We start from the raw sequence: 57,671 nt of genomic DNA, 5'->3' as shown, positions 1-57,671 counted from the left end.
GGCAAGGGCGGAGTGCCGAAACAGCGAAAGTCCGTGGCCTGCAGCAACACGTGGGTGGGTCGCCCGCTGAGGTAGGCCAGCCGCTTGCGGTCCTGCCGGGAGGCCACAAACACACGGTGATAGGACGCCAGCTCTTCGCGGCTGATGTCGAGGGGCCAGCTGATCTGCCAGAGCAGGCGCCGCCTGTGGGGACAGTGCTCTAGCCAGGCCGGCTTGGGGCGGAACTTACCCCGCAGCACCAGCAGGGTGGTGTCATGGGGGGGGAGCGGCGCCGTCTCGTAGGTATCGCGGAACAGCAGCCTTGTGGCCACCCCCTTGGCGCGAAAGGCCCGCTGCAGGCTCTGGGCGAAGGCCACATCCCCCCACCCTGCGAATACGGCGGGATCCCCTGGTGCGGCGACAAGGAGATCGAGGTGCCTCAAGCGGGACGCGAAGATGGGTGTCCATCCTCGCCTGGCCGATCACCCTGGACGTCCACACCCAGCTCAATCTGCAGGGACTGGTTCAGCGGCTGCATGCGCTGCCTGGGGTGGGGCACTACGTCTTCGTTGGGGGCCTGGACCAGTTGCTCCTGGTGCCAGGCCAGGCCCTTCCCGAAGCCTGCAGACCCTGGCTGCTGAGTCTCGAGAGCGCAGAGGGCCTGCCTGAAGGTGATGTCCTTGACGGCGGGCCTGGCGAAGCGGTGCTGGGCCTGCTGCCCGTGCACTGGAGTCGTGGGCTCCTGACTTCCGCCAACGGGGTTCCGGCGTTGGCGGAGCTGCCCGGACTGGCCAATCGGATTTGCAACCTGGCGGATCTCCCCTGGGAAGAACCCTGCAGATCCGAGCTGTCCGCGGCGATCCGCGCCTACCGACTGGCCGCAGCGGCGGCGCCGTACGGAGCGGCCGGGCTCCTGGGCCTGCTCCAGCAGGAACGACGGCTGCGGCACCGGATTGATGGCCGCAGCTGGCCTGGGCAGCGCTGGCGGCCACCCGTTGATCCCAGCGGCTGGATTGGCCCCGACGACGAGCCGAGTGCGGACCAGGCCGATCAGCTGGTGGCACTGGTGCATCTGCTGCCGGAGGACGAGCAGGTTGGCTTCGCCGTGCAGATGGCCGGGCACCTGCGGGATCTGCTGACTGCCACGGCAGGCGAGGCGCCAACCCAGCCCCCGCCGCCATGGGTGTGGTCCGCCTGCGAGGCCCTGATCGGAGGCCTCAACACGCGAGACCTCCAGCTGGCCGCCGTGGGGGAGGGACTCCGCCGCCACACCCTCACCGCAGCGCGGCGCCTCGAGGATCCGTTGCTGCGGGCCACGCGCCTGCTGCGGACCCTCGACAGTGGCAGCCTGCGGCGGGACCCCGGGCTTGTCGAAGCCCTGGCCGCAGCGGTGGACACCGTGGTGGATCAGATCGATGAAGCCTCCAGACTCGGAGACGGTCAGCGGCGGCGCCTGCTGCAGCGTCAGCTGGCGGAGGCCCTTCGGGGGGTGGGGTCCAACATCCTGCTGCTGAAGGAGCTGGTGCTGCAGCTGAGTCCTGCCAGCTGCAGCCAGCTACCCCAGCGCCAGCCGCCCTCAGCCTGCCTGCTGCTCCTGAAGGGGCTTCTGGTGCTGGACAGGGAGACCGTGATGGCCTTGCCGGTGGAACGGCAACAGGCCCTGATCCAGCTGTTCGAGCGGCTGTTGCCGCGGGTGTGGTGGCAGGCGGAGCTGCTGCGCGTCCTGCTGCGCGACCTGAGGCGCTTTCCTCTGGATGGTTCCTGGCTGTCCCTGCAGGGCGGCACGGTCCTGGAAGGAACCGTGCGGCTGCACCGGTATCTGGTGGCACCCAGTGCCGGGGCCGACCAGGAGATGGAGCTGATGCGCTGGCAACTCCTGGTGCTGCTGCGCTTCACGGGCGGCGTGAAGGACCGCATCAGCCTCCTGCGCCGCCTGCAGGAGATCAATCCGGGGGCTGCAGGACGCTGCTGGCAGGGTGGGGAGGAGTCGGCGGTCCTGGAGGCTGCCTGTGCGGGGCTCGGCGCCCACACCACATCCCTGCTGCGGCTGTGGGCGGAAGCCAGGCAGGTGCCCGATCTGCTGCCGCTTGCAGGAGACGGATCCGGGGGGGTGCGGGGCACATTCGAGCGGGTTCTGGAGCACTGGCGGCACAGCGAACGCTGGCGATCTCCCAGGACCGGGGCTTCCATCGCCGTGGTGATCACCACGTTTCGGCCGGACCTGGAGCGCCTGGCACAGACCTTTGAGGCTCTGGCTCTGCAGACGCTGCCTGCCGAGGAGATCCTGGTGGTGGATGACGGATCACCTGCGGTGGAGGCGGAAGCCCTGGCGCAGCTGATCGATCTGCACCACTACGGCAGGAACCTGCCACTGAAACTGCTGCGGCAGAACAGCAACCGCGGCCAGTACGCCTGCCGCAACGTGGCGATCGCGGCCAGCCGCTCGGAGCTGCTGGCGATCCAGGACGATGACGATCTCTCCCATCCCCTGCGGTTGGAACGGCAGTGGGAGGCGCTCCAGGGCGGCAAGCTGGCCTGCTACGCCCAGCATGTGCGTCTGGATGAGGCCACGGGCCACCCCCAGCCCGATGGCGATGGCACCCGGGCTGTCGGCGATGGCATCACCACCTTGATGGTGCGGCGCAGCACGGCCGTGGAGCTGGGCGGGTTCTACCCGGTGCGCTCCCGTGGGGATGTGGAGTTCCGTGAGCGGCTGCTGCGGCGCTTCGGGGAGGGGGCGATCGCCTGGCTGGAGCAACCCCTGTACCTCATGCGAGGCGCCCCCACCACGATTTCGTCCGACTTCGAGTACGGCTGCAGTCTGCGGCTGCCCACCTGGCGCCGGCTGATCCGGGAGGGGTACCTGGCATGAGAAAAACGGTTCCGGTGCTGATCGGCCTCACCTCGATCCGGGGCCGCGAAGGTGCGCTGCGGCGCACCCTGGACACCCTGCTGCAACAGATTCCGCCGGATGCCAGTCGGCCGGTGTCGCTGCACCTGTTCCTCTCACAGGAGCCCTACCTGCTCGATCAGGGATTTGCCGCCATTCCAGGCTTCATCCAGCGCAGGATCGAGCGTTCGCGACGCACGGCCATTCCCCTCCACTGCCACATGGTGGAGAACTCGGGGTCGTACCGCAAACTGCTGCCCATGATCAGTCTCCTCTCGACTGAACAACGGCGTCAGGACCCCTACCTGATCACCGCCGACGACGACACCCTCTACCCCAGAACCTGGCTGACCCGCCTGCTGGAAGCTCAGGAGCGACTGGGCTGCGTGGTGGGGTTCCGCGGCCGTCGCATGGTCGTGGAAGACGGGAGGATTGCGCCGTACCACCGCTGGATCAAGCACGATCCCTCCCTCACTTCACCCCATCCGCTCACGGTGCCCACAGGCAAGGATGGAATCTGCTACCGGCTCAGTCAGCTGCATGCCGGGGTGTGTGATCTCAAGGCCGCCCTGCGGCTGGCCGGCCATGCGGACGACCTCTGGTTCAAGCATCACACCCTGCGCCTGGGAGTTCCCAGCGCCCTGCTCAACCCCTCGCTCAGCCTCGAATTCCCTGAACTGTCCGCCGATGGGCGCCGGGTCCGGCCAGCCAGGCGCTCCGTTCCGCTGAAAAGCCTCTTCCTCACGATCAACAAAAGCGGCGGCAACGATGCCGTCATGGAACGGCTGGTGGATCCGGAGTTCTACCCGCTGGCGGCTGCGGCGTTTGAGGAGGAGATGCCGGCTGCACCTCAGGAGCCGACCCAGCGGATCGACATGGCCTGAAGTCGCCGCTCCACCGCCGCCCGCAAGGACGCGCGCAGGGAGCCCCGCCAGGGCACGAAGGCACATCCGCCCTGGTCCACAAGGTCGGGGGCACTGAAGGGGCGCTCCAACAGGATGAACTCCAGACGGATCGCGGGGTGCCACACCAGGCTGGCCAGGATGGACCGGAGGCAGAAGGGGGCCCAGAGGTGGAGCGGTTGCTGCTCAGCCAGTTCTGCCACCAGGGTCTGCCAGTCGGAGGGCCACTCCGAAGGAGGCCACTGGGAAGTGTCCGCCGACGGCAGCAGCAGATGCAGGCCGTGATCGGTGGGCAGTTCCAACCGCAGAGCAGCGGGGTCGTCGGCCAGCAGGGCCGGCCTTGAACGCGGAGCCGGCACCAGCTCGGGCAGGGCAGCTCGGCTGGCAAGAAAGCCTTCGTACTGCCTCAGGCGCTCGGCGCAGAGGAGCTCGCGGTGATGGCGGATCCATAGCCAGTGATCCACCACGGACTTGGAACGCGCTCTTGGCTGGGCATCACGCAGCCATGGCTTGGGACCGGCAAAGTGGACAAGGGAGAGACCCTCGGTGCAGCCCTCAAGGAACTGCACCACATACTTGATGTTGCAGTTGAAATTGACAGGCATCAGCTCCACTGAATGCTCAGCAAACAGAAGATTCCAGACCTTCTGATCCGCGAAACTGTCCAGAAGAGGACACACCGGCTGGGCGGCCAGGCTGATGAGACGATGCATCCGATCCAGCATGGCTGGCCCGAGGGCCCAGCCCGGGATGGAGATCATCCCCGAATTCAAGACGGGTTTGCCCGTGTGGGCACTGACAAGGCCATAGGGGAGTGCCCCGCAATCGGGCACGGCACGGAAAGCCTCCCCCGGGGCCCACAGGGGATCGAGTGGCCCGAGGACCAGCACATCGGAATCCAGCACGATCACCCGACGAAAACCCTCCAGCGCGAAGGCATAGGTATTCAGATAACCCAGCAGGCCGATCCGCTCACGGTTGGGCGAATCCAGGGGAAGAGCGTCCGCCCAGGAAGGATGGGGAACCTCAAAGCGCACGCGGGGATGGATGGCTTCAAGCTCGGCACGTGCCACGGAACCGAGGCTGCCGTCATGGAAGACCACGACCGGACTGGAGAGCTCTGGATACACGGCCCGCAGCGAAAGCAGCAGGGCCTCGAGACCGGGAAGGAAGCGATCGTTGGCCACCGTCACGAAGGCCACATCCGGGCCGGGATTCGTGGCGGTGCCCGTGACGTTCGGCAGGAGGCGTTCCGGCCACCAGATCTGGTCCTCGCTGGAGGCAGCGGGGCCTGTGCTCAGGGAGCTGTAGGGCGGCAACAGGGCCTGCTGACGCTCCTGGCTGAGCTCACGGGAGAGACGCTTGACGCGAGCAACAAGCCTGTCGCGCTGCCTGCGAGCGCTATCGCGCTGCTCACGGAAGACATCGGCAGCCCTCGTTAGCCTACGGCGCCAAAACAAGAATCGTTACTGGCGTCGGGAAATGCCAAGGACGAAACTGGCGACACCCCAGCCCACCAGCAACAGACCCACGAGCGAAAGAAGGCCTTTCCAGCGCCAATCGAGAGATTGACCTGAGGGGGTCTCCGGATTACTGAGCAGTACGAGGAACTTGAGCTGACGTTGACTCTCGAGCCTGCTGTTGTCCGCAGCGAGCTGGGCAGCCTTGACAGATGCCTCAGCGAAACCAACTTCCGTTTGGAGGTTACGGAGCTTGACGAGCCTTTGGTTGAGATTTTTTTCGTCTGGCCCTACCAGTTTGGCGCGCTCTTCATCAATCTGCTGCTTCAACTCAATGATCTGGTCTGTGACAAAGGCAACCTCAGGGGCGTTGGGGTCCAAGAACTGACGACGTAGCCTGCCCTCCTCAACCTGAAGATCCACCAATTTGGCCTCCATGCCGGCGATGTAACGACTCGTGGCTTCTGCAGAGGCCTCGGGATTAATCTCGCCCTGACTGTCATTGAAGGCCGCCAAGGCTTGCTGGGCCTTAGCCAGACGCTCACGAGCATTCTCCAGCTCCTGCTCGGCAAACGTTTGCTGATTGCGGCTGATATTCTGATTAGAGGTGTTAAGAAAGTTCTCAGCCTCGTTGAGCAGCAGGCGATTGAGCTCGAAAGCGGTTGCGGGGTTCAAGCCAGTGGTCGTCAGCTGGATCACACCGGTCAGATCCTGGGGAACAACGCTGACTTGCCTCCTGAAAAAAGCAAGTTTCTGGTCAAATGGGGCATCTTTGGGCATGCCCGCAAACGGATCAAGACCCTTTTTGGCGTAGGTCGTCTCCGGCTCCAACCGCAGGAACACCCTTTGCATCACCTCGGGTGATGTCAGATAAACAGCAAGGAAGCGGCCGTCTTCCAACGACCCCAGCATTGTCGGACCTGCAAGCACGGTCCCAAGCAGGGACGGGGTGACATTGTTGGGTGCTTGCGGCAAGCGAACAATGAAATCCGAGGTGACCTGGTAACGGCTACGGCCAATCACACCGAAGTAAGCAACACCGGCAACCAGCACCAAAGCCGCCAAGCGCTTCGGTCCAGGGACAAGCCACCGTCTGTAAGGGGCGTTGCTGGCTCGATTTTTGAGATCATCCCAGCGGGAACGCAAGCCTGGCTTGGTTGAGTCCGTGCCTTGGGGAGTGGGTCCTACGTTGGGAAGCTCGTCCTCAGCCAGGCCCAGGGCACGGAGCACCTGCGAGAGCGAACCGCTGATGCGACCTGCCAAACCACCAGCAATCATCCCCACCTCAAGCGCACTGGCTTCAGGCCGACCCTGCAGACCATAGCGAGCATGTCGGCGCTGGCGAGCCGAAGCGGAGGCGAGCGTACTGCGCTTGCGGTTGGAAGACTTCATCGGGACGATCCTATCATGGACGTTCTATCGCCCAACCCGATTCAACCAACCCACGGGCGCGCTGGCAAGTGGGGCGCAGCCATACAAAAGAGTCATTCCTCGTCGGAGAGAAGCAGAGATTCGTTGTTGCCATAAATCACGAAGCCAAAGCCAAGCAAGAACACCGTTGATCCGATCAGGTATGCAGCAGAGACCCCCGGAATTGGATAATCATGATTAAACGAATGGCGCAATAACTCAATTCCGTGGGCCAGGGGATTCCAAAGAATCCAACCGCGGAAGATATTGGGGATTGTGCTGATTGAGAAGAAGATGCAGGACGTGAACAGAAGCAGCCTCCTTACGGCAGTCCTGGCAAGACTGGCTACAAATGGAAGACGATGGCCAATGATCAAGGTAACCAGACCCACTCCAAACGCGAGGAGCGAGAGCATGATGAAGTAAAAGACGGCAAGACCTGGCTCCTCAACGATGGGCTTCCATTCATAGAGAAAAGATCCAAGGATAAAGGCAAGGATCAGCAGGGAAAAAACCTGGGTATCAAGGACAGCAGAGCCAAGCAGGTAGTCAATTGGCCGGATTCGGCTGTAATAGGTGAGCTTGGTGCTTTTCTTCACTCCACCCAGAGCCTTGAGTGCCACTTCCGAGAACATGAAGAAACCAACAAAGCCAATGGCCATCCACATCACCGGATTGATGTAATCAGGCTGAAGGCTGCCTTGCGTGCCGAACAGCCGAAAGGACATGAAGATGGCGATGAAGAATAGTGGCTCTACAAAGACACCGGCGACACCCATGGGGCCTTTGGCCGCCCGCATCTGCAACTCGCGCCTGGCAATGGCGTTGACAATCCTGACCTGAAGGAGCAGTTTCTGAAAGATCATCGATGCAAGGCCGTCAGATCAGGAAGGTAGGTTTCGATCCTGAGAATTCTCGAGGCCAGGATTAGAACCCGTGCTGGGCTGGCTGGCTTCGAGAAGCTCATTCATGGTGTCTTCAAGTGAATCTTCAACATCGGAATGCTGCCTCAGGGATCGGGACAACGATCGATCCTTTCTGGCAGCTCGAACTTCCTTCGCAAGGGTGGCGCATTCATCAGGCGTTCCCTGGAGAATAATCTGACCATCTTTGAAGACGATTCCTGTTGTGCAGTAGTCTCGAGCAAAGCTTTGAGAGCCAGAAGCTTCCGCGATCAGGGTCCTGCCCTCCAAGCGGCGATCAACTAGGCGCTTGACTTGTTGCATGAAAGGAACTTCGGATCGGCAGTTCCAGCCATCGAAGCGCATCACCGGATACACATCAAACTGGAAGGCAAGAGACAGCGCAAGCTTGAATCGATCCTTCATGCCGCTGGAATACTTTTCCAGAGGCTGATCGAAGAGCTCTCCGAGATCACAAAGCTTCTCAATAAAGTCAAGCTCTCTTGTATCGTCATCATAAACTCCATACACCGAGATCAGGAAGTCTGCGTTGTCTCTGCCTGACAAGGAAGGCATCAGCGGCATGCGAGAGCCAATCACCCATGAGGAGCATCCGCCAACCAGCAACGTGCCGGAGCTGATCGGATCATGGCCTGCAAGACAGCTCAAGAAAGCCCTGCTTGTCTCCATACCGTCGGCGAATAAAGCGAGTCGACTTCCCGCCGGAATCGTGATGGAGACATCGTCAAGTGCAGCAAGCGACCGCGTGCCCCCCAAGGACACGCGCCTGGTGACATTCTTGAAATAGATCGTGCCGCGATCCAGGTCATCGGAGCTCCTCGGCTCGATCCGAGGGTCCATGATGTCAGTCACTACCACGCTGCATCCAGGCCTGGGCCACCAATGGTAACCGCGTCTGGCAACGCTTTTCCAGCCGGGCCAGACAGGCCAGCAGAGCCTGTTGGCCCAGAAGACGCAGCAAGGAGCGCGGCAGGAGCCGGGCCGCCGAGCCCGAGGGGATGACAAGACGGGTGGTGGCCTCCGCCATGAGCTGGCTCTCCGTCGGCCGGATCACCGCGTCCATCTCGAAACGGATCGGAGGCTGGGTCGCCCCAGTGGGGAAACCGTGCAGCTGACAGTCCTCTAGCCGGATCGACACTGCCGTGCCGTCCCACTCCGCACGAAAGAGAAGCTCAGGCTGAAGCTCCCAGGGCCCCACAGCAACCGGACGTGAGCGGTAACGGAAGCGACTCGGGCCCAGCTTCCTCAAGCGATCCCGGCTGAGCAGGGCTGCCAGCACCCGGCCAGGGTGGCTGGCAAAGCGGCGCGCCCCTGAACGCTGCAGGTCGACCACCGTCGCCAGACCTTCACTCAGCTCGAGACTCCCACTGCTCATGGAGTCATGACTCCGTTGGAAGGAGGTCCTCAAGTTCACAGACCGGAAAACGGTTGATGCTCTTCAGCGCAAGACGGGCGTGATCACGCAGTTGCTGTGTCACAGCCTCGCAGTAGGGCACCTGGCTGAGAAGGTCCACCGTGCGTCTCATCACCCTCACCACATCTCCCTCATCCAGCGAGGTATTGGCCATCACCTCGCTCCAGCTGGTGCCTGAGGCCCAGGCATGGACAAGCCCGGTGAGTTCCGGCTCCCACCAGATCGGGAACGCCACTCCGGCATTGTCCTGCTGGCGTGCGATCTCCCGACGCAGGCTGCGAAGGTCATGGAGGGCTTCCTCCACGGCAGCCGGAGGCGCCCAGGCGCACCAGAGATCGGGGCGGTTGACCTCGGTGGAAATGGCTTCCAGCACCGAAGCCAGTTCAGCCGGGGTCAGGGCGTCCAGGTGGCCGGTCATCAAGGCCAGCCCCAGCCACAACTCATTGTCACCGCGCAACGCCGCTACGGTGCGGCCCACATCGGTGGGCTCCAGACCATCCTCACCGGCCAGAGCCCCGAAGTGGCGGAGCACCTCGATCAGGGCCATGAAGGTGTCCCAGTGCCGATTGGAGCGGAAATGCAGCAGCCGCTGGCGCTCCTCCAGTTCGGCCGCCACCTCGTCCATCCGGCGGCGGTGGCGCTTGAGCTGCCTGCGATCACCCCAGCGGTGGGCCGGATGGAGCTCAAGCGCCTCCTCCAACTGGCGCACCTGGCGAGCCTGCTGCTGCACCTCGCCGGCCAGGTCGTACTGGGGCGTGGCCATGTCATGGCGCCGGGCCATCGAGCTGACGGCCAGGGCGAGCCCGCCACTGGCCTGGTCGCCATGGCGTAGTTCACCGGGATGGCGCAGGGTTGGAACATCGAGCTGCTGCACCTGGAGGCAGCTGAGTTCGGCGTGCAGACTCACCACCGCACTGCAGGGGAGCAGGATCCAGAGGTTCTCATCGGTGAGACAGAGCAACAGGGGAAACTGGCCGGAGCCCTGGATCTTCTCGACGATCACAGCCGGGGTGATCCGGCCCCGCAACTGGGGGGCCTTGAGGCTCACCAGGGTGCCCTCACTGGCGAACTGAAGAGCAAGAGTGAGCTCGTGAGCGACCGTTTCTTCAGCCTGATGCTGAAGGGTGCGCAGCAGGCGCCGCTCCTCACGGAGGCGACTGCGCTGCTTCTCGTAATCCTCGAACTCCTCCCATGGCACCTCTCCTCCACCGGCCTCGAGCGAGGCAAGCTGGGCGCGAAGCTCGCGGATGCGGGCCTCATCCTCGGCCAGGTCGAGGGTGGCGAGATAGCGACCGAAACTGCGCTCCACAAGCTCCCTGGCCTTGGGCAGGTCATAGCGCTGGAGAAGATTCAGCACCATGCCGTAGCTGGGAGTGAACTGGCTGGCCAAAGGATCAGCCGGTGCCAGCGCCAGCTGGCCCGCCTCGCGCACTCCCTCGAAGCGGCTCTGCACGGTGACGACGTAACCCTGGGAATCAAGCCCGCGGCGGCCGGCCCTGCCGGCCATCTGGAGAAACTCGCTGCCCATCAGCGGCCGGTGGCCGCGCTCGGTGCGCTTGGAGAGGGCCGAAATCACGGTGGTGCGGGCCGGCATGTTGATGCCGGCGGCCAGCGTTTCGGTGGCGAACACCACCTTGATCAGACCCTGCTGGAACAGGTCCTCGATCAGCTCCTTCCAGGCCGGCAGCACCCCGGCGTGATGGGAGGCGATGCCCCTCAACAGTGGCTCGGCGTGACCATCGCGAACGGCCTCGGATGAAACCTCCGTGAAAGCCTCAAGCTTGGCCCGGATCCGTTCCTGCTCCTCGGCGCTGACCAGAGAGACCTTGCCGAGGTCACGCACTCCCCTGTCACAGCCACGGCGGCTGAAGATGAAGTAGATGGCCGGGAGCATGTCGCGCTCCGCCAGCTGGGCAATCACAAAGGCCAGGGGTGGCGCCTCCGGTTGCGGAGGCTTTGGGGTTTTCGGTCCCTTACGGCGGTGCCCCTTCGGCGCCCTCCAGACCTTGCAGTTCGGGTGGAGGTCCGTGCCGGCGTCATTGAGAAGCGGATGGAGGCCTTTGGCGCTGCAGAAACTGAAGTCCAGGGGGACAGGCCTATGATCGCTGTAAATCAGCCGGGTCGGTCCATGAACCCGGTCGATCCAGTCAGTGAGCTGACCGGCATTGGCCACAGTGGCGGATAGGGCCACCAACTGAATCGAGGGTGGGCAATGGATGATTGATTCTTCCCAGACAGTGCCGCGCTGGGAATCGTTCATGTAATGGCACTCATCGAGCACCACGGCCTCGACATCTGCCAGCGGATCATCATCGGGGTTGTCGATCTCCGCATAGAGCATATTGCGGAAGATCTCGGTGGTCATCACAACAACCTGGGCCTCCCGATTGAGGCTGAGATCACCGGTGAGCAAACCCACCCGCTCCGCACCGAACTGTTGACGGAAATCGCGTAGTTTCTGGTTGGAAAGCGCCTTGAGTGGGGTTGTATAGAAAACCCTCTGGCCGTGCTCCAAGGCACGGTAGATCGCATATTCTCCGATAATCGTCTTCCCACTGCCTGTGGGCGCACTCACAACAACAGAACTTCCCTGGCTCAAGGCGTCCAAGGCTTCAAGCTGGAAGGAGTCTAAAGGAAAAGGAAAATAGGAATTCACAGATCTCTACAGAACATAGGCACCCAGCAGCCAAGGCACTAGCGGTAATGAGCCGGTCAATGGCGACCTGCGAAAGCAGGAGCGGAATAAACAAAAGCAAGGTGAAGACAACATTGCACCTCTATCATCAGGGAAGCCCCCAAGATGCTTGAAACCAGATGTCATGCAGCCAGACCGGCAATCAAATGCTGGCGTCAAAGTAGAGAAGGCGCTCAGAGGAGGGTGTCAGTCTTCGGTCGAATAGATCTCAACCGTGTCAAGATGCAATGGCTGAGGTTTTGATGCGGCAAGATCCAAACGTACATAACGTGCTCGAAGGCCATCACACCCTACACGCAGGGGGAAGCCGTCAATACCACCAAAGACTCGATCGGATAAATGGATCACATTCCAATGCTCTCCATCGCAGGATATTGATGTTCTAAGCGAAGCAGCTCTTGCGGCAATGTCGCTACCATCAACGACACGATTGTAAACCAAGATCTCATGAATGTCATATTCCTGCTGGAGATCCATCGTGAGCCAAGGATGCATCTCTTCGAGTGTATGAAACGCATAGGAGCCATTCAGTCGACCTTGCACCACATTGGCAGCCTCTTGCGCTCCATATGACCAAGGAGAAATGGAACTCTGGGTGCACTTGGCCCGTGGTGCAATGTTAGTACCCGATGTCTGAATTTGGATCGCCTCACGCGGCCACCAAGGCCGCATGAATAAAGCATCACACCAGCCATGGAAATTGAACTTGGCCTCACGAAGGTAAAAACCATATCGCGTCAGTAAAGAGAAGACTTCTGAAAATGCTGCCCCACCCTCATAGAGCGGCTCAGCCGAAGCCTCCACCACCACAGATTGCAAGGCCTCAGACTGCAATAGCTTAGTGGCACCTGAGAGAACCTTGAGCTCTGCACCCTGGACATCAATGACCAGGTGGTGAGCCATCTCTGGGAGGACGCCAGTCGACCGAAGGTGGTCCACTGTTTCGGTCAGCAGTTCGACGGAGTCTGTGTATTGGATATGGGGATAGGCAAGCTGATGACGCCCGAGTGGCAGCATCGAGGAGCTCTCAGCGTTGTTGCCCGCAATATTAAAGACAACTTTCTCGCCAACAGCATCAGATAGACAGGCGCAGACGCAAGCCTGATACTTGCTCTTTGCACACTTCTGCTTGAGCTTCGAAAATACCTGTGGAATGGCTTCGACATGATACCCACGAAGCCCTACCGCATCATACGAGGAGACTTCGTGTCCGTAATTGGCGCCAATATGAAGAACGACTTGTCCAGGCAGGTAGTACGAGTGATGACTCATGAGTGGAGATTGGTTAGCGATAAAGAGTAAAGCTGGAATGCCAGATAACTGGTGGCATAGCACATGTTGCAATGCCAAGCCATAAATGCAAGTCTATTGGCAAACAGGAGTGCCCCCCAGGCTGAAGACAACTGAGAATCGCTCGGGGCGAGTGTGGGTATTCCGAGGGGAGGAAGGTCAAGGAGCTCTCAACAGAACACACAAGTGGTGGCATCAAGGCCACCGGCTCAAGGCGATTCAGTTCGGTGGGCAGGGGAACCGAACTCACGGTCGCACAAGAGGTTGATCACAGAAGAAGCTGTGGAGAATACTCGCCAAGAGACTGAGAAGCCACGAGGCCGGAATAATAGAGGAATCATTGTCTCGCACATGAGAAAAACCAGCCGGATTATACGCTCGCTGCGGGCCTCTGGACGTTTCCACGTGGCGCAAACAGCGCGAAAAGGTTAAGAAGCCAGCAGATCAATGCCAGACTCGTAACACGAGCCTGAGTAGTTGAAGACTGGCTTGGGCAAACAGATACTCTCATCCAGCTAGTCAATTGTAGAACAGAATCACTGAGGAATTCGGCAGCGACTGTGTGTACATGATAGTCCCAAACACTGCACCAAGCCTCATCAGAGCGTCACCAAAGGCCAATTCTGGCCAAGAGAAGTCCTAGGGAAGCCTCGCAACCCAGCAATGCAGGTCATCCGTAGGCTGCACACCAGGGAGCACCTGCTGATCAAAAGCCAGACCGTCGGAGATCTCCGCAGCCCTCAGAGTCTCAACACCCGCGTAACACCGTCGGTACAGTTCTACGCAGGCATGGTGACAAGGTAGGCTTGAGGCCAAGGCAATCGAGGCCCAACGCTCGAAGCAGCCGGAGACGGCAAACACCCAGCTCTCCACGATGGCTTCTGCACGGCATCAGGAGCCTGTCATGGAAATCTTCCGAGCCAGGAAGGAAGGACGTCGCAATGCGGAGGTGCATCCAAACCAACGTATAGGGGCTTAAGGAGGAGTGCCCGTGGGCTGGCAGGTCATAGGTCGACGTATCGGTGACTCCGGCTCGCGGCTTGGCGTGTCCACCGTCCGCATGTTCAACGGATCTGGATGGAATCAGGATTCCAGAGGCACCTGCAGGACCTTGTCCCCCACCTGCACACGGATGGCTGGGGCTGCTGATGTCAAAGCTCCTGCACCACAGGGTTCAGCCCTTGACGTCCAGTTGGTCTCAGCGAGAGAGGGCCCACGCCTGAAGTTCTGGGGTCTTGGAAATGACTATGGCTACGACATCTAGGCAGTCATGTCGAATGAAGATGTAAGCCGGTCAAAAAGAGCAAGATGCTTCAGAAACCTGGCGCACCATATCTTATCTTATCCAACTGCGCGTGGGTATTGCCCTGAGTTCATTGCCAATACCGCATGAATCAGCGCCTAGCAAAGACACTAGTACATCCTCTATTCCAAAAGGTTCAAACTGACACTGCCGTATCTTGAAGAATTAGCAATAGTCGCTTGAAGGATGATGTCCTGACAGTTGAGCTGTTCTCCCATCTGCCGAAAGCCTGGCTGATGGCTGGCAGTATCGGATTCAGCTCAGCACCAGCTCCGCCAGCTCAGCTCTGCATGGATAGACTCTGCCTGAGATGATTCAGCAGCAGAAAGCTGTCTGAACAATCAGCAGCTCTCGAATTAGCGGGACCTGCAATGGAGAGCATATCCCACATCAAGACAGACTTGGGCGACACAACCACAATCCGGACGCACAGGCGCTCTAGAGAGGATTAATACAGCAGAATTTCTCTCGTCTTCATCCACTGATCAGGAGGCTAGGATGGCAAAATCTCTACATTCACGGAAGGCCCTCTAATAACGGCATCAACGCCACCACCAGCGACGTGAGAGGCGAACCGAATTTTCAGACGTTGGGAAGGGGGACACTGGGGCGAGACCGCGGATGCTCCCGCAAGCTGAGCCAGTATGGATAGAGAGTATGAGGGAGCGAGATTTATCTGTATAATCAACAGATCTCCAAACCGCCATGAACGAAGACCATCAACGATTCGGGCTTAATCCGGAAAGCGTGTTAACCGAGATCGTCAGTTATCTCCAGCCACGCCCCTGCGGACACAAGCTAATCAGAATAGGCGGAGACAAAGACGGGGCATATCTTTTACCAGATGATCTCGAGGGCATCAAGTGGTGCATCTCCCCGGGGGTAAATAACTTCAAATACTTTGAAGATCAGCTCCTTGAGCTTTATGGCGTCAAAAGCATTCTTGTTGATTACACTTCCGACCCACAGCTCTTTGCAACTCCCTTGCAGGAAGGCAAGCAGATCTTCTACAAGAAGTGGCTGGCAGCCAAGTCGAATCTTGAGCAGATGCAGGTCAGCCTTCAAGATCTCATCAATGAGAATTGCGAGAAGGGTGATGATTTAATTCTGCAGATGGATATAGAAGGGGCGGAGTGGGACGTTCTTAGTAGCTGTCCTGAGTCATTGCTATCAGATTTTCGCATTATCGTGCTAGAGCTTCACGATCTTGACAAGCTAGATAAAGCCAATTTTGCCTCCAACATAGTTTTACCAAACCTGAGAAAGATTTCTCAAACCCACTCCTGTGTCCATATTCACCCCAATAACACAAGCTTCGTCAAAGACTATGGCAATGGTCAGCCATTGATTCCAAGTATGGTCGAAGTGACTTTTCTGCGCCGAGATCGAATTCGACAGGGTGGAGAAGTTGTGATCCCTCACTTTCTTGATATCATCAATAATGAGACCATGAGTTCCATTGCCCTTGGCAAGCCATGGGTAACGGATTCCAGTTCACTGGCAGCAACAGTTGGCAAGATAAGGTTGGAAATGCACGATAAAGATCTTGATTTCATCTCGTTACATCAGAGGATTGAGACATTAAGGCACGGGATGGAGAAATTACTAGAGTTGCAACTTAGCTCATTAAGTACTGGCACCGTAGATCCTCAGCACAGCTATCTTCAACAAGACCGACATGATGAAGTCGATGTTGCTCAAGACTGCAGTATATCTTTTTCTTCACGCCTCCAACCCTTTGATCTTGGGATTGAGAAGGTAACCGAATTCCGTCCATTTTTCTTTCATACTTGCATTGAAGATAATCCATGGCTGATGATTGACTTAGGCAGACCGGTCGAAGTCACCGCATTGGAAATCGGCAACCGCACGGATTCGTGCCAAGCCCGCGCGAGATGCCTCAGTCTCGTGCTTATGGATGACAATCAGCTACCAATTTTACCCTCGGCCATTCCCTTGCTTGAATCTGCAGCTTTTCTCTCGGGAAAGAAGTCCATACATCGAACGAATTTACCAAGACTTAGAGCAAGATTCCTCAAGATCTCTGCACAAGACACAGCGCTCCACTTTTCATCTATTCGAGTCTTATCACCATCCCATCAATCATGAAGGAAGGGCGTTCAAGCGTTGCACCAGCTTCATCACTTCTAAGCAGTAGACTGTGTGCGCCACAAACTCCATGGAGCTATTCTCGAAAATCACAATATTATGAGGATCAGCTTAGTTACAACACCTGCTGTGCGGCATAAGTTGTTGTAGTCATGCCAAAGAATATCGCAAGTCCGTCCCAGGTGTCTGAAATCCCGACAGCTTTTCTTCAGACAGATGATGTTTCATCAAGTTCCATAGAAATTCAAGCTAGACGACAGCGAAGTCGTCTTATCTACAAACTACCTCGCTGTTACGCCATCCAAGCCATCAGCATCGTTGTTGAGTATTGCCCTGAGTCTTCAACCATAAGTACTGAGACACATAGTCGCCCTTGGTCAGCGGCTTTCTCCTTACTTGGAAGTCGTCTTGGTGTTGAGATTGAAGAGACGTGCTCACGCAATCACACTTTTTATTGCCTTCAGGGATTCCTACAAGATGGCAAACCCGCAGCGTACTTTGCAGATGCAATTGAGTTTGACACATCGTCTCTACCAGTCAGTCAGATTAGAATCACGCTCATTGAGACAGCATTGATATCCGCTCTTCGGGATGAACTCCTCAAGCGGCATATAAACCACTCGATTACATTAGAAGCTGGTTTTGGCGATATAATTATGGGACTGGCTTATCAATTTATCTTTCTGTATTTAGTTGGTCTCAGTTCAAGTGCTAATGATGTGATGATTCTGGATAACGCTCATAACGATACGGCGAGAAGATCCCAAATTGCCTCACTCAGTAAGATTGTCCAGAACATTGACCAACGACTTAGTAGCACTGGACATATCGGTGGCTACTTACCTAAGGGCACTGGAAAGAATTCCTCCATGACGCAGGTGCTTCTGGACCTTTTTTCGGATTATTATGCTGCTTGCGTTGGGTCTTCAGTCTCCTCCAACGTCATCCTCAGTGGAGGAGCTGGTACCTACGAAACAATCTGCAGATTCTTATCGAGCTCAATTGGCCTTAATGATAAACGGCCAAAACGAGGTCATCACGTCTTTACGAGTCTAGATGAGGCTTTTTTTTCAAGAAATTTTAATCTTCACTTTTCTCTAGACGGGAAGAGCGGCGATAAGGGAGATTCTTATGTTGTTTGTCATAGCAGACTTGGAGATACAGCCAGGCTTTGGGTGCTTGGGATAGAGATTATTCCCTATTTTCTTGATAACTATGCCATGACTCACGATCAGTGGGTCCAATCTACACCTTCCTTCCGAGCCAACAATTACACGCCTCAAAGCATGTCCATGTTGAGCCAAAGACTATTTCCCAACCAATCCGTTCGATTTATCAGTGATGGGTATTCACACGCTCGAGAAATCCTACTCAAGGAAAGATGTCTGCGTTGGATCTCCGAGCGCAGTGGACAAGGTATCACCAGTGTCATCGCTGCAATCCATGATGCAGTTGACCAGGCAGAGGCCACACTCATTCGAGACGCAAACATCTATTTCGATGGCTCGTCAATCATAGGCAATGAACCAAAGCACAATGATTCCGCCTTGGAACTAATTGCAGGAAGTGTTGGATGTATCTCCTCATCTGGACACTTTTGTTTTTCAGTCATGAACTTTGTTTCACGGCAGCCTCAAACTCTGTACGGGAAACAGGAGGGGTATCGCTTCCTAATAAGACGGAAGGACTTGACACTTAGGCCGCTTCCTCACCATGAGGTGTTAGCCGAATAAGGAGCAGTAGTTATTGAATTGAACCTTCTACTTCGAAGCTCTAGCTATGCCCCGACAGCTCAGCAGCACTAAGTCAACCACACGATCGACTGATCTCCTAAAGCTTGATAGGAATAATAGAAGAATGCTCGCTCAATTGCATGGCCTGGATAACGGCCACAGAACTGTGAGCCACCATCTGACGTTATACGATAATCGACATCACCCAGAGAGGAGTAAAACAACTGGATCAAGTCATTGTCTGCTGCGAACATGGATCCCATGCAGAAGCTTTGCCGCTTAGCAGATTGCTCATTCAGTCCAAGCCGGTGGATATATTCAGCAACAAGTTGTGGGTTCGCACCAAAACCTGTGCGCTTGCAAAGCTTGCTTGCAGCAAGCTTGATGGTACCAGCCTTTAGATTCTTAATGACAGTTGCAGTGGCTCGGTAGGAACTGGCAATTGGTTGCAGGGCTTCGTCAACCCACGCCATCCCACCATCTGCTCCGAGATTGGACGACTTTTTCGTTTGAAGCTTAAACGTAGCTCCGCGAGAAGAGAATGCGCCACTATAGAACAAATGATGGAATGAAGACCAGTCTTCACCATAGTTAGTTACTCTCTCCCAAGAGTGCTTTCGATATCCAGTGTACAAAGAACTCAGAAGATCATCGAGAGCACTTGCTTCTATCGATTGATTGGCCACAACAAGCCTTACGACCGCTCCAACTCTAGCCAAAGACCGAAGGTACGAAAGCATGCGACAGAGTACATCAAAATGATAACAATGAATGATGACTTGGATTGGGTAATCAGAAGTAAATGCATTCTCATAGATTCCACTCAATGCATACCTACGGTCTAGCAAGCGAGCTTTCGAGTCAGTTTGTCTAGGCTCGTAGATCCCGTATGTGATGTAATGACGAACAGCTTGCAGTGGCGTCATCGCAGCCAAGTCTGCATTACAGGCAAGATAATCAACCCAAGAGAATCGTGCTGCTATCTCCTCACGATAGTCCAACAGACTAGAATCTTGAAGATTTCTATAAATATAGTCTTGAGCTGAGCCATAGACTTCAGATCTATCGACTCTTTCAAGATAATGACCAAGGGCTTGATCCTCCCGAATTCCACTGGATCCCGAGGAGTAGGAGCGACAATAGAATTCCGAATCAAATCCGGGCTTTATCTTGGACGCGTGATGATGTGTCATCAAAGAACGATCTAATCAGAAAGTCATAATCAGGCCTTAGCTTTAGCCTTAGGTTTAACTTCCTGATTTTGCCTTGGGCGCGAAGAGGATTTTCGGGAGATAGTTAAGGTCTGACCATGCTGGCAGGGAAATACCTAGCTGGTGCATCAAGGGAGTAATCATGGCACAAACTGAAGGAGCGTGGATACTTCGACTATCACTAAGTTCTAGAGCTTCCCGTTTGATGAACAAGAATCCTTTAGCCATCAGTAGCGCCCAACAAGACTGAGATGGGTTGAACTGGAGGCCAGCCGATGGCATCCATTCAGACGAGAAGTCGTCAATGAGTGAGTGCAACTTAGTTCTCTGTCCAACGAAGTCAACATGAAGATACTTGGCGAGGCTGCCACTAAGCTCTTTCATCAACTCATAATCTTCAATCGTTGGAAATCCTCCATTGAAGAGCAAGGTACCTACGGACATGCCTTGACTAATCGCAAAGCGGGTCAGCTTGAGCTCTCCATTCTTGATTGCATAGAGACGCGGCGATTCTTTTGTTACTTTTAATCCGCGAATATAGTCTCCCAAAAACCGACCGAATGCCTTTGATTCAAAGAGTTTGGATGAAACACTAAAAAAGTATGTCTGAATATGATAGCTTCGATCCTCGAAAGATCCAGTGATGCCAAGAAGATCATCACCGCAACTCTGGTTGGCGAGTGCGTCCAGGAACGCATCTTGCCCAAACCCATGGCTGGCGATATTGAGCATGCTGCTATTGATAAAGACATAGCGGCTCGACTGAAGCAGATCATGCTTCATTAACAAGTCTCTTGCTTCTCTTATTGAGCCAAAGTCATAGCCATAATTGGCTCGTACTGCGATGGCAAGATTCAAGCTAGAGAGTTCTTGAATTTCCTCCTCCGAAATCATTGAGGATACCAAGAGGCTTCGAAATCCGGCTTCCACAGATGAGCGAATCAGCCGCTTGAACCCATCGGTGACGAGCCCTCGATGGTGATAGTGGACGAAGATGACAGTGACGGATACAGGAGCTGCCGCCAACCGGTGCAGCCCTGTCACACGCAGGAGTGTCGGCTTAGGGTTCGCCTGCTGGGCCTTTGACCTGCCAGTGAGCGAGCCGAAAGTCAGTGGGGCTAGAACTTTTCTGGCCCACTTCCCTCGCCATGAAAACCACTGCCTTGCCATGGTCTTGCCATCACCTCATCAAGGTTCCATCACTTGAAGGCTATCACAGTTCCTTACAGCTGAACTGACCACATTCCATCCATACGTCTGAAACCAGATTCCCAAAGGCTCATTGGCGCGTTTGACAAGCTCATCACGCAACAATGCACAGCTTTTCAAGCTCTAAGGTCATGTTCTTGCGAGTTGATCCAACAGACTTTAAATGCCTCACCCATCTGTCAGTGACGCTTCGAGTTGCTTTATTGCGACCCTGCAATGGCGATGGATCGTGATTCAGCCAGTTACTGCAGCAATCAATTGCCTCTGCATAAGCTAAGTTTTCATGAGAAAGCTTCAAACGACAACGCAGAGGCGCCAATCTTGATTGGCAAGATATCAGCCTGAGCGCATCCTGTGCCCTCATCTTGACTCAAACTTGGTGACTACTGGCTGGGACTCGAGCGGCCGCAGCAACCAATGCACTCTGGAGTTCCCCAATGCATTACAACGTCACATCATCAAAACACCACAGGTGGACAGGCTGAATGCTGAAGGGCACACACGATCGATAGGCCTTGTAGCAAAGGCATGTCGCTGCCTGACCCTGATCGTGGCCCCAGCGTGATCATGGCCCCAGTTAGAACCTTCACCATTGACGGTATTGCAAGCGTGTTCCTGCAGCGCAGCATGTCACCCAACTGGAACGGACGCGGGCAGCAGACCAGGTCGTTCCAACTCCTGAAGAACCCATGCGGGCATGACGCGGGTCCTGTTCAGGACTCCCCAACCGTGACCGGACAGAGCCACCCAGCCCGCTGCCCACCTGAGTTCCCGCCGGAACCTAGCCTGGAACCAGGGCAGAACAGATCATGTGGAAGCGCCGGGGTGGCAGCAGCTGTTGGGCGAGAGGGTGTCAGCCCTGAGCGCCAAGCGAAGGCGTCGCCTCCGCTATCTGACGCGCTCCACTGCGGCCGACCAGCACGGCAGCAGCGAGCCCAGCCTGCTGACCGAGCAGGGTTCGGCACTGCTTGATCTGGCCAGCAACGACTATCTCGGGCTGAACGGGCACCCTGCCGTGATGGCGGCGGCCCAGCAGGTCATCTGCGCCGAGGGGGTAGGGGCGGGAGGCTCCAGACTCGTTACGGGTCACCGGCCGATTCACGCCATCCTCGAACGCGCACTCGCCACCTGGCTTGGCCGCGATCAGACCCTCCTCTTTCCCAGCGGTTTCCAAGCCAATCTGGCCGCCGTGATGGCCCTCGCCGATCGCCACAGCCTCGTGCTGGCGGACAGGCTGATCCACAACTCGCTGCTCACCGGAGTACGCGCCAGCGGAGCCAGGCTCCAGCGCTTCCTTCACAACGACCTCTCGGACCTGGCCCGGAAGCTTGAAGCCGCCCGACAACGCAGCCCCCAACAGCGCCTGGTGGTGCTGAGCGAAAGCCTCTTCTCCATGGAGGGCACCAGCCCTGATGTGCCCGCCCTGGCGGAGCTCTGTGAGCGCTACGACGCCGCCCTGATCCTCGACGAAGCCCATGCCCTCGGCATCCTCGGCTCGGGCGGTCGTGGCCTGGGGCACGGCGTTCCCTCCATCGCTCTGATCTGCGGCACCTTCGGCAAGGCCTTCGGCAGCGGCGGGGCCTTCCTGGCCGGGGATGACACCGTGATGGAATGGCTGCTCCAGACCAGCGGCGCCTTCCGGTACACCACGGCTCTGGCACCGCCCCTGGCAGCCGCGGCACTGGCTGCCCTGAAGGTGATCCAGGCCACCGATCCCGGCCCCGCGTTGCTGCGACGGGCCCAGCGCTGGCGCGATGCTCTCGAGGCTGCGGGCTGGCCCCGGCCTGCCGGGAGCGGGCCGATCCTGCCGCTGCTGATCGGGGCTGACGCTGAGGCCCTGGCGCTGCAGGAGCGGCTCGAGGCCGCTGGACTGCTGGCGGTGGCGATACGCCCGCCCACAGTGCCCGAGGGGACGGCGCGGCTGCGTCTGGTCCTGCGTCAGGGACTTCCCAGCGGCAGTCTGGAGAAGCTGCTCAACGCTCTCGGCCCCGGCCCATGCAGGTGATCGCCATGCACGGCTGGTGCGGTGATCACCGCAACTGGGCCCCTTTCGCAGACCAGGCTCGCAGCCGCGGATGGAGCTGGCAGAGCCCCGACCGGGGTTATGGACCCTGCCAGCCCATGGCTCCTGCCTGGCCCGGTGAAGGACGGCGGGTGCTGATCGCCCATTCCCTCGGGCCCCATCTGCTGCCGGCGGAGCTGCTGGGCCAGGCGGATGCGGTGGTGCTGCTGGCCAGTTTCGGGCGCTTCGTGCCCCAGGGGCCTGGCGGTCGGCGACTGCGGGCCGCCCTGGCCGGCATGGCGCGGGAGCTGAAGGGAGCCCACGTGGAAGCCATGTTGCAGACATTCCTGCAGGAGGCCGCCGCGCCCCAGGCCATCAGCCAGCTGCCCAGCACCATCCTGGAAGCACCGTTGACAGCGGCGGGGCGCCAACGGCTGCAGCAGGATCTGGCCAGCCTGCAAGCCACCGCCGGCCTGCCGGCTGGCTTCCCCTCGGATGGGCCGTGTCTGGTCGTGGAGGCTGAGCTCGACCGCATCGTGCTGCCGGAGGCACGGCAACAGCTGCGGCTGGCCCTGCCGGAGGCGGATCGGATCGAGCTGGCAGGCTGCGGTCATGCCCTGCTTTCCGAGGGGCTTGTGGATCGGGTGATCGGGTGGATCGAGCAGCTCTGAGTCAGCGCAACGCGTTCAGCCAGCGCGTGCGGTGCGGTTTCGACCAGGGCGCAGCGGCCTACGACGATCACGCCCGGCTGCAGCGGGCCGTGGCCTGGCGCCTGGCCCACCAGGTGCGGGCCCTTGCCCTGCCACCGGGCCCGATGGCCGATCTGGGCGCCGGTACCGGCCTGGTGGGGCGCAGCCTGGCCCAGCAGGGCTGGCCCCAGAGGCTTCGGCAGGTGGATGCCAGCGCCGCACTGCTGGCCCGCAACCCCCTCAGCGAATCCCATGGCAGCCTGCTGTGGGATCTGAACCAGGGGCTGCCGGATGGACTGGCTGGGGCAGCCCTGCTCAGCTCCAGCTTCGCGCTGCAGTGGCTGGACGATCCTCTCCTGCAACTGGAGCGATGGTGCCAGGGCCTGATGGTCGGTGGCTGGCTGGTGCTGGCGGTGCCGACGGCTCGGAGCTTTCCGGAGTGGCGCACGGCCGCCAGCTACGCCGGGGTGCCCTGCAGCGGGCTTCCCCTGCCTGCGGCCCGGGCTCTGGAGTCTGTTGCCCGGCGCGACCTGCGGCTGGAGCGCTGCGATCGGCTGCGGTTCAGCCTCCCCTGTCCCGACGGAGGCACGTTCCTGGGCCAGCTCAAGGCCATCGGCGCGGGCACCAGCCCCACCGCCCCTCTGGGGCCGATGCAGTTGCGGCGGCTGCTGCAGCATTGGCCGGCGACTGGAACGGTGACATGGGAGGTGCTGCTGCTGAGCGGCCAGAGGGCGCCGTGAGCGGACCTGCACCGATCCGGCTGGTGGTCTGCGGCACCGACACCGATGTGGGCAAGACCGCGGTGAGCGCCTGGCTGGTGCAGGGGCTTGGCGCCCACTACTGGAAGCCGGTGCAGAGCGGCCTGGATGGTGGTGGCGACTGTGGCCGAGTGAAGAACCTGCTGCGCCTGCCCTCCAGCCGCCTGTGTCCGGAGGCCTACCGGCTCCGGGAACCCGTCTCCCCCCATTGGGCGGCCGAACTGGAGGGGGTGCTGATCGAGCCGAACCGCCTCACCCTCCCCGCCGTCCCCGGAGCCCTCGTGGTGGAAACGGCCGGAGGCCTGCTGGTGCCCCTGCGGCGGGACTGGCTGCAGATCGATCAACTGCGGCAGTGGAACCTGCCGGTGGTGCTGGTGGCCCGCAGCGGACTCGGCACGCTCAACCACACCCTGCTCTCCCTGGAGGCCCTGCGGCGGCGGCAGATTCCCGTGCTGGGCCTGATTCTCAATGGCGCCCCCCATGGCGACAATCCCCGCACCCTGGTGGAGCTGGGCGGCGTGCCCCTGATCGGCCACCTGCCGCCGCTCAGCCCTCTCAGCGGCGACTCCCTGGAGGCGGAATGGCAACGCCAGCGGATCGCCCATAGATTGGAGGCACTGATCGCGGCCAGACCGCCTGGGGGTTGGGGATGCAGCGACGCCGGTCGCCCAGGGGATCCGTGATCAGCCGCAACACCGTGGTGGGCGGGCTGCTCGTGCTGCTCTGCGGCGCCATCCTGGCCATCTTCACGGACGTGGAGCTCAGGGTGGTGGAGTGGGTCAACTGCGGGCCGCTGTCTCCCGCCGATGAGCGAAGCAGCTCAGTCTGCCGCTGAAGGCCTGCCGCTGAAGACCTTGCTCACGGGCCGGCCAGGATCGCCGCCTCCACGTCGGCCCTGGACAGTCCGTAGGGGAACTGGCGGGTGCATTCCTGGCCATCCGCCTCCCAGCTCACTTTCAGGTCTTCCACCTCCAGCTCGATGCTGGCGCTCCAGCAGGGCCGGTGCAGATCCCAGAGGCAGGGCTCCGACGGCCTGCGGATCGCTCCGAGCTGCTGCAACCAGGCCTCCAGAGCGGGCAGGGGGTGGTTGTAGAGCGGCGTGGTTTCGGCGGGCAAGTCGGGCATGCGGGGCGGGAAGACCGGTGAGGGAGTGAATCGCAGGGTGTCCGAGGTCAGATCTCAACCCGGGGGCCACCAGCTGGGCAGGCGGGCCAGCTCCATGCCCCTGGCCAGGGCCAGACCCACCCCGAGCACCAGGCTCAGCACCAGGGCAAGGCCAAGCAGCAGCAGGGCCAGCCACTCCCCTCCGGAGAGGGCGCGGCGCACGGACATCGGCCGTGCAGAGGGCACGGTGCGGAGCGTGGGCGCAGGGGGCGCCGTCAAGGGAGACGGGGGACCCACGGCGGCCCTGGCACGGCGCAGCTCCTCGTCATAGCGGCGGCGGCTCTCGGGGTTGCTCAGCACGGCGTAGGCCTGCTTAAGCCGCTGGAAGGCCTCGGCGGCTTCCTCAACGGGCAGTGCCGTGGTGTCCGGGTGGTAGAGCTTGCTGAGGCTGCGGAACGCCTGCCGCAGCTCCTCGGTGCTGGCCGAGGAGGGCAACTGCAGCAGGCTGTAGTGGCTGGGGCTGGCGCCGAAGGGTGGCAACGGCACAGGGTCCGGGCTGAGGGATCCTAAGAATTCCTCTCCCGACAGCGAACGATGGCCTCTGCCTCCGGATCCAGGGCCGACGACGGCCCCAGCCGCGGGCACCTCTGGGCGGAGCTGGGCTGGCAACCCAGTGCCGAACAGGAACACCGGCTGGAGCGCCTGCAGGAGCAGCTGCGGCACTGGAATGGCCGGCTCAACCTCACCCGGCTGGTGGAGGGTGACGACTACTGGATCGCCCAGGTGTACGACAGCCTCTGGCCGCTGGTGCCGCTGCTGGCCAGCGCCAGGGCCCTGGAGCCTCTCAGGCTGATCGATGTGGGCACCGGCTGCGGCTTTCCGGGGCTGGCCATGGCCGTGGCCCTCCCCAATGCCCATCTCACCCTGGTGGACTCCGTGGGACGGAAGCTGGAGGCCGTGGGCGCGATGGCGGAGGCTCTGGGGCTGGAGCACAGGGTGACCCTGCGGTGCGAGCGGGCGGAACTCACCGGCCGGCGGGCCGACAGCCGGGGCCGCTTCGACTGGGCCATGGCGCGAGCCGTGGCCAGCGCCCCGGTGGTGGCCGAGTACCTGGTTCCCCTGTTGAAGCCCGATGGGAGAGCCCTGCTGTACCGGGGCCAGTGGACGGCCACGGATCGGCAGGATCTGGAGCGGGCCTGCCGCCGCCTCCGCTCGCGGGTGAGCGGGGTGGAGCAGCGGCGGCTGCCCGGGGATCGGGGCTGCCGCCATGCGGTGCTGCTGGAACCGGCGGGGGTGTGCCCCGCTGCCTATCCGCGCCCCGTGGGCATCCCCGCCAAACAGCCCCTGGGGGCAGCCTCAGGAGGCTGAGCTGAGCCGTTGCTGGCTGTGGCCCCCGACCCGTTGACGCAGCCGCCTCAGCAGGCCGGGAATCTCCCGGCGCCACGGGCTGTGCTGCAGGGCACGATCCAGGCTTCCGGCCGTCACACCCGCGTCGAGACCGTCGGCATTCGCGCCCGGAAACCAGTGGCCAGCGTTGCCGAGCAGGCCATAGCGGGCGCGTGCGTAGCTTTCCAGATCCCAGGCCTCGAGCAGGTTGTGCAGCCACAGCAGCACAGGGAGATTGAGCTGCCCCGGGGTGTCCTGCCAGTCGGGCAGCCCCTCGTGCCAGCTGGCCAGCCATTCGGGTCCAAGCGCTTCCAGCCGGGCAGCCTCGAGGCGCTCCAGCACCGGTGGCAACAGGCCCTGGGCCTGATCCAGCAACCGCACGGCCTCCAGGTGACGCTCGAGATCACCCGGCCGGGCCGCTCCCACCGAAATGGTGTGAATGCCCTCGGCGGCCAGACAGAACAGATCGTTGAACACGATCGGATGGAGCGGAGCGCACAGCTCCACCAACCGGGCCGAAGGGCTGTGCAGATGGCCGCCCTTGTCCGTCGGGCTGATCACGAACACCCCCATGTCGTGGGCCCTGGCCAGATCGATCGCAGGCCGGTTGTCCTGACGGATGAAATACCAGTGGAGGTTGATGTAATCGAAGGCATCGGAGGCGATGGCCTCCTCGATCAGGCTGAGGCTGGCGTGGGTGGAGAAGCCCACTTGCCCGATCCGCCCCTGGCGCTGCCATTCCCGCACCACGGCCAGACAACCATCGGGCCGCAGGGTGGCCTCGAGGTGCTCGGGCAGGTTGATGCCGTGGATGGACAGCAGGTCCACCCGCTCCACCCCCAGCCGCTGGAAGCTGAGGTTGAGCTCCGCCTCGAAGGCCCGGGCATCGGCCTGGGGCGGCACCTTGGTCTGCAGGATTCTGTGCGGATCGGCCACCTCCTGGAGCAGCCAGCCCAGCTGCCGCTCCGAACTGCCGTAGTGGCGGGCTGTCTCCAGATGGTGCATCCCCACCCCCCGGGCCGCTTCCAGCGTGGCGCGGAGATTGGCCTGGCTCTCGGCCGTGATCTGCTCGGGCGGCAGGTCGGTCCAGCTCTGCTGGAACCGCATCCCCCCGAGGGAGAGCACCGGCATCAGCAGCTCGGTGCGCCCGAAGCGACGGGTGGGGATCAAGGGGCTGGCTCGGCCTGACGGCGGGGCAGGGTGCGCCTGACCCGGGCCGGGCTGGGGAAACCCAGGGGCTGCAGATCCTGCTGGGCCAGCTGATCGGCCAGGGCGGGAAGTTCTTCGTAGTCCACCCAGTGGATGCAGTCCACAGGACAGGTGTCGATCGCTTCCTGGATGGTCCCGGTGCTGTCACCGTCCTGGCGAATGGCACGGGAGCGGCCCCAGCGTTCCTCCACCAGGAAGGTGTTGCCGGCCACATGGGCGCAGTAGCGGCAGCCGATGCACACGGCCTCGTCCACCCAGACGGCTTTCTCGCGCAGCGCACCGGCCAGGACGGGTTCAAGTCCGGAGGGTGGTGCGCTGACGCCGTCGGCATCCGTGCTGAAGGCGAGGGCCGGATCCACCGAGCCCGCCGGCAGGGCGCCGGTCACGCTCAGCTCCAGCGGGTCACCACCAGCTCGATGCTGCCATCGGCCTGGTTGGTCTGCTCGCTCACCTGGAACCCCTCGTCCTGGGTGGCGGCAAGGATGCTGCGCAGGGCATAGCGCTGGGTGAGCTGGGCCAGGAACCGTTCGATCGGCACCTGCTGGGACCACAGATCCAGATCGGTGACCAGTTCGTAGGTGCCGGTGGCGGGATTGAGGCGGAAGCCGATGTCGGCGCCGTTGGCCTGGGCGATGGCGAGCTGGGCCAGCTCCGTCTGGCCCCGGTAACCGCGCACCGGCAGCTCACCTTCGCGCGGGTCATGGCCCAGATCGTGCAGAGCGGCCAGCAGGGCCTCGCGATCGCGCAGTTCGGTCTTGACGGTGCTGAAGTGGGACATGACCTCAGGTGAGCTGGGGTTGGGACTGGGGCTGGGAGGCGGGCTGGAACGCTTCCGCGGTGCTGCGGCGCTGCTGCACCGCGCCGAGGCGGGCTTCGATGCGCTCGGTGAGCTGCTCGCAGGCCAGTCCTCGCACTCCTTCCACCAGCTCTTCCACACGCCCGTCCGGGCGGATGCGGAAACGGATGGATTCCTGTGCCATCCAGGCCCCTGGCGGAATGGGCGGATGCTAGCCGTGATCTGCGGATGATGTGCTTCAGGCGGGCGCTCAGGCGATCAGGCCTTCGTCCACCAGGGTCTGCAGCTGCTGCAGCACCGCCGGCTGCTCCAGCTGCTCAAGGGCGAGACGGGCTTCCTCGCGCACCCCGGATTCGGCGTCATGGAGCATCGTGTGGAGCAGGCTCTCCACCACCTCCCGCTGGCGTGGTTCCACCAGATCCGGGTAAAGGCGTCCCAGCCCCCAGGCGCTGTTGCTGCGCACGGCGGGCTCGCTGTCGATCCGCAGGCTCAGCAGGAGCTGGGCCGCCGCCGGGTCCGCCTTGGCGGGCCCTGTGCCTCCCGCATCCGCCAGGGAGCTCGCCGCCCAGAGACGCACCGCGGCGATGTCCACCTGCAGGGCCCGGATGAGGGGATTGAGCACCGGCGCATCCGGATAGTTGCCCAGACTCCAGGCCACCGCCTTGCGGACATAGCCGTTGTCGTCTCCGGCCAGCAGGGTGAGCAGGGGAGCCACCGCCTGGGGGCTGGGGTTGCGGCCGAGGGCATACACGGCGCTCATGCGCAGGATCGGACAGGCGGCTGACAGCAGGGGCAGCAGCAGCGGCACGGCCCTGGGGTCCCGGTGTTCGCAGAAGATGCGCAACCCCTGCATCCGCTGCTCATGCGGTCCCTGCAGCAGGGTGAGGCCCAGATCGCACTCAGCCGCTACGTCCACGCCGGCGGAATCGGCACCTTCGATCTCGTCGAGGGGGTCGCCCAGCAGTTCCTGGGCCAGCTCCTGGGCCAGCACCTCGGGATCCAGATAGAGCTCCTGGGGACTCTCGGGGTAGGGCCCGGGGGTCGCCGGCGGCTCCGGCAGGGGGTCGGGGGGCGGAAAACTCACGGGTCCGCTCAGGCCATCGGGGCAGGGGCAGCCATGTCGCCCGGAAGCCAGATGCGGGCACTCACCGCCAGCAGGGCCAGGGCAAACAGCAGCACGATGGCCGCCGGCAGCAGGGTGGAGCGGAAGAATTGCACGGGCGTGGGGTAGGTGGCCGTTCGCCGCCGCCATCATCACCCCTGCGGGGTCTGGCCCAGGGCCCGCCGCAGGCTGCCCTGCAACTGCGGCAGCTGTCGCAGGGCGAGGGTTCCCAGCACCGCCGTGACCAGACCTCCCCAGCCCCAGAGCGGCAACTTGAGCAGGAAACCGCCGAGACCCAGCAGGGCACCGAACAGCACCGCACAGCTGAAGGCCAGCTGGGCCAGCAGGTCGAGCAGGCTCTCCTGGGGCTCCACGCCGGTGCGCTGCCGCCAGTGTCGCCAGCCCGGGCCGGCGGGCTTCACCTGCAGCACGAACCGCTCGAGCACCTCGGCGGATTCCGGTGGGGTGGCCAGCATGGCCACCAGCCAGAGCACCGCGGTGATGCCGGTGGTGGCCAGCAGGCGCTCGCCGTAGTCGTCGATGCGCAGCAGCGGCACCACCGAGGTGCCGAAGCCCACCACGAAGCCCCCCAGCATCGCCGCCAGCTCCGCGGCAGCGTTGACCCGCCACCAGAACCAGCGCAGCACCAGCACCACCCCGGGTCCGGTGCCGATCGCGATCACCAGCCGGAACACCGTGCCGATGCTGTTGCTCAGCAGGGCCGTGAGCACCCCGAGCACCACCAGCAGCACCGAGGCCATCTGGCCCACCAGCAGCAGCTCCCGCTGGGAGGCCGCGGGGCGCATGAAGCGCTGGTAGAGGTCGTGGGTGAGGTAGCTGGCCCCCCAGTTCACGGCCGTGCTCACGGTGCTCATGAAGGCCGCCACGAGAGACACCACCACCAGGCCCAGGGCCACGGGGGGTAGCAGACGGACGGCGAGCAGGGGGTAGCTCTGCTCCCAGTCGGTCTGGTCGGGCAGGAGCACCACGGCGGCCAGGGCCACGAGGATCCAGGGCCAGCTGCGCAGCAGATAGTTCACCCCAAGAAACACCCAGCTGGCCACTCGGGCCTCCCGCTCGTTGCGGGTGGCCAGCAGCCGTTGGATGAATTCCCCGCCGCCGTCGCTGCGGCGGAAGCTCCACCACTGCAGGGCGATGTAGGCGCTGAAGGTGGAGATCGAGATGCCGGCGCTGTCGATCCAGCGCAGCTGGCCGTCCCGGAGCTGCCAGGGCACCAGGGACAGCAGTTCGGGCCTCTCCAGCGCCCGCAGGCTGGCCAGCAGGGCATCCATGCCGCCCGCGGCGTGCACGGCGGCCACGGCCACGGCCGTGGCGCCGACCAGGGCCAGCACGAGCTGCACCATGTCCGTCACCACCACGGCCCAGAGCCCGCCGGCGGCGGTGTACACCAGCACCAGCACCCCCACGATCGCCAGCAGGGTGAGACGGGCCTGGGGGGTGGGGGCCAGCCCCAGGGCCTCACTCACCTTGGCCATGGCCAGGAACGCGTAGCCGATGCCGATGCAGTTGATCGGCAGGGCAAAGAGAAAGGCCTTGATGCCCCGCAGCCAGGCCGCCGTGGCGCCGCCGTAGCGCAGCTCGGTGAAGGCCGCATCCGTCAGCACGCCGCTGCGGCGCCACAGCGGCGCGAACACCACCGCCATGGCCACATGGGCCACCCCGAAACTCCACCATTCCCAGTTGCCGGCCAGGCCCCGCACGCCCACCAGCCCGGCCACGTAGAGGGGGGTGTCCACGGAAAACGTGGTGGCCGCCATGGAGGCGCCGGCCAGCCAGCCACTGAGGCGACGGCCCGCCACGAAGTAGTCGGCCTCGTTGCGGTTGCGACGGGCGAGCCAGAGCCCGAGCACCAGACTGGCCACCAGATAGCCGATCAGGATCAGCCAGTCGATCGTGTGCAACAGGTGTGCTGCCGGTGGGCGCAGTATGAAGGCCTGATCCGATCCCGGCCGACCAGACCTGCCCGATGCTGAACAGCTTCTTCGCCGACTCGCTCGACCAGGACACCGTCAAGCGGCGGATCCTGGCGCTGGAGCAGGGCCGTGTGGGCTTCTACAGCATCGGCCTCTATCCGGCCTCCCTGGCCTACAACAGCGCCATGCACGGGGGCGGGGACCGTCTCATGCTGGCGCCACGGCCCGGCCGCTCCCTGTTCGGGGCCTTCTCCCCGCGAGACCTCTCGGGTATGGATCCGACCCACGTGGCCACCATGGAGCGGATGGTGCGGCACGAGCGCGATGGCCGGGTGCAGGAGAACACCCTGCAGGACCTGATCGAATGCTGCGATCTGGTGGTGCTCACGGCCAACAGCAACCACATCGAGCAGGATCTGCACGACGCCTGTGAGCTGCGTCGCGAGCTGGGCCGCGAGCAGGTGGTGCTGGCCTGCCTTGCGGGCTCCTTCAGCCACGATCCGCTGCGCAACGACTCCTACGTGCTGTGCGAGCGGCAGCCGAATCTGGCCTTTTTCTCAGGCTTCCACCGCCACGGGGCCCTGCGGGATCCGGTGGACAGCTTCACGGCCAACTTCTGCCATCCCAACGCCATCACCGCACTGCTGGGAGCCCGGCTGCTGGATCGCCTTTCGCCCAACATTCAGGTGTCACCCGGCGTCCACAACGTGGAGGCCCAGTACATCAAGGCGGCCAAGAACATCTCGTCGATCTTCGCCGGCTTCGGCTATGGCTTCCACGCCGAGAACACCGGCATCCTGCCCACTCTGCTGACGCTGCTGCTGGATCAGTGCCTGGATCAGGCCTCCTCCGTGTCGATGCGCCGGCGCGATCGGCAACGGCTCTACGGCCGTCAGCCCTTTCCGCTCACCGAGCTCGGCTACGGCGTGCAGAGAATCGAAGCCACCCTCAGCCGTGGCGGCGACATGGAGAAGGTGCGCGACCACACCTTCACCCAGCTCACGGCCATGGTGGCCGACGTGCGCGGCAGCATGATGCTGCCGGTGTGCGGCAGACCCACCCGCAACTTTCAGGCCGGCCAGATTCTGGCGGAGGGCATGCGACGGCTGGGCCGCTGCCCCAATGACGTGGATGAGTTCGAGCAGTGGTGCGAGCAGGCCGGCGTGAAGAAGGGGGGCCTCGAAGGCCTCAAGGCCCTGCGCTACTGGCCCCAGATCCTGCTCAACTACGGCATCCAGGTGCACGATGCCTCGATGGTGAACCTGCTCTACATGGCGATCTTCGGCAAGGCTGACACCAAAGCGATCGCTTACCGGGTGATGACCGAGAGCCGGGAACTCTCGAACTACTGCCAGGAATCGGTGCGGCCCTCCCACAGCCGCCGCTACTCCGAGGCGCTGCAGAGTCTGGAGCGGCCGGAGTCGCTCACATTGCTCGCCAACGCGGTGATTGCGGACAACGCAAGACGCGCCATCCCCGATGACAGTAATCCTGACGAGCCCGGAGCAAGCGAGGAAACTCCAGCATACCTCAAGGCCATGAATGTGATCGAGAATGTATGGTAATTCAAGGCGATAATATCTCCGATTCTCCAGAACTTCACAATCTCCTGATCACCTCAATCTGCTGATACCAAGCAACCCCCTCAACCGATCAAGGAGCATCAGTGAGTCTTGAAGCATTGCCTTCAATGAAACCACGGCAGCCCGATTCCATGACAACTTGGCCTGGAGACCCCTGATTCGCTCCCTGCGGTTTTCCGATCGGGTTTTCACCTGGCTGAGCGATGCCATGAGTCTCTGATTGACATCACGGACTTGCAGCAGACTGCTCTCGAGATCAACAACTCGATCTTGAAGTGACGCAGACCGTTCGCCAAGTTCTTCAATCTTGTGACCGAGATTGTCACAATGTCGAGACTTTTCTGCAAGGGTGCGCTTCATCTCGTGCAGTTCGACGTGACGCTGCCTGGCAAGGTCAACCGGGGATACCCAACCACGGATCTGCTGCGGTTGTGCCAACACAGTCATGAGCAGCGGCGCCAAGGCCTCTCGCGCAGTCAGAGGAGAGAGTTGATCGAGCCACATCAGCTCCTTGAGGCGTTTCCATGCTGTTTCGGCAGACTGAATCACCACGGAAGGACAGACACCAGCACCGAGATCAGCCATGGTGTTCAAGCGTTGCCGGTTGAGGGAGCCATGAAAGGCCTCAGTCACAACCTCGCCCAGCAGCTCAGAGGTGATGAGCGAATCAGCATGATCCATCCATGGACCCCAGAGACTCTGAAGCACATGACAAAGGCGCTGCAATGGCCAAGTATCAGGGGAGTCAAAATCGGCATAGTCAAAACAATGCTTGGGTACCGAACTGTCCTTGCAAAGCAACTCGAAGTTATAAAGCGCCCACAATGCAATGCCACGCTCGACAGGAAAGCCATCCCTGCAATGCAATGACCCGGCAACCTCAAGAGGGTTTCGAAGAATCGCGACAACGGGTATCTCCCGCGAAAGAATATGTCTAAACGCCTCACGTGTTAAACAGAGCCTGGGATCCTTATCGATCCAAAAGTCGCCCGCCGCATGGGCGGAGAGAGCAGGGCGAAGCCCCACGAGAAACCTACGAACCGGATCAGCAGTGAAGTCCGGAGCCTGCAACCATGGCGCATCCCAGCGGCAACAGAAAAGATCTAGAATCTTATCATTGGCAGCCATCAGACTGCGGGATTCAAAGTAGCCTATTTGATTGTCGAAAGTCGGCGGCAACAACAGCGATTCGGAGTCAAGAGCATTGCCTAGGCCGATCCTGTCTGCCACAGACCTCAACAGATGGGCAATAAACGAAGTTCCCGACCGATGACAACCTGTGACAAATAGCATCCGCCTAGATCACCTCGGCAGAGATGGAGTCAAGGAAATAGAATACAGAGGTGACCAGTGCATTCCATCGCCAGGACTCAGAAGATTTCAGCATTGGTCTGCCTCCAGTTCTCAAGCCGCAACAGCTTGGTGGCGCCGCCGCAACTGCCCACACGCCGCATCCGCATCCAGCCCCCGACTGGCCCGCACACTCACGGCAACCCGCCGTTCCTGCAGGGCCCACCGGAAGGCTTCAACCGCCGCCGGGCTGGGCCGCTGAAACTCCTCCTCTTCGATCGGGTTGTAGGGAATCAGATTCACGTGGCTCTGGAAGCCCCGGATCAACCGGGCCAGGGCCTCGGCGTGGTGGGGCTGGTCGTTCAGTCCCCCCAGCAGGATGTACTCGAAACTCACCCGCCGCCCGGTGATCGCCACATAGCGACGGCAGTCGTCCAGCAAGGCCTCGATCGGGTAGGCGTGGGCCGTAGGGATGAGTTCCTCACGCAGCCGCTGATCCGGCGCATGGAGGCTCACGGCCAGGGTGAACTGGGCCCGGCCCAGGCGCTCCAGGGCCCGCTCCGCCAGAGTGGGCAGGGTACGGGGCACACCCACCGTGCTCACCGTGATCTGGCGCTGGGCCATGCCCAGATCCGTGCAGAGGCAGTCGATCGCCGCCAGCACCGCCTCGATGTTCAGCAGCGGCTCGCCCATGCCCATGAACACCACGTGGCTGGGACGTTCGCCCATCACCTCCCGCACGCTGAGCACCTGATCCACAATCTCGTGCACCGCCAGGGAGCGCTGCAGGCCGCCCTTGCCCGTGGCACAGAAGCGGCAGGCCATCGGGCATCCCACCTGGCTGCTCACGCACACCGTGAGCCGCCCTGGAGCGGGAATGCCCACGGTCTCGATGCTGAGGCCATCGGCCGTGGCCAGCAGCAGCTTGGTGGTGCCGTCGCGAGCCACGCTGCGGTGGAGCTCGCGTGAGCGACCGATCCAATCGGTGGCGCCAGGCGGCGGCTCGGCCAGCAGCTGCTCGCGCCAGGCCTTGGGAAGCACGCTCACCGCATCGAGGCTGCGCGCTCCCTTGGCGTACAGCCAGTCATGCAGTTGACGGCCCCGGAAAGCCGGTTGGCCCTGGTCCTGAGCCCAGCGCTCGAGATCCGCAAGGCCCATCCCCAGCAGGGGCTGACTCACGACCAGATCAACAGCCCATGACCGAGCCACCACTCCACGGCCACCAGCGCCACGAACCCCAGCATCGCCAGGCGGCCATTCAGCCGCTCGGTGTGGGTGTGAAAGCCAAAGCGGGGCAGCCGTCGCTGGGGGATGGGAGTCCCCAGGGCGGTCAGGGGGCGCTGCGTGGTGGAGGGTGCGGGCATGAAACCATCATGGCGATCGTTGGGGAGTGGAGAGGGGCTCACTCCTCGCTGAGCAGCCCCTCCTCCTGCAGGCCTTCGAGGGCGGCGGGGTCCGCCACCAGCTCCTCCTCCAGCCCATCCTCAAGCGTGGGGCGGGTGAAGGCGGCCGTGGTGCTGGCGCTGGCCTCGATGCCGTGGCGGCTGCGGGTGGCCTCGAGATCCTCCTCGGAGGGATCATCCAGCACCGCAGTCTGGGCGGCGGGGGCCGGGGTCTCCACCGTGTAGTCGGGCCTGAGGTTCTGCATGCGGCGGTAGCCCATGCCATCCTCCTCGAGGATGTCGGGGTGGGGACCGGCCTCGGCCCGCAGCTCCTCCTCGAAGCCGCTGAAGCCCGTGCCGGCCGGGATCAGGCGGCCGATGATCACGTTCTCCTTCAGGCCCCGCAGCCAGTCGCTCTTGCCCTCGATGGCCGCTTCGGTGAGCACGCGGGTGGTCTCCTGGAACGACGCGGCGGAGATGAAGCTGTCGGTGTTGAGCGAGGCCTTGGTGATGCCGAGCAGCACCGGGGTGAATTCGGCCGGTGCCCCGCCCGTGATCGCCATGGCGCCGTTCACCTGCTCCACCTGGCGCAGCTCGATCAGCTCGCCGGGCAGCAGGGTGGTGTCGCCCGCATCCTCGATCCGCACCTTGCTGGTCATCTGGCGGACGATCACCTCGATGTGCTTGTCATCGATGGAAACCCCCTGGCTCTTGTACACGTTCTGCACCTCCTGCACCATCCGGAACTGCAGCTTGGAGATCGACTCCTGTGCCGCTTCCAGGGTGGGCTTGCGGTTGCGCAGATCCTCGAAATAGCACTCCAGGAGCTCGTGGGGATTGATCGGTCCGTCGGTGAGCGACTCGCCGGCACGCACCTGCTGGCCATCGCTCACCATCACGGTGCGTCCCAGCAGGATGGGGTAGTCGGTGATGACGTCATCGGTTTCGATCACGCTCACCGTGATGGCGTCGTCGTCCTCGCCCTGCTTGATCTCCACGGTGCCTGCCTTGCGGCACAGGACGGCTGAATCCCGCGGACGCCGCGCCTCCAGCAGCTCCTCGATCCGCGGCAGACCTTGAACGATGTCCCCGGTCTTCTGGCGCTCGAACACCAGCAGCGCCAGGCCATCGCCCCGTTGCACCAGTTCCCCGTCCCGCACGTGGAGGACGGAATCCGGCGACACCATATAGGGACGGCCGAGGCGGACGATCACCGTGGAGCCCTCGATCGCCTCCACCTGGCCGCAGCAGGGGGAGGGCAGGCCGTCAGCCAGGAGATCGCCATCCACCAGGCGCTGATCGACGCTGACCAGCGGGGTGGCTCCACCCAGATCGATGTGGCGCGTGTCGACATCGCGCTCCACGATCAGGCGGCGGATCGGCTCGCCATCGGTGGGGTCGGGCAGCTGCACCACGCCGTCCTCCTTGCAGAGGATCTGGGTGGTCGCTACCACATCGCCCTTCTTCACCGAGTCCCCGTCCTGCACCTGGAGATCGGTGTGGGTGGAACCGTGGCTGGCATCGGAGAGGGTGTCCCGACGCACCAGCAGGGTTTCCAGGATCGTGAGCTGCAGGCGCTCGATCGTCTTGGCCCGCTTGTCCGGGACAGCCTCCACATCCACCGTCATCTGGGGGGTGGTGTCGAAGGTTTCCAGGATCAGCTGGGTGCGCAGCAGCTCGACACCCTCAACGCTCTTGATCAGTTCGCCATCCTTGAAGGCCAGGCGCTGGGTGGCCTTCAGCCCCATGGAAGGGCCGCCGGACTGCTTCACGGTGGAGAGCTCGGGCAGGTGGGCCGCATCGGGAATGGCGTATTCCTCGACCGGCCGCAGCAGCAGGGCGCCACCCTCGGGGGTTTCGACAGCCTCCACAAACGTCATCGCCTCGGCCTTGAGCCCCTTGGCGATGTCCTCACCGGGCATCACCATCCGACCCTCGGAAAACTTGCCGAGGGTCTTGCTGTCGGAGACCAGGTGGAGAACACCCGAGCGAACGATGATTTCACGCAGGATGTCGTTCTTCTGGGTCACCGTCACGATGCCGGCGGTCTGGCTGAAGATGTCCTTGACAACCTCGGTGCCGGCTTCGATCCATTGGCCGTCGTTGATCATCAACAGGGAGATGTCCTTGTTGATCTCGTGGGTTTCCTGGGGAATCCACAGCAGCGTGCCACCCTTGCTCACCTCGTAGCCGTTCTTGGCGCTGCGGGCCTTCTTGATCGCCAGGCCGGGGGCGAACTTCACCAGACCACCCGTCTGGGTGCGGAAGCGGTCGTCGGCCAGTTCGGCGATCACCTCACCGCTGCCGATCTTGCTGCCGGGTGCGGTGTTCAGGCGGTAACGGATGCCTTCCTTGCCCTCCAGGTGCCAGATCTCACCCGAGTGGGTGGATTCGCCCACCAGCTTGCAGTCCTTCAGGGTGAGGCTGGTGGTGACGATCTGCACTTCGCGGGAATCGCCGGCGCTTTCCCGCAGGCGCACGGCGCCGCCGTACTCGGAAACCAGCCGGCTCTCCGCCAGCACATCGCCCGTGGTCACGGGCGTGTTGCCCTTCACCACCGGCAGAGCGTTGGGCGGCAGGTTGTAGACATCGCCGGCGAACACCCACATCCGTCCAAGCCGGGTGGCCTTGTGGGTGATGTTGCCCTGGCGGTCGGTGACCTCCTTGGGCTGAATGCCGTCCTCGTAGCGCACCTGGCCGGCCAGGTCGCAGATCACATCCTTGGTGGCCTTCTCCACGCTCTTCTTCACCTCGGCTCCCGCCGAGATCTGCGCGAGGATCGTATCGGTGGGCACGGTGTCGCCGTCGGCGACGAAGAGGATGGAGCCCTTGGTGATCGTGAGCTTCTGGGTCTTGCCGCTGCCGGTGGGCTTGAGGTGGAGCTGGAAGTCGGTCTCGGCGATCTGGGCGTTCACGCCGTGGGAGGTGCGGAACGCCCGCACCCGGGATTTGGGCCCGAATTCCACCATCCCATCGATGAGCGAGCGCACCACCCCGGTTTCCGCCGTGGACACACCACCGGTGTGGAAGGTGCGCATCGTGAGCTGGGTGCCGGGTTCGCCGATCGACTGGGCCGCCACGATCCCGACCGCCTCGCCCAGATCCACCAGCTCGTTGTGGGCCAGGGCCCAGCCGTAGCACTTGCGGCAGACGGAGCGGGAGGCTTCGCAGGTGAGGGGCGAACGCACGTGAACGGTGGTCACGCCGCTCGCCTCGATGCTGCGGGAGAGGGGCAGGTCGATCTCGGCGTTGCGGTCCGCCAGCACCGCGCCTTCAGCGTCGAGCACGGGCTCGGCGGCCAGACGGCCCACCAGCTTCTTGCCGAAGCGGCCTCGCTCATCGGCATCGATCGGAATGGAGCGGGTGGTGCCGCAGTCGTCCTCGCGGACGATCACGTCCTGGGCCACGTCCACCAGACGGCGGGTGAGATAGCCCGAGTCGGCGGTGCGCAGGGCCGTGTCCACCAGCCCCTTGCGCGCGCCGTAGGAGGAGATCACATACTCGGTGACCGTGAGACCCTCACGGAAGTTGGTGCGGATCGGCAGGTCGATGATCTCGCCCTGGGGGTTGGCCATCAGGCCGCGCATGCCCACCAGCTGGCGCACCTGGGACATGTTGCCCCGGGCCCCCGAGTTGGCCATCATCCACACGGAATTGAGTGGATCGTTCTCGTTGAAGTTGCGGCGCACGGCCGCCACGAGCCGCTCGTTGGTTTCGGTCCAGGTGTCGATCACCTTGGTGTGCCGCTCCACCTCGGTGATCTCACCCAGCCGGTAGCGCTCCTCGGTTTGGGTGATCTGCTCCTCGGCCTCGGCCAGCAGCGAGGCCTTGTCGCCGGGGATGCGCAGGTCGTCGACGGAAATGGAAACCGCCGCCTGGGTGGCGTAGTGGAAGCCGAGATCCTTCAGCTCATCGGCCATCGAGGCCGTGGCCGCCGTGCCGTGGTGCTTGTAGGCCCAGGCCACCAGATTGCGCAGGGCCTTCTTGTCGATCACCCGGTTGCGGAAGGGGGGCGCTTCGCGGGTGAGCGGGGGGGTCACGGGAGCCGTCGTGTCCAGGCTCGCTTCAGCGGCTTTCTTGGACGACTTGCTCTTCTTGGCGGGGGTGGCGGTCATGGCGGCGCGCTGGTGAAGGAACGAAACGGGAACGAAGCTGGGGGGACGGAATCAGGCAGCAGCCACGGCGTCGATGATGGTGTGGTTGATCACCACGCGGCCGACGGTGGTGAGCAGGTAGCGGCTGATCAGGGCGCCGTCCTCGTCGAGGCGGTCGCGGCGGTATTTCCACTGCTCCACACGGGTGCCGTCGCCGAGGGTGTCCACCTTCAGGGGCTCGCTGTCCTCGTCCTCACAGTCCACCTCGCCGCTGAAGCGCACCCACACCCAATCGTGCAGGTCGATGTGCTTCTCCTCGAAGGAGGCGATCACATCCTCGAGACCGGCGAAGGTGCGGGCGCGGTCGCCGAAGGCGGGCTTGGCGGCACCGGGCTGCTCGGCGGTGAGGTAATAGGCCCCGAGCACCATGTCCTGGGACGGCGTGATGATCGGCTCGCCGGTGGCCGGCGAGAGGATGTTGTTGCTGGCCAGCATCAGCATCCGGGCCTCCGTCTGGGCCTCGATCGCCAGCGGCACGTGCACGGCCATCTGGTCGCCGTCGAAGTCGGCGTTGAAGGCCGGGCACACCAGGGGGTGCAACTGAATCGCACGGCCGTCCACCAGCTTCGGCTCGAACGCCTGGATGCCGAGGCGGTGCAGCGTGGGGGCCCGGTTGAGCAGGATCGGGTGACCTTCGATCACCTCCTGCAGCACCTGCATCACCTCATCGTCGGCGCGCTGGATCAGCTTCTTGGCGGCCTTGATGTTGTTGACGATGTTCTGGCGGATGAGGCGATGGATCACGAACGGCTGGAACAGCTCGATCGCCATCTCCTTGGGCAGGCCGCACTGGTGCATCTTCAGCTTCGGACCCACCACGATCACGGAACGACCGGAGTAGTCGACCCGCTTGCCGAGCAGGTTCTGGCGGAAGCGCCCCTGCTTGCCCTCGATGATGTCGCTCAGCGACTTGAGGGCCCGGTTGTTGGCGCCCACGACGGTGCGGCCGCGGCGGCCGTTGTCGATCAGGGCATCGACGGCCTCCTGCAGCATCCGCTTCTCGTTGCGGACGATGATCTCGGGCGCCAGGATCTCCTGCAGCCGCGCCAGGCGGTTGTTGCGGTTGATCACGCGGCGGTAGAGGTCGTTGAGGTCGCTGGTGGCGAAACGGCCGCCATCCAGCTGCACCATCGGGCGCAGGTCGGGGGGGATCACGGGGATCACGTCCAGCACCATCCAGTCCGGCTTGGCGTTGGTGGCGATGAAGTTGTCGATCACGCGCAGGCGCTTGATCAGCTTGGCGCGCTTCTGACCCTTGCTGGCGGCGATGTCCTCCCGCAGCTGCTCAGCCGTCTCGGAGAGGTCGATGTCCTCGAGCAGCTGCTTCAGCGCCTCGGCGCCGATGCCCACGACGGGCTCGTTCTCGATGTCGGAGTCCTCGGCGTAGATCTCGTCCTCGATCTCCAGCCACTCGTCCTCGGTGAGGAGCTGCTTGTAGGTGAGGTTCTTGTGATCGCCCGGATCGAGCACCACGTAGCAGTTGAAGTAGACGATCTGCTCCACATCCCGCAGGGGCATGTCGAGAAGAATGGCCACGTAGCTGGGAATGCCCTTCAGATACCACACATGGCTGACAGGAGCGGCCAGCTTGATGAAGCCCATGCGGTGGCGCCGCACACGGCTCTCGGTGACCTCCACCCCACAGCGCTCGCAGACGATGCCGCGGTGCCGCACCCGCTTGTATTTACCGCAGTGGCATTCCCAGTCCTTGGAGGGCCCGAAGATCTTCTCGCAGAACAGGCCGTCCATCTCCGGCTTGAGCGTGCGGTAGTTGATGGTCTCGGGCTTGGTGACCTCACCCACCACCTGACCGTTGGGCAGCGTGCGCTGCCCCCACTGCATGATCCGTTCCGGCGACGCCAGGGTGATCTTGACGTAGTCGAAGTGGTTTTCGGTGCGGAGGTTGCTGTTGGACATGGAGGGCTAGCGCGCGGAGATCGAGGGGGTGTGCGTCAACACGGAAGGCGTTGCTGAGATGGCCGTGGCCGGATGGCCGTCAGGCGATCCGAATCGATCAGCGATCAGTCGTCGTCGTAATCCGCGACGCCGAGGGACTCGTAGGTGGGCCGGCTGGGGGTGCTGCGGCGGGGATTCACGTCCTGCATCAGGTCCACTTCCTCGCCGGCGTCGGTGTAGACGGCGATGTCGAGACCGAGGGACTGGAGCTCGCGCATCAGCACCTTGAACGACTCCGGCGTACCGGGGCGGGGAATCGGCTTGCCCTTGACGATGGCGTTGAGCGCCTCGTTGCGGCCCTGCATGTCGTCGGACTTGACGGTGAGCAGCTCCTGCAGGGTGTAGGCGGCGCCGTAGGCCTCGAGGGCCCACACTTCCATCTCCCCGAGCCGCTGACCGCCCTGCTGGGCCTTGCCGCCCAGGGGCTGCTGGGTGACGAGGGAGTAGGGGCCGGTGGAGCGGGCGTGGATCTTGTCGTCCACCAGGTGCACCAGCTTGAGGATGTGGGCGAAGCCCACGGTGACCGGCTGGTCGAACGGTTCGCCGGTGCGGCCGTCGATCAGCTGGATCTTGCCGGGATTCTCCGGGTCGTAGACCCAGTCCTTGCCAGGCAGGCTGGCGGCTTCCTCGAGGAAGGCCTGCACCGTCTGCTTCGACTTCTCGGCGCCGTGCATCTCATCGAAGGGCACCACCTTGACGCGGCAGCCCAGATGGGAGGACGCCCAGCCCATCAGGCACTCGAACACCTGGCCCACGTTCATGCGGCTGGGCACGCCGAGGGGGTTGAGCACGATGTCGATGGGGGTGCCATCGGGCAGGTAGGGCATGTCCTCGCGGGGGAGGATGCGGCTGATGATGCCCTTGTTGCCGTGGCGGCCGGCCATCTTGTCGCCCACCTGGATCTTGAGGCGCTTGGCCACATAGACCCGCACCACCATGTTGGCGCCGGGCGGCAGCTCATCACCCTGCTCGCGGGTGTAGATGCGCACGTCCACCACGCGGCCACGCTCGGTGCTGGGCACCCGCAGGGAGTTGTCGCGCACATCGCGGGCCTTCTCGCCGAAGATGGCACGGAGCAGTTTCTCCTCGGGCGGCTGGTCGGATTCACCCTTGGGGGTCACCTTGCCGACGAGGATGTCGCCGCTCTCGACGAAGGCACCCACGCGGATGATGCCCATCTCGTCGAGGTTGCCGAGGCTCTCCTCGGCGACGTTGGGGATCTCCCGGGTGATCTCCTCGGGGCCGAGCTTGGTCTGGCGGGCTTCGATCTCGTACTTCTCGATGTGCACCGAGGTGTAGAGATCATCGGTGACGAGCCGCTCGCTCACGAGGATGGCATCCTCGTAGTTGTAGCCCTCCCAGGGCATGTAGGCGATCAGCACGTTCTGACCCAGGGCGATCTCGCCGCCCTCGCAGGCGGAGCCGTTGGCCAGCACCTGGCCGGCGATCACCTGATCACCCTGCTGCACGATCGGGCGCTGATTCAGGCAGGTGTCCTGGTTGGAGCGCTGGTACTTCTGCAGGTAGTGGGTGTGATCCACCCCGTCTTCGTCGCGGATGACGATGGCGGTGGCATCCACATAGGTGACGGTGCCGTTGACCCGGGTGATCGGCACCATGCCAGAGTCGCGGGCCACCTGGGTTTCCAGGCCCGTGCCCACCAGCGGGCGCTCCGGACGCAGCAAGGGCACGGCCTGACGCTGCATGTTGGAGCCCATCAGGGCGCGGTTGGCGTCGTCGTGCTCGAGGAAGGGAATCAGCGAGGTGGCCACGGAGATCACCTGCACCGGTGAGAGCTGCACGAAATCCACCTGCTCGGGCGGCACCTTTTCGAAATCCTGGCGGTAGCGCACGGGCACGAGGTCGGCCGTGATGCGCCCGTCGGCGTCGGTCGGCACGTCGCCTGGCGCCACGCGGCACTCGTCCTCCAGGTCGGCGGAGAGATAGATGGGATCGCCCTGCTTGAGCACGATGCCCTCCTCCACCTTCCAGAACGGGGTTTCGATGAAGCCGTACTCATTCACCCGGGCATGGGTGGCGAGCGAGCCGATCAGGCCGGCATTCGGACCCTCAGGCGTTTCGATCGGGCAGATGCGGCCGTAGTGGGAGGGGTGGATGTCGCGCACGGCGAAGCCGGCCCGCTCACGGGTGAGGCCCCCGGGGCCGAGGGCGCTGATGCGGCGCTTGTGGGTGAGTTCCGCCAGCGGATTGGTCTGATCCATGAACTGGCTGAGCTGGCTGGAGCCGAAGAACTCCTTGATCGCCGCCACCAGCGGCTTGGGGTTCACCAGCTGGGCCGGGGTCAGGGATTCGGTCTCGCCGACGGTCATCCGCTCCTTGATGATCCGCTCCAATCGGTTCAGACCCACCCGCACCTGGTTCTGGAGCAGCTCGCCCACCGAGCGCACCCGGCGGTTGCCGAGGTGGTCGATGTCGTCGAGGCTGGCGCCACCCACATCGAGCTCAAGGTTGATGAGGTAGTCGATGGTGCTGAGCACATCCTCGGGCGTGAGGGTGCGCACGGCGTCGGGGATGGTGAGACGCAGCTTCTTGTTGATCTTGTAGCGGCCCACCCGGCCAAGGTCGTAGCGCTTGGGATCGAAGAAGCGGCTGTGCAGCAGGCTCTGGCCACCGCTCACCGAGGGCGGCTCACCGGGGCGCAGCTTCTTGTAGAGCTCCAGCAGGGCCTGGTCTTCCGATGAGATGCCCTCGTCGTTGGCCGACTCGATCGACTTCTGGTAGTACTCCGGGTGACGGAGCTTGTCGAGAACATCGTTGTCGGTGAGACCGATGGCCCGCATCAACACGTGGGCGTTGATCTTGCGGGTTTTGTCGACGCGTACGTGGAGAAGATCGTTCTTGTCGGTTTCGAACTTCAGCCAGGCGCCCCTGTTGGGGATCAGGCTGGCATTGAAGGTCTTGCGGCCGTTCTTGTCCTGCTCATCCTTGAAGTAAACGCCAGGAGAACGCACGATCTGATTCACGATCACGCGCTCAGCGCCGTTGATGATGAACGTGCCGCGCTCGGTCATCAGCGGGAGTTCGCCGATGAACACCTCCTGCTCCTTGATCTCGCCGGTTTCCTTGTTGACCAGCCGGCAGGTGACATACATCTGGGACGCGAAGGTGGCGTCACGCCGCTTGGCTTCCTCCACGTCATGGCGGGGCCGCTTCAGGCGGTACTCACTGCCGATGAAGTGCAGCTCCAGCTTGCCGGTGTAGTCGGTGATGGGCGAGAAGCTCTCCAGCTCTTCGATCAGCCCCTTCTCCAGGAACCATTTGAAGCTCGCACGCTGTACCTCCACCAGATCGGGCAGGTAAGTGGCGGTCTTGGCGACCTGGATCGCGCTGCTCATGCGGTGAACCTGCAGGAACGGATGTGGAGGGGGTGGCCGGTCGGCTCTGTCAGCTGGTGGAATCCACGGCAAACCACGCGAACAGCCGCTCCCCAGGGGGGAACGGCTGCCCGGCGGGCGCACTTAGCGGGATCGGGTCAAGACTGCAGGCGTTGACAACAAGGAGCGCTTTCGCTTCCAGGCCAATGAAGCATCATACATTGTCACCTGCCTGGGGCAAGGCGAACAGCCGCCTGGCGTTGGCCGTGCTGGTGCGGGCCACGGTGGCGAGGGACTCCCCACGCAGTTCGGCCACCCGGGCAGCCACGGCCGCCACGTAGGCCGGCTCGTTGCGCTTGCCCCGCCGCGGCACCGGCGCCAGGAAGGGACAGTCGGTCTCGACCAGGTAGCGGTCGGCCGGCACCCGGCGGGCGCAGGTGTGGGTGTCCTCGGCTTTCGGGAAGGTGACGACCCCACTAAAACTGATGTAGAGGCCGAGCTCCAGAAAGGCCTCCATCTCCATGGGCGTGCCGCCCCAGCAGTGCATCACCCCCCGGGGGCAGCGTCCCTGAGCGGCCCGCACCCGCAGCTCCTCCAGCATCGGGGCCGCCGCGTCGCGGCAGTGCACGATCACGGGCAGATCCAGCTCGCAGGCCAGATCGAGCTGGGGACGGAGCACGGCCAGCTGCTCCTCGAGGTTCTTGTCACGGAACAGATCGAGGCCCAGCTCGCCGATGGCCACAACGCGGCGGTCGCTCAGGGCCGCCTGCCGCAGCACCTGGGCGGTTTCCGCTTGCCAGTGCTCGGTATCGAGCGGATGGACGCCCACGGAATAGCGCATCTCGGGGAAGCGGTCGGCGAGGGCCCGGATGGCGGGGATCTCGGCGGGCTCGACGCAGGCATGGACCAGACCCACCACACCCGCCTCGCGCCAGCGCTGCACCACGGCGTCCAGGTCGTCCTCGAAGTTGCGGAAGACGATGTGGCAGTGGGAATCGATCAGCTGGGCTGGCGGCTGGGACGGCAGCTCTTCCGAGAGCTCTGCCGAGGGCTGGACCGTTGCAGCGTTGGCTTGGGGGGTCATGGGGTGGGGGACACGAGCAGGGGGTGGATCACCAAGGCCGATCAGCCCGCCCGGTGCACCCTTCAGACGCTGGTGGAGGCGGGCTCGATGGCCTGCTTCACGGCGGCGCTGAGCCTGGACTTCTGGTGGGCCCCGGTGTTGCGGTGCAGCGCGCCCACCTTGACTGCCTTGTCGATCTTGCTGAACGCGGCGCTCATGCTCTGCTGCACGGCCTCCTTGTCGCCCTCCGCGGGGGCCTGGACATAGGCGCTGCAGGCCGTGAAACAGCGCTTCATCAGGGTGCGCAGCGCAGACCTGTAGCTGCGGTTGCGCAGTCGGTTGCGCTCGGCGATCTCGATGCGCTTCTTCGAAGACTTGTTATTGGCCACAGGCGGACGGACGCTGATTCGGCAATCGCCGATCGTACCTTCCGGCCTTCCATCGCGGGGGATCTGCCGCGGCCGACTACGAGCCGACCACGTGCCGACCACTAGTTTGAAGGTTCCCTCACGAGCCTCCTGTGGCCGCCGCACCCACCGCCATCGCCCTCACCTGCCTGCGGGACCCGGCAGCGGCCGCCGAACGGTTGGAGGCCATCGCCGCCCGGACCGGATCGGCCCAGAGCCAGGACGCGGCCCGGCGGGTGGACGCCATCCTCGATCGGGTACGGCGGGAGGGGGATGAGGCGCTGCTCAGCCTCACGGAGCAGTTCGACGGCGTGCGCCCGGATCCCCTGCGCATCCCCCGCGACCAGCTGGCCGCGGCATGGGAACAGTGTCCGGCTCCGCTCCAGAAGGCCCTGACCCTGGCCCACGAGCGGATTCTCGATTTCCATCAGCGGCAGCTGCCGCAGGACCTGGCGGTGAACGGTCCCTACGGGGAGAAGCTCGGACGCCGCTGGCGGCCCGTGGAGCGGGCCGGGCTGTACGTGCCGGGCGGCCGTGCCTCCTACCCCAGCACGGTGCTGATGAACGCCGTGCCCGCGGCCGTGGCGGGCGTTCAGCGGCTGGTGATGGTCACCCCACCAGGGCCGGGTGGCCTGCCGAATTCCACGGTGCTGGCGGCGGCCCACCTGGCCGGCATCGAGGAGATCTACCGGGTGGGCGGGGCTCAGGCGATCGGGGCCCTGGCCTACGGCACGGCCTCCATCCCCCGCGTGGACGTGATCAGCGGCCCCGGCAATCTCTACGTGACCCTGGCCAAGAAGGCGGTGTTCGGCCAGGTGGCGATCGACTCCCTGGCGGGCCCCAGTGAGGTGCTGGTGATCGCCGACCACACGGCCGGCGCCGATCAGGTGGCGGCGGACCTGCTGGCCCAGGCGGAGCACGATCCGCTGGCGGCGGCCATCCTGCTCACCACCAGCGAGACCCTGGCGGCCGCCGTGCCGGTGGCGATCGAGGCCCAGTTGTGCGGCCATCCCCGCGAGGCGATCACCCGCCGCGCCATCGAGGACTGGGGCCTGATCGTGGTCTGCGCGGATCTGGATGCGGCAGCCACCCTCAGCGATCGTTTCGCCCCCGAGCACCTCGAACTGCTGGTGGAGGACCCGGAGGGCCTGGCGGATCGGATCCAGCATGCCGGCGCCATCTTCATGGGGCCCCACACCCCGGAGGCCGTGGGGGACTACCTCGCCGGTCCCAACCACACCCTGCCCACCTCTGGAACCGCCCGCTTCGCCGGTGCCCTGAGTGTGGAGACCTTCCTGAGGCACACCTCCCTGATCCGCTTCAACCGAGAAGCCCTGGAGGCCACCGCCGAAGCCGTGGTCACCCTGGCCGAGAGCGAAGGGCTGCACAGCCATGCCGCTTCGGTGCGCCTGCGGCTCAGCGCACCAGCCCGCTGAATCCTGGCGACTCAACGACGGGCGAGATCCCGCACCCGGGGCTGATCAGCCTCGATCTCCCCCACCAGCACCTGGTCAGTGAGGTTGACGAAGAGCCCGTTCTCCAGCACCCCCGGCAGGTTGTTGATCTGCTGCTCCAAGGCCACGGGATCGGTGATGCCTCCGGCAAAGCGCGCATCCAGCACCAGATTGCCCTGATCCGTCACCACAGGGCCGGCCTTGCGGACCGCCATCCGCAGCTGGGCCTCGCCGCCGAGGGCCTCCAAATCGGCCTGCACCTGGCGCCAGGCCCCCGGGAGCACCTCCACCGGCAGCAGGAAGCCCAGGTTGAGCGTGTCCACCAGCTTGGTGGCATCCACCACCACCACGAACCGGTCGGCCCGGCGGGCCACCAGCTTCTCCTGCACGTGGCAGGCCCCACCCCCCTTGATCAGCTGGAAGGAGGGATCCACCTCATCGGCACCGTCGATGGCCAGGTCGATGCGGGAGATGGCATTGAGGCTCTTGAGCGGAATGCCCAGCTCCGCGGCGAGCACCTCCCCCTGGAACGACGTGGTGACGCCGGTGATGTCGGTGAGCGCGCCGCTGCGCAGCCGGGCGCCGAGGGCCTGGATCATCAGGGCCGCGGTGGAGCCCGAACCCAGCCCCACCACCATGCCGCTCTGGATCTGCTCGGTGGCCGCCAGGGCAACGGCCTGCTTCATCCGGTCCTGCAGATCTGACATCACGGCGCGGCAAACGGGCCGCGACCGTAGCAGTGGCCCCTGCGGCCCTGAAATCAGCCGGCCCGGGGCAGGGCGGCGGGGCGGATGGAGAGGCTCAGCTCGCGCCGACCCCGCACCACGGTGAGGGCCAGGGGCTGCCCCACCTCCGAACGCTCCACCTGCTGCAGCAGGGCCGCCGGGTCGCGAACGGGTTCGTCCGCCACCGCCACCACCAGATCACCCCGCCGCAGTCCGGCGGTCTCGGCCGGACTGGCCGGCAGCACCCGCTGCACCAGGGCGCCATCGCGCTCGGGCAGCTGCAGCAGCGCGTCAGGGTCGCGGTTGTTGTCCCGGGCCCGGCGGGCGGTGAGCGGCACCAGCTGGAGGCCCAGATAGGGATGCACCACCTCACCACCGGCCGCCAGCTGATCGGCGACCCGTTTGGCCAGGTTGATCGGGATGGCGAAACCGAGGCCGGCGCCAGGCCCTGAACGCACCAGGGTGTTGATGCCGATCACCTCGCCGGCGGCGTTGATCAGGGGCCCGCCCGAGTTGCCGGGGTTGATGGCCGCGTCGGTCTGGATCAGATCGAGCCGCTTGTCGGCGAAGCCGAGGCTGTTGATGTCGCGGTGCAGGCTGCTCACGATGCCGAGGGTCACCGTGCGCTGCAGGCCGTAGGGACTGCCGAGGGCGATGGCCCAGTCGCCCACCTCCAGGGCTTCGGAATCGCCAAGCGGGGCGGCGCTCAGGTCGTCGGCGCCGCGGATCCGCACCAGGGCCAGATCGGTGACGGGATCGCTTCCGACCACCTCCGCGTCCCGCTGACGGCCGTCGGCGAGGGTCACCTCGACCCGGTCCACCTGGTCGACCACATGGGCATTGGTGAGCACCAGCCCGCGGCCGGCGTCCACCACCACCCCGGATCCCTGGCCCCGCTCCCGCATGCTGCCGGACGGGTCACCGAACAGATCACGCAGCAGGGGATCCAGGAGCGCAGGATCGAAGGGCTGGCGGGCCACGTCGCGCTCGATGTCGATCCTCACCACCGCCGGGGCCACCGCCCGGGCGGCCTCGGCCACGAAGCTGTGGCCGGCCCCGGGGGGCATCGCCGCCCAGGCCGCAGGCGCGTCCAGCAGCTGGACCACCAGCGCCAGGGCCAGTGCCAGGGCCGCAACCGGGCCAGGCCACCGAACCGGTGCCGGCGGCTGACCAGGGAGCTGGCTGGAGGACTGGCCGCTGGACTGGGCAGAGCCGATGGCAGCAACTCGCACGACCTGGCGCCGACAACTGATCCCTGAGGCTAGGGAGGGAGCCAGCGCAGCAGTGTCTGCTGGAAACCGCCCTGGGCCGCGCCCGGGAACCCGCCGGCCTCAAGCAGGCGGCCGCCGGGATCGTCGGGGCGGCCGAGGGGACAGGGCTGCACGGGGCCGAAGCTGCAGAGGGTGGAGGGGCAGCCCAGCAGGGGCACCTCGGGCCGTCCGGGCAGGCTCCCCGCCCAGTGCTGGTGGATGTGGCCGAACACCACGGCCACCAGGTCCTCCACCGGCAGCAGCCGTTCCAGCAGCTCCGCGCCATCCAGCAAACCGATGGCGTCCATCACCGGATCACCGATCGGCACGGGGGGATGGTGCACCGCCACCAGCAGGGGGAGCCGAACGGCGGCCTGCTCCAGTCCTTCCAGCTGGTGGGCCAGCCAGCCCATCTGGGCCTGGCCCAGCCAGCCGGCCGTGGCGCCGGCCTTGTGGCTGTCGAGCAGCAGCAGGCGGGCGCCCTGGAGCTCCAGCAGCGCCGGGGCGATCGCGCTGGCCCGAGGGCCCAGGGCCGCCCGCAGCAGCTGGGGATGGTCGTGGTTGCCCGGAAGCAGGGCCAGGGGGATCGCCAGGGGCTCCACCAGCCTGCGGAGATTCACGTAGCCTCCCAGGCTTTCGTCCTGGCAGAGATCGCCGCTGAGCAGCAGCAGATCCGGAGGATGGGGCAGCTGGACCAGGGATTCGCGCAGGGCCTGGGCCAGACAGTCCATGGGCCGGCGACCGCGGTAGGAGCCCCTAGGAGCGGCCAGCAGGTGGGGATCGCTGAGCTGCAGCACACGCATCTCGTCCCAGGCAGCTGCGCCTAAGTTGCCTGTTGAACCCAGAGGCGGCCATGGCAGCGATTCCCCCCGGCACCCGGCAGCGTTGCAGCCTCTGTCAGGTGGAGATTCAGGGCATGCCCGGCGGTGCTGACCTCGTGCACTTCAGCCAGGGAGCCCCTGGCACCCGCGCCAAGCTCTGGGCGCGGGTGTGCCAGTACCTTCGCAGCGACGAGCAGAAAGGTCAGTGCCTCAACCAGGACGCGAGCCTGCGGGGCACGGTGCAGCGCAGCGACTACTACGCCGAGGCGCCGGTGATCGATCTCAGCGCCATGGCCGGCAGCCTGGACACCCCAGGCGATCCCGTAGGGTGAAACCAGGCCCCGGAGTGTGCGGGCCAGGCCTGCGATCGGCGCCGCTCCAGCCTTGTGCCCCATCCCCTGATCCCCGAACTGGAGACCCTGGCCGGCAAGGTCTGCGCGGAACTGGGCTTCGAGCTGCGCCAGGTGAACCTGCTCACCCACCGCATCCCCATGACCCTGCAGGTGCTCGTGCAGCGGGGCGATGGCCGCGACATCAGCCTGGATGAATGCGCCGCCCTGAGCGCGCCCCTGGGAGAGGTGTTCGATGCGGCAGGCGTTCTGGGGGAGGAGGCCTACGTTCTGGAGATCAGCAGCCCCGGCGTCAGCGACGAGTTGCAGGACGAGCGGGATTTCCGCAGTTTCCGCGGGTTCCCCGTGGCCGTACGCTTCACTGACCGCAATGGTGCTGAAGCCCGGTGCGAGGGCCTCCTGCTGGAGCGCACCGCGAGCGAGCTTCAGATCAACATGCGCGGGCGCACGAAGCGCATTCCCCGCGCGTCGGTGATCCAGGTGCTCCTGGTCGCGCCGAGCGCCGGCCCCTGAAGGACACCAGCGACATCCCTCACAACTGAATCACCTACAACCGAACACCCATGGCCCTGGTCCTGCTCCCCGGACTGAACAACCTGATCGAGGACATCAGCGAGGAAAAGAAGCTGCCGCCAGCCGTGGTGGAGGCAGCGCTGCGGGAGGCCCTGCTCAAGGGCTACGAGCGCTACCGACGCACCCTGTACCTCGGCATCAGCGAGGACCCGTTCGAGGAGGACTACTTCTCCAACTTCGATGTGCAGCTCGATCTGGACGAGGAGGGTTACCGGGTTCTGGCGTCCAAGATCATCGTGGAGGAGGTGGAGAGCGAGGACCATCAGATCGCCCTGGCTGAGGTGCAGCAGGTGGCGGACGATGCCCAGATCGGCGACACGGTGGTGCTGGATGTGACGCCGGAGAAGGACGACTTCGGACGCATGGCCGCCGCCACCACCAAGCAGGTGCTGGCCCAGAAACTCCGCGACCAGCAGCGCCGGATGATCCAGGAGGAATTCGCCGATCTGGAGGATCCGGTGCTGAGCGCCCGGGTGGTCCGCTTCGAGCGCCAGAGCGTGATCATGGCGGTGAGCAGCGGCCCCGGCCGGCCCGAGGTGGAGGCCGAACTGCCCCGCCGGGATCAGCTGCCCAACGACAACTACCGCGCCAACACCACCCTCAAGGTGTTCCTCAAGGAGGTGAGCGAGGTGCCGCGCCGCGGCCCCCAGCTGTTCGTGAGCCGGGCCAACGCCGGTCTGGTGGTGTATTTGTTCGAGAACGAGGTGCCGGAGATCCAGGAGGGTTCGGTGCGGATCGTGGCCGTGGCCCGGGAAGCCAACCCCCCCAGCCGCTCGGTGGGTCCGCGCACCAAGGTGGCCGTGGACTCGGTGGAGCGGGAGGTGGATCCGGTGGGCGCCTGCATCGGCGCCCGTGGTTCCAGGATTCAGCAGGTGGTGAACGAACTGCGCGGCGAGAAGATCGACGTGATCCGCTGGTCACCGGATCCCGGCCAGTACATCGCCAACTCCCTCAGCCCGGCCCGGGTGGAAGCGGTGCGCCTTGTGGACCCGGACGGTCACCACGCCCACGTGCTGGTTCCCCCCGACCAGCTCAGCCTGGCCATCGGCCGGGAAGGCCAGAACGTGCGGCTGGCGGCCCGGCTGACGGGCTGGAAGATCGACATCAAGAATGCGGTCGAATACGACCAGGCCAGCGAGGATGCCGTCGTGGCCGAGCAGATCGCCATCCGCCAGGAGGAGGAGGCTCTGCACGCCGAAGCCGAGGCCAGACTGGCCGCCGAGCAGGCTGCGCGGGCTGAGGAAGATGCCCGTCTGCGGGAGCTCTATCCCCTGCCCGAGGACGAGGAGGGCTATCAAGAGGACGGCTACCAGGAGGAGGCCAGCGAACCTCAGGCGTACGACGAGCCCGCCATGGCCGAGGCCTCCGCACCGGAGGAGGAGCAGGCCGAACTGGTCGGCAGCGAGGACGGAGCCCGGTGACCTCCGGCCGACCCGTCCTGAGGCGCTGCGTGGCCTGTCGTGCCCTGATGGACCGCAGTCAGCTCTGGCGGGTGGTTCGCCTGGCCACCGGTGGCCTTCAGCTGGATCGGGGCATGGGCCGCTCGGCCTACCTCTGTCCCCGGCGGGAGTGCCTCGACGAAGCCAGGCGGAGGAAACGTCTGCAACGGGCCCTGGGCTGCCCGGTGGCGGACCCTGTCCTGGAGGCGCTCGAGCAGCGTCTGGCCTGCCAGCCGGGCTCAACCGGCACCCAACCCGCCTCAGTGGCAACCCCCAAGGCAAGCTCTGAGGCAAGATGAACCCTGGCCGCAGAGCGCGTGCGGCCTGGTGCTTCTGTCCCCCCATGGCGGCCAGGAGCCCGGACCATTGGAGACCTGAATGACCAGCAGCGGCAAAGTCAGAATCTACGAGCTTTCCCGGGACCTGGGCCTGGAGAACAAGGACGTGCTGGATGCTGCCGAGAAACTGGGTGTGGCGGCCAAGAGCCACAGCAGTTCGATCAGTGACGACGAGGCTGCCAGGATCCGCCGGCTGATCGAGACCGGGGGCAACGGCGCGAGCCAGGCCGCCCCGGCGCCGCCGTCGCCCCCGGGCAAGGCCATCCTGTCTGTGAAGAAAGCTGCCGCTCCCGTACGGCCTGAGGCCCCGGCCCGGCCCGCCCCGCCGCAGGCAGCTCCGGCCCAGCCGTCCCGGCCCGCCGCCCCGAGCAAGCCCATGGCCCCAGCGCGACCGGCCGCCCCCGCTCCCGGCAGCGCCGGCAAGCCAGCGATGGGCAAGCCGGTGGCGAAACCTTCGCCCAAGCCGGTGGCCAAGCCCGCCGCTGCCGCCCCCACACCGCCACAGCCGGTGCGTCCGGCCCCGGTGCCCCCACCCGCCAGGCCCGGGGCGGCCCCCAGCCGTCCCGGCAGCCAGGCTCCGGTGAACCGCCCCGGCCCGGCCGCCAAGCCAGCGCCCCCGGCCCGCCCGCCGGTGGTGATCGCCTCCCGTCCCTCCAGACCCGGCACCCCAGCCCCCAGCCGCAAACCCGAGCCGCCCTCCCGCCCCGGAGGCGGCAGGCCCCAGCTCGTGGGGCGGCCGATCAGCCCCCAGGGCGGCAGCAACAGGCCCGCTCCCCCTGGAAGCCGCCCGGCCACCAGCCAGCGGCCGGCCCCTCCCCAGCGCAGCGGCGCCCCCTCCCCCAGCCGGCCGGGCCAGGGCGGTGGCCGGCCCGCAGCCACACCCCTGGAGCTGGTGGGCAAGCCCATCCGCCGCGACAGCAGCGGTGGCAACCGCCCGGCGGCGCCGGGCCGTCCGGGCATGCCCGCCGGCATGCGCAAGCCGATGGCTCCGGGCGAGCTGATGCAACTGCAGAAGCCCACGGGGCGCACGCCGGCCCCACCGCCGCGGCGTCCCGGCGACCGCTCCGAGGCCGGCAGCGGCCCGGGGGGCACGCCCGATCTGGTGCGGCCCACCGCCACGCCCCCGTCGGCACCGCGCCGCCCCGGCTTCCGGGCCCCGGTGCCTGCAGGCCGGCCGCGGCGTCCGGACTGGGACGACAGCGCCAAGCTGGAGGCCCTGCGCAGCCGCACGCCCCAGCGGCAGCGGCCGAAGGTCCACATCATCGGCGACAACGACGATGCCCTCACCGCCGAGACCGGTGGTTACGCCGGTGAGCAGGAAGCGGTGGTGCTGCAGGCCAGCCTGGCCCGACCCAGCAAGCCCAAGACCCGCACCGCGCCGGCCCCCCGGCCCACGGTGGCCGTGCGCAAGCGCAAGAAGGAAACCACCCGTCAGCGCCAGCGCCGTCGGGCCATGGAGCTGCGCGCCTCCCGCGAGGCCAAGCAGCAGCGGCCCGAGATGCTGATCGTGCCGGAGGGCAACCTCACGGTGCAGGAGCTGGCCGAAAAGCTCGGTGTCGAGAGCTCGGACATCATCAAGAGCCTCTTCTTCAAGGGCATCATCGCCACGGTCACCCAGAGCCTCGACCTCTCAACGATCGAGGCGGTGTCCGAGGAGTTCGGGGTGCCCGTGCTCGAGGACGACGTGGAGGAGGCCGCCGCCAAGACGGTGGAGATGATCGAGGAGAGCGACCTCGAGCACCTGATCCGCAGGCCCCCCGTGGTCACCGTGATGGGTCACGTGGACCATGGCAAGACCAGCCTGCTGGACGCCATCCGCAAGACCCGGGTGGCCGCCGGCGAGGCCGGGGGCATCACCCAGCACATCGGCGCCTACCAGGTGGAGATCGAGCACGGCGGCGAGCCCCGCAAGCTCACCTTCCTCGACACCCCCGGCCACGAGGCCTTCACGGCCATGCGGGCCCGGGGCACCAAGGTGACCGACGTGGCGGTGCTGGTGGTGGCCGCCGATGACGGCGTGCGGCCCCAGACCCTGGAAGCCATCAGCCACGCCCGCGCCGCCAAGGTGCCGATCGTGGTGGCGATCAACAAGATCGACAAGGAAGGGGCCTCCCCCGAGCGGGTGAAGCAGGAGCTCTCCGGCCTCGACCTGGTGGCCGAGGACTGGGGCGGCACCACCGTGATGGTGCCGGTGAGCGCCATCAAGGCCGAGAACGTGGACAAGCTGCTGGAGATGATCCTGCTGCAGTCCGAACTCGAAGACCTGCAGGCCAACCCCGACCGGATGGCCAAGGGCACGGTGATCGAGGCCCACCTCGACAAGGCCAAGGGCCCGGTGGCCACGCTGCTGGTGCAGAACGGCACCCTGCGTCCGGGCGACGTGCTCGCCGCCGGTCCCGTGCTGGGCAAGGTGCGGGCCATGGTGGACGACACCGGCAAGCGGGTGAAGCAGGCCGGCCCATCGCTGGCTGTGGAGGCCCTGGGCTTCAGCGAGGTGCCCACCGCGGGGGATGAGTTCGAGGTGTTCCCGGACGAGAAGACGGCGCGGGCCGTGGTGGGGGATCGGGCCACCGAAGCCCGTGCCACCCGCCTGGCCCAGCAGATGGCCTCCCGCAGGGTGTCGCTGGCATCGATGTCCGGCCAGGCCAGCGAAGGCGAGCTCAAGGAGCTCAACCTGATCCTCAAGGCGGACGTGCAGGGGTCGGTGGAGGCGATTCTCGGCTCCCTCGAGCAGCTGCCCCAGGGCGAGGTGCAGGTGCGGGTGCTGCTCTCGGCTCCGGGCGAGATCACCGAAACCGACGTGGACCTGGCCGCCGCCTCCGGCGCCGTGATCGTGGGCTTCAACACCTCGATGGCACCGGGCGCCAAGCGCGCCGCCGATGCCACCGGTGTGGACGTGCGCGACTACGACGTGATCTACAAGCTGCTGGAGGACATCCAGCTGGCGATGGAAGGCCTGCTGGAGCCGGAGCTGGTGGAGGAATCCCTCGGCGAGGCCGAAGTGCGCGCCGTCTTCACCATCGGCAAGAGCGCCGTGGCGGGCTGCTACGTCACCACGGGCAAACTGCAGCGGAACTGCAGGATCCGGGTGCGGCGGGCGAAGGAGATCGTCTTCGAGGGCGATCTGGATTCACTGCGCCGCAACAAGGATGACGTCAAGGAAGTGGCCACCGGCTTCGAATGCGGCATCGGTTGCGATCGTTTCACCGGCTGGCAGGAGGGTGATCGCGTCGAAGCGTTCAAACTGGTGACCCAACGGCGCACGCTCACCACCTGAGCGTCGCCCCGGACCCGGACGTCGTGACACCCCGCAGCGAGCCCCTGCTCTGGCTACAGCTCATCGCTCTCGGGGCCATTCCCCTTGAGCTGCTGCTGCTGCTCCTGCTGCTGGCCGGGGCCGACCCCGGGCCATTGCCGGGGCTGGAGCGCCTGCTGCTGTGGGGGCTCGGTGTGCTGGCGCCCGCCCTGCTGTTCTGGCAACGGCCACCGGACTGCTGCTCGCTGTTGCTGATCCAGGTGCCGATCCGGGGCCGCAGCCAGCTGCAGCGACGGCTTTCGCGCCTTCAGGAGAGCTGGGCTCCGAAGCTCCTGGCCGTGCTCGGGGCGGCGCTGCTGCTGCCCGTGCTGTGGTCAGTGGACAGCCATGCCGCCTTCGCCACACGGTTCTCCCCCCTCCACAGCAGCAACCGCTTCATCGCGCTGCTGCTCAGCCTGCCCCTGCTCACCGTGCTCCTCTGGCAGTGGCAGCAGCTGATGCAGGCCCTGTGGCTGCTCACCCGCCCGGCCAACCAGACGGAAGCCACCGAACCGATGAGCCCTGAGGAGCTCGGGGAGCGGCGCCTCTGCCTGGGCTTGCCGCTGCTGCTGCTGGATCCCCTGGTCATCGAAGCCGCTGCCCGGCCTCGGCCAGGCCCCCCGCAGGAGCAGCCTTCCCAGCAATCCGCAGCCGTCGAGAGTCCCCAGGGGGAACCGGTCACGCCGGAGGCCCCGACGGAGATGCCTACGGAAATGCCTACGGAGATGCCCTCGGCCGAGGACGCCGC

Annotated in this window: 48 protein-coding genes (2 of these 48 cut by a window edge); 18 read left to right on the top strand and 30 right to left on the bottom strand. The window is 64.1% G+C overall.

The window, feature by feature from the left end; all coding sequences use genetic code 11:
* On the bottom strand, window positions 1–356 hold the start of the coding sequence (locus CPCC7001_RS14145) for a glycosyltransferase (RefSeq protein ID WP_006910699.1). Its footprint begins 499 nt before the window's first position; only the first 356 of its 855 coding nucleotides appear in the window; its start codon is at window positions 354–356; its stop codon lies off the left edge, out of view.
* An 83-nt stretch (window positions 357–439) separates the two neighbouring features.
* Between CPCC7001_RS14145 and CPCC7001_RS12565 the strand changes: the two genes are divergently transcribed.
* Both CPCC7001_RS12565 and CPCC7001_RS12560 read left to right on the top strand, forming a co-directional pair.
* Window positions 440–2,851, top strand: a complete 2,412-nt coding sequence (locus CPCC7001_RS12565) for a glycosyltransferase family A protein (RefSeq protein WP_006911706.1) — start codon at window positions 440–442, stop codon at window positions 2,849–2,851.
* A complete protein-coding gene (locus CPCC7001_RS12560; protein ID WP_006909633.1) occupies window positions 2,848–3,753 on the top strand; it encodes a hypothetical protein in 906 nt (301 codons plus the stop codon). Before CPCC7001_RS12565 ends, CPCC7001_RS12560 begins: the two co-directional genes overlap by 4 nt.
* On the opposite strand, the gene CPCC7001_RS12555 is transcribed toward CPCC7001_RS12560, so the two are convergent.
* From CPCC7001_RS12555 to CPCC7001_RS14660, 7 genes are all read right to left on the bottom strand, one after another.
* Window positions 3,720–5,090 (bottom strand): glycosyltransferase, encoded by a 1,371-nt coding sequence (locus CPCC7001_RS12555; RefSeq protein WP_006910012.1) that lies wholly within the window; start codon window positions 5,088–5,090, stop codon window positions 3,720–3,722. The genes CPCC7001_RS12560 and CPCC7001_RS12555 overlap by 34 nt on opposite strands.
* A gap of 147 nt (window positions 5,091–5,237) precedes the next feature.
* Window positions 5,238–6,623 (bottom strand): sugar ABC transporter, encoded by a 1,386-nt coding sequence (locus CPCC7001_RS15365; protein WP_156796788.1) that lies wholly within the window; start codon window positions 6,621–6,623, stop codon window positions 5,238–5,240.
* 92 nt (window positions 6,624–6,715) lie between these two features.
* Complete coding sequence (locus CPCC7001_RS12545; RefSeq protein WP_006909567.1) at window positions 6,716–7,507, bottom strand: ABC transporter permease; 792 nt, start codon at window positions 7,505–7,507, stop codon at window positions 6,716–6,718.
* An 18-nt stretch (window positions 7,508–7,525) separates the two neighbouring features.
* Window positions 7,526–8,416, bottom strand: coding sequence for a hypothetical protein (locus tag CPCC7001_RS15360; RefSeq protein WP_156796787.1), 891 nt, complete (start codon window positions 8,414–8,416; stop codon window positions 7,526–7,528).
* Window positions 8,409–8,939 carry a DUF1997 domain-containing protein gene (locus tag CPCC7001_RS12540; RefSeq protein ID WP_043369108.1) on the bottom strand — a complete coding sequence of 177 codons (531 nt, stop codon included), beginning with the start codon at window positions 8,937–8,939 and terminating at the stop codon, window positions 8,409–8,411. Before CPCC7001_RS12540 ends, CPCC7001_RS15360 begins: the two co-directional genes overlap by 8 nt.
* A 4-nt stretch (window positions 8,940–8,943) precedes the next feature.
* The gene (locus tag CPCC7001_RS12535) at window positions 8,944–11,634 is read right to left on the bottom strand and encodes an RNA helicase (RefSeq protein ID WP_050757142.1); all 2,691 of its coding nucleotides are present in this window, start codon (window positions 11,632–11,634) and stop codon (window positions 8,944–8,946) included.
* Between the two features lie 225 nt (window positions 11,635–11,859).
* Entirely contained in the window at window positions 11,860–13,023 is a 1,164-nt protein-coding gene (locus CPCC7001_RS14660) for an FkbM family methyltransferase (RefSeq protein WP_156796786.1), read from the bottom strand.
* A 1,948-nt stretch (window positions 13,024–14,971) separates the two neighbouring features.
* Here CPCC7001_RS14660 and CPCC7001_RS15355 point away from each other — a divergent pair.
* Complete coding sequence (locus CPCC7001_RS15355) at window positions 14,972–16,375, top strand: FkbM family methyltransferase (RefSeq protein WP_006909964.1); 1,404 nt, start codon at window positions 14,972–14,974, stop codon at window positions 16,373–16,375.
* A 182-nt stretch (window positions 16,376–16,557) separates the two neighbouring features.
* Window positions 16,558–18,108: a hypothetical protein gene (locus tag CPCC7001_RS15350; protein WP_156796785.1), complete on the top strand. Its 1,551-nt coding sequence runs from the start codon at window positions 16,558–16,560 to the stop codon at window positions 18,106–18,108.
* A gap of 68 nt (window positions 18,109–18,176) precedes the next feature.
* On the opposite strand, the gene CPCC7001_RS15345 is transcribed toward CPCC7001_RS15350, so the two are convergent.
* Both CPCC7001_RS15345 and CPCC7001_RS15340 read right to left on the bottom strand, forming a co-directional pair.
* Window positions 18,177–19,109 (bottom strand): hypothetical protein, encoded by a 933-nt coding sequence (locus CPCC7001_RS15345; RefSeq protein ID WP_198006488.1) that lies wholly within the window; start codon window positions 19,107–19,109, stop codon window positions 18,177–18,179.
* Between the two features lie 246 nt (window positions 19,110–19,355).
* A complete protein-coding gene (locus tag CPCC7001_RS15340) occupies window positions 19,356–20,489 on the bottom strand; it encodes a hypothetical protein (protein WP_156796783.1) in 1,134 nt (377 codons plus the stop codon).
* Window positions 20,490–21,378: 889 nt separating this feature from the next.
* Here CPCC7001_RS15340 and CPCC7001_RS12530 point away from each other — a divergent pair.
* The 5 genes from CPCC7001_RS12530 to CPCC7001_RS15625 all read left to right on the top strand — a co-directional run bounded on the left by CPCC7001_RS12530 (window position 21,379) and on the right by CPCC7001_RS15625 (window position 24,812).
* Window positions 21,379–22,533: an aminotransferase class I/II-fold pyridoxal phosphate-dependent enzyme gene (locus CPCC7001_RS12530; RefSeq protein WP_006909971.1), complete on the top strand. Its 1,155-nt coding sequence runs from the start codon at window positions 21,379–21,381 to the stop codon at window positions 22,531–22,533.
* Window positions 22,534–22,649: 116 nt separating this feature from the next.
* Window positions 22,650–23,201, top strand: a complete 552-nt coding sequence (locus CPCC7001_RS12525) for an alpha/beta fold hydrolase (protein ID WP_369699350.1) — start codon at window positions 22,650–22,652, stop codon at window positions 23,199–23,201.
* Window positions 23,183–23,959 (top strand): SAM-dependent methyltransferase, encoded by a 777-nt coding sequence (locus tag CPCC7001_RS12520; RefSeq protein WP_225867246.1) that lies wholly within the window; start codon window positions 23,183–23,185, stop codon window positions 23,957–23,959. Before CPCC7001_RS12525 ends, CPCC7001_RS12520 begins: the two co-directional genes overlap by 19 nt.
* Window positions 23,920–24,660 carry a dethiobiotin synthase gene (gene bioD / locus CPCC7001_RS12515; protein ID WP_198006487.1) on the top strand — a complete coding sequence of 247 codons (741 nt, stop codon included), beginning with the start codon at window positions 23,920–23,922 and terminating at the stop codon, window positions 24,658–24,660. Before CPCC7001_RS12520 ends, bioD begins: the two co-directional genes overlap by 40 nt.
* Window positions 24,657–24,812 carry a hypothetical protein gene (locus tag CPCC7001_RS15625; protein ID WP_006910765.1) on the top strand — a complete coding sequence of 52 codons (156 nt, stop codon included), beginning with the start codon at window positions 24,657–24,659 and terminating at the stop codon, window positions 24,810–24,812. The genes bioD and CPCC7001_RS15625 overlap by 4 nt, the downstream gene beginning before the upstream one ends.
* 23 nt (window positions 24,813–24,835) lie before the next feature.
* On the opposite strand, the gene CPCC7001_RS12510 is transcribed toward CPCC7001_RS15625, so the two are convergent.
* A complete protein-coding gene (locus CPCC7001_RS12510) occupies window positions 24,836–25,102 on the bottom strand; it encodes a DUF3143 domain-containing protein (RefSeq protein WP_006909460.1) in 267 nt (88 codons plus the stop codon).
* A gap of 54 nt (window positions 25,103–25,156) precedes the next feature.
* The gene (locus tag CPCC7001_RS12505; RefSeq protein ID WP_006909844.1) at window positions 25,157–25,627 is read right to left on the bottom strand and encodes a J domain-containing protein; all 471 of its coding nucleotides are present in this window, start codon (window positions 25,625–25,627) and stop codon (window positions 25,157–25,159) included.
* A 48-nt stretch (window positions 25,628–25,675) separates the two neighbouring features.
* On the opposite strand from CPCC7001_RS12505, the gene CPCC7001_RS12500 reads away from it, so the two are divergent.
* Window positions 25,676–26,449, top strand: coding sequence for a 16S rRNA (guanine(527)-N(7))-methyltransferase RsmG (locus CPCC7001_RS12500; protein WP_043369106.1), 774 nt, complete (start codon window positions 25,676–25,678; stop codon window positions 26,447–26,449).
* Here the strand turns inward: CPCC7001_RS12500 and CPCC7001_RS12495 are convergent.
* The 7 genes from CPCC7001_RS12495 to CPCC7001_RS12470 all read right to left on the bottom strand — a co-directional run bounded on the left by CPCC7001_RS12495 (window position 26,438) and on the right by CPCC7001_RS12470 (window position 31,496).
* Window positions 26,438–27,637, bottom strand: coding sequence for an aldo/keto reductase (locus tag CPCC7001_RS12495; protein ID WP_006910956.1), 1,200 nt, complete (start codon window positions 27,635–27,637; stop codon window positions 26,438–26,440). The genes CPCC7001_RS12500 and CPCC7001_RS12495 overlap by 12 nt on opposite strands.
* The gene (locus CPCC7001_RS12490; protein WP_006909784.1) at window positions 27,634–28,062 is read right to left on the bottom strand and encodes a ferredoxin; all 429 of its coding nucleotides are present in this window, start codon (window positions 28,060–28,062) and stop codon (window positions 27,634–27,636) included. Before CPCC7001_RS12490 ends, CPCC7001_RS12495 begins: the two co-directional genes overlap by 4 nt.
* Before the next feature lie 2 nt (window positions 28,063–28,064).
* Window positions 28,065–28,454, bottom strand: coding sequence for a DUF1257 domain-containing protein (locus CPCC7001_RS12485; RefSeq protein WP_006910195.1), 390 nt, complete (start codon window positions 28,452–28,454; stop codon window positions 28,065–28,067).
* Between the two features lie 4 nt (window positions 28,455–28,458).
* Window positions 28,459–28,656, bottom strand: coding sequence for a DUF2997 domain-containing protein (locus CPCC7001_RS12480; protein WP_006911087.1), 198 nt, complete (start codon window positions 28,654–28,656; stop codon window positions 28,459–28,461).
* A gap of 66 nt (window positions 28,657–28,722) precedes the next feature.
* Window positions 28,723–29,556: a HEAT repeat domain-containing protein gene (locus CPCC7001_RS12475; protein ID WP_006909288.1), complete on the bottom strand. Its 834-nt coding sequence runs from the start codon at window positions 29,554–29,556 to the stop codon at window positions 28,723–28,725.
* An 8-nt stretch (window positions 29,557–29,564) separates the two neighbouring features.
* Complete coding sequence (locus CPCC7001_RS15930; RefSeq protein WP_006909996.1) at window positions 29,565–29,690, bottom strand: hypothetical protein; 126 nt, start codon at window positions 29,688–29,690, stop codon at window positions 29,565–29,567.
* A gap of 36 nt (window positions 29,691–29,726) precedes the next feature.
* Window positions 29,727–31,496, bottom strand: coding sequence for a sodium:solute symporter family protein (locus CPCC7001_RS12470; RefSeq protein WP_006909795.1), 1,770 nt, complete (start codon window positions 31,494–31,496; stop codon window positions 29,727–29,729).
* Between the two features lie 65 nt (window positions 31,497–31,561).
* Between CPCC7001_RS12470 and CPCC7001_RS12465 the strand changes: the two genes are divergently transcribed.
* On the top strand, window positions 31,562–33,073 hold the full coding sequence (locus CPCC7001_RS12465; RefSeq protein WP_006911414.1) for a hypothetical protein: 1,512 nt from the start codon (window positions 31,562–31,564) through the stop codon (window positions 33,071–33,073).
* Between the two features lie 48 nt (window positions 33,074–33,121).
* Here the strand turns inward: CPCC7001_RS12465 and CPCC7001_RS15335 are convergent, their stop codons facing one another.
* The 8 genes from CPCC7001_RS15335 to rpsT all read right to left on the bottom strand — a co-directional run bounded on the left by CPCC7001_RS15335 (window position 33,122) and on the right by rpsT (window position 46,660).
* Entirely contained in the window at window positions 33,122–34,384 is a 1,263-nt protein-coding gene (locus CPCC7001_RS15335) for a hypothetical protein (protein ID WP_225867245.1), read from the bottom strand.
* A gap of 111 nt (window positions 34,385–34,495) precedes the next feature.
* On the bottom strand, window positions 34,496–35,539 hold the full coding sequence (rlmN, locus tag CPCC7001_RS12460; protein WP_050757243.1) for a 23S rRNA (adenine(2503)-C(2))-methyltransferase RlmN: 1,044 nt from the start codon (window positions 35,537–35,539) through the stop codon (window positions 34,496–34,498).
* A 17-nt stretch (window positions 35,540–35,556) separates the two neighbouring features.
* Window positions 35,557–35,745 (bottom strand): chlorophyll a/b-binding protein, encoded by a 189-nt coding sequence (locus CPCC7001_RS12455; RefSeq protein WP_006910059.1) that lies wholly within the window; start codon window positions 35,743–35,745, stop codon window positions 35,557–35,559.
* 38 nt (window positions 35,746–35,783) lie between these two features.
* The gene (locus CPCC7001_RS12450; protein ID WP_006910114.1) at window positions 35,784–39,878 is read right to left on the bottom strand and encodes a DNA-directed RNA polymerase subunit beta'; all 4,095 of its coding nucleotides are present in this window, start codon (window positions 39,876–39,878) and stop codon (window positions 35,784–35,786) included.
* Window positions 39,879–39,929: 51 nt separating this feature from the next.
* On the bottom strand, window positions 39,930–41,834 hold the full coding sequence (locus CPCC7001_RS12445; RefSeq protein WP_006909527.1) for a DNA-directed RNA polymerase subunit gamma: 1,905 nt from the start codon (window positions 41,832–41,834) through the stop codon (window positions 39,930–39,932).
* 104 nt (window positions 41,835–41,938) lie between these two features.
* Window positions 41,939–45,229 carry a DNA-directed RNA polymerase subunit beta gene (rpoB, locus tag CPCC7001_RS12440; RefSeq protein ID WP_006909223.1) on the bottom strand — a complete coding sequence of 1,097 codons (3,291 nt, stop codon included), beginning with the start codon at window positions 45,227–45,229 and terminating at the stop codon, window positions 41,939–41,941.
* 193 nt (window positions 45,230–45,422) lie between these two features.
* The gene (locus CPCC7001_RS12435) at window positions 45,423–46,292 is read right to left on the bottom strand and encodes a TatD family hydrolase (RefSeq protein WP_006909787.1); all 870 of its coding nucleotides are present in this window, start codon (window positions 46,290–46,292) and stop codon (window positions 45,423–45,425) included.
* 62 nt (window positions 46,293–46,354) lie between these two features.
* On the bottom strand, window positions 46,355–46,660 hold the full coding sequence (rpsT, locus tag CPCC7001_RS12430; RefSeq protein WP_006909639.1) for a 30S ribosomal protein S20: 306 nt from the start codon (window positions 46,658–46,660) through the stop codon (window positions 46,355–46,357).
* Window positions 46,661–46,791: 131 nt separating this feature from the next.
* On the opposite strand from rpsT, the gene hisD reads away from it, so the two are divergent.
* On the top strand, window positions 46,792–48,114 hold the full coding sequence (gene hisD / locus CPCC7001_RS12425) for a histidinol dehydrogenase (RefSeq protein ID WP_006910681.1): 1,323 nt from the start codon (window positions 46,792–46,794) through the stop codon (window positions 48,112–48,114).
* Between the two features lie 11 nt (window positions 48,115–48,125).
* Here the strand turns inward: hisD and rpiA are convergent, their stop codons facing one another.
* The 3 genes from rpiA to CPCC7001_RS12410 all read right to left on the bottom strand — a co-directional run bounded on the left by rpiA (window position 48,126) and on the right by CPCC7001_RS12410 (window position 50,910).
* Complete coding sequence (gene rpiA, locus CPCC7001_RS12420) at window positions 48,126–48,839, bottom strand: ribose-5-phosphate isomerase RpiA (protein WP_006910598.1); 714 nt, start codon at window positions 48,837–48,839, stop codon at window positions 48,126–48,128.
* A gap of 53 nt (window positions 48,840–48,892) precedes the next feature.
* A complete protein-coding gene (locus CPCC7001_RS12415) occupies window positions 48,893–49,924 on the bottom strand; it encodes a trypsin-like peptidase domain-containing protein (RefSeq protein ID WP_083782687.1) in 1,032 nt (343 codons plus the stop codon).
* A 194-nt stretch (window positions 49,925–50,118) separates the two neighbouring features.
* The gene (locus CPCC7001_RS12410) at window positions 50,119–50,910 is read right to left on the bottom strand and encodes a metallophosphoesterase (RefSeq protein WP_043369103.1); all 792 of its coding nucleotides are present in this window, start codon (window positions 50,908–50,910) and stop codon (window positions 50,119–50,121) included.
* Window positions 50,911–50,960: 50 nt separating this feature from the next.
* Here CPCC7001_RS12410 and CPCC7001_RS12405 point away from each other — a divergent pair, with 50 nt between their 5' ends.
* The 6 genes from CPCC7001_RS12405 to CPCC7001_RS12380 form a co-directional block, all read left to right on the top strand.
* Window positions 50,961–51,260, top strand: coding sequence for a hypothetical protein (locus CPCC7001_RS12405; RefSeq protein ID WP_043369100.1), 300 nt, complete (start codon window positions 50,961–50,963; stop codon window positions 51,258–51,260).
* Window positions 51,261–51,314: 54 nt separating this feature from the next.
* Window positions 51,315–51,791: a ribosome assembly cofactor RimP gene (locus tag CPCC7001_RS12400; protein ID WP_006910029.1), complete on the top strand. Its 477-nt coding sequence runs from the start codon at window positions 51,315–51,317 to the stop codon at window positions 51,789–51,791.
* A gap of 50 nt (window positions 51,792–51,841) precedes the next feature.
* The gene (nusA, locus tag CPCC7001_RS12395) at window positions 51,842–53,272 is read left to right on the top strand and encodes a transcription termination factor NusA (RefSeq protein WP_006910737.1); all 1,431 of its coding nucleotides are present in this window, start codon (window positions 51,842–51,844) and stop codon (window positions 53,270–53,272) included.
* Complete coding sequence (locus tag CPCC7001_RS12390) at window positions 53,269–53,589, top strand: YlxR family protein (RefSeq protein ID WP_156796781.1); 321 nt, start codon at window positions 53,269–53,271, stop codon at window positions 53,587–53,589. The genes nusA and CPCC7001_RS12390 overlap by 4 nt, the downstream gene beginning before the upstream one ends.
* A gap of 79 nt (window positions 53,590–53,668) precedes the next feature.
* The gene (gene infB / locus CPCC7001_RS12385) at window positions 53,669–56,905 is read left to right on the top strand and encodes a translation initiation factor IF-2 (protein WP_006909050.1); all 3,237 of its coding nucleotides are present in this window, start codon (window positions 53,669–53,671) and stop codon (window positions 56,903–56,905) included.
* A gap of 23 nt (window positions 56,906–56,928) precedes the next feature.
* A protein-coding gene (locus CPCC7001_RS12380; protein WP_006910386.1) for a low-complexity tail membrane protein crosses the window boundary here: on the top strand, window positions 56,929–57,671 show its 5' portion. 253 nt of this gene lie beyond the right edge of the window; 743 of the gene's 996 nt are visible here — the first part of the coding sequence; its start codon is at window positions 56,929–56,931; its stop codon lies beyond the right edge, outside the window.

It is taken from the genome of Cyanobium sp. PCC 7001 (genome assembly GCF_000155635.1).
In the GTDB taxonomy this organism is placed as follows: Bacteria; Cyanobacteriota; Cyanobacteriia; order PCC-6307; family Cyanobiaceae; genus NIES-981.
The sequence above is the reverse complement of the archived record's forward strand: the minus strand, read 5'-3'. Positions and strand labels throughout refer to the sequence as shown.

Excerpts from the sequence above, each read along its gene's own strand:
- CPCC7001_RS12560 (WP_006909633.1), top strand. The coding sequence starts at position 2,848 with ATGAGAAAAACGGTTCCGGTGCTGATCGGCCTCACCTCGATCCGGGGC.
- CPCC7001_RS15365 (WP_156796788.1), bottom strand. The coding sequence starts at position 6,623 with ATGAAGTCTTCCAACCGCAAGCGCAGTACGCTCGCCTCCGCTTCGGCT.
- CPCC7001_RS12545 (WP_006909567.1), bottom strand. The coding sequence starts at position 7,507 with ATGATCTTTCAGAAACTGCTCCTTCAGGTCAGGATTGTCAACGCCATT.
- CPCC7001_RS12540 (WP_043369108.1), bottom strand. The coding sequence starts at position 8,939 with ATGAGCAGTGGGAGTCTCGAGCTGAGTGAAGGTCTGGCGACGGTGGTC.
- CPCC7001_RS15355 (WP_006909964.1), top strand. The coding sequence starts at position 14,972 with ATGAACGAAGACCATCAACGATTCGGGCTTAATCCGGAAAGCGTGTTA.
- CPCC7001_RS15340 (WP_156796783.1), bottom strand. The coding sequence starts at position 20,489 with ATGGCAAGGCAGTGGTTTTCATGGCGAGGGAAGTGGGCCAGAAAAGTT.
- CPCC7001_RS12525 (WP_369699350.1), top strand. The coding sequence starts at position 22,650 with ATGGCTCCTGCCTGGCCCGGTGAAGGACGGCGGGTGCTGATCGCCCAT.
- bioD (WP_198006487.1), top strand. The coding sequence starts at position 23,920 with ATGGGAGGTGCTGCTGCTGAGCGGCCAGAGGGCGCCGTGAGCGGACCT.
- CPCC7001_RS12510 (WP_006909460.1), bottom strand. The coding sequence starts at position 25,102 with ATGCCCGACTTGCCCGCCGAAACCACGCCGCTCTACAACCACCCCCTG.
- CPCC7001_RS12500 (WP_043369106.1), top strand. The coding sequence starts at position 25,676 with ATGGCCTCTGCCTCCGGATCCAGGGCCGACGACGGCCCCAGCCGCGGG.
- CPCC7001_RS12485 (WP_006910195.1), bottom strand. The coding sequence starts at position 28,454 with ATGTCCCACTTCAGCACCGTCAAGACCGAACTGCGCGATCGCGAGGCC.
- CPCC7001_RS12480 (WP_006911087.1), bottom strand. The coding sequence starts at position 28,656 with ATGGCACAGGAATCCATCCGTTTCCGCATCCGCCCGGACGGGCGTGTG.
- CPCC7001_RS12465 (WP_006911414.1), top strand. The coding sequence starts at position 31,562 with ATGCTGAACAGCTTCTTCGCCGACTCGCTCGACCAGGACACCGTCAAG.
- CPCC7001_RS15335 (WP_225867245.1), bottom strand. The coding sequence starts at position 34,384 with ATGCTATTTGTCACAGGTTGTCATCGGTCGGGAACTTCGTTTATTGCC.
- rlmN (WP_050757243.1), bottom strand. The coding sequence starts at position 35,539 with ATGGGCCTTGCGGATCTCGAGCGCTGGGCTCAGGACCAGGGCCAACCG.
- CPCC7001_RS12455 (WP_006910059.1), bottom strand. The coding sequence starts at position 35,745 with ATGCCCGCACCCTCCACCACGCAGCGCCCCCTGACCGCCCTGGGGACT.
- CPCC7001_RS12450 (WP_006910114.1), bottom strand. The coding sequence starts at position 39,878 with ATGACCGCCACCCCCGCCAAGAAGAGCAAGTCGTCCAAGAAAGCCGCT.
- CPCC7001_RS12445 (WP_006909527.1), bottom strand. The coding sequence starts at position 41,834 with ATGTCCAACAGCAACCTCCGCACCGAAAACCACTTCGACTACGTCAAG.
- rpoB (WP_006909223.1), bottom strand. The coding sequence starts at position 45,229 with ATGAGCAGCGCGATCCAGGTCGCCAAGACCGCCACTTACCTGCCCGAT.
- CPCC7001_RS12435 (WP_006909787.1), bottom strand. The coding sequence starts at position 46,292 with ATGACCCCCCAAGCCAACGCTGCAACGGTCCAGCCCTCGGCAGAGCTC.
- rpiA (WP_006910598.1), bottom strand. The coding sequence starts at position 48,839 with ATGTCAGATCTGCAGGACCGGATGAAGCAGGCCGTTGCCCTGGCGGCC.
- CPCC7001_RS12415 (WP_083782687.1), bottom strand. The coding sequence starts at position 49,924 with ATGCCCCCCGGGGCCGGCCACAGCTTCGTGGCCGAGGCCGCCCGGGCG.
- CPCC7001_RS12410 (WP_043369103.1), bottom strand. The coding sequence starts at position 50,910 with ATGCGTGTGCTGCAGCTCAGCGATCCCCACCTGCTGGCCGCTCCTAGG.
- CPCC7001_RS12405 (WP_043369100.1), top strand. The coding sequence starts at position 50,961 with ATGGCAGCGATTCCCCCCGGCACCCGGCAGCGTTGCAGCCTCTGTCAG.
- nusA (WP_006910737.1), top strand. The coding sequence starts at position 51,842 with ATGGCCCTGGTCCTGCTCCCCGGACTGAACAACCTGATCGAGGACATC.
- infB (WP_006909050.1), top strand. The coding sequence starts at position 53,669 with ATGACCAGCAGCGGCAAAGTCAGAATCTACGAGCTTTCCCGGGACCTG.